This window comes from Gemmobacter megaterium (assembly GCF_900156815.1).
GTDB lineage: Bacteria > Pseudomonadota > Alphaproteobacteria > Rhodobacterales > Rhodobacteraceae > Wagnerdoeblera > Wagnerdoeblera megaterium.
Window position 1 is genome coordinate 1 of record NZ_FTOT01000005.1, and the last position, 57,671, is coordinate 57,671.

General features: G+C 64.6%; 50 protein-coding genes (1 of these 50 running past the window's edge). 25 read left to right on the forward strand and 25 right to left on the reverse strand.

Annotation, left to right across the window (positions count from 1 at the left end):
- Positions 1-440 precede the first annotated feature (440 nt).
- From BW970_RS12265 to BW970_RS12290, 6 genes are all read left to right on the forward strand, one after another.
- A complete protein-coding gene (locus BW970_RS12265) occupies positions 441-1,454 on the forward strand; it encodes an ABC transporter ATP-binding protein (RefSeq protein ID WP_076531754.1) in 1,014 nt (337 codons plus the stop codon).
- On the forward strand, positions 1,447-2,508 hold the full coding sequence (locus BW970_RS12270) for an ABC transporter ATP-binding protein (protein ID WP_076531756.1): 1,062 nt from the start codon (positions 1,447-1,449) through the stop codon (positions 2,506-2,508). Before BW970_RS12265 ends, BW970_RS12270 begins: the two co-directional genes overlap by 8 nt.
- On the forward strand, positions 2,505-4,205 hold the full coding sequence (locus tag BW970_RS12275; RefSeq protein ID WP_076531758.1) for a peptide ABC transporter substrate-binding protein: 1,701 nt from the start codon (positions 2,505-2,507) through the stop codon (positions 4,203-4,205). Before BW970_RS12270 ends, BW970_RS12275 begins: the two co-directional genes overlap by 4 nt.
- 86 nt (positions 4,206-4,291) lie before the next feature.
- Positions 4,292-5,314, forward strand: coding sequence for an ABC transporter permease (locus BW970_RS12280; protein WP_076531760.1), 1,023 nt, complete (start codon positions 4,292-4,294; stop codon positions 5,312-5,314).
- Positions 5,307-6,218: an ABC transporter permease gene (locus BW970_RS12285; RefSeq protein ID WP_076531762.1), complete on the forward strand. Its 912-nt coding sequence runs from the start codon at positions 5,307-5,309 to the stop codon at positions 6,216-6,218. Before BW970_RS12280 ends, BW970_RS12285 begins: the two co-directional genes overlap by 8 nt.
- A 335-nt stretch (positions 6,219-6,553) precedes the next feature.
- The gene (locus BW970_RS12290; protein ID WP_076531764.1) at positions 6,554-7,609 is read left to right on the forward strand and encodes a YeeE/YedE family protein; all 1,056 of its coding nucleotides are present in this window, start codon (positions 6,554-6,556) and stop codon (positions 7,607-7,609) included.
- Here BW970_RS12290 and BW970_RS12295 read toward each other — a convergent pair.
- Positions 7,545-8,828, reverse strand: a complete 1,284-nt coding sequence (locus BW970_RS12295; protein WP_076531766.1) for a DUF3422 family protein — start codon at positions 8,826-8,828, stop codon at positions 7,545-7,547. The genes BW970_RS12290 and BW970_RS12295 overlap by 65 nt on opposite strands.
- Before the next feature lie 280 nt (positions 8,829-9,108).
- Here BW970_RS12295 and BW970_RS12300 point away from each other — a divergent pair, with 280 nt between their 5' ends.
- The 12 genes from BW970_RS12300 to ureG all read left to right on the forward strand — a co-directional run bounded on the left by BW970_RS12300 (position 9,109) and on the right by ureG (position 16,619).
- Positions 9,109-9,921, forward strand: a complete 813-nt coding sequence (locus BW970_RS12300) for an urease accessory protein UreD (protein ID WP_076531768.1) — start codon at positions 9,109-9,111, stop codon at positions 9,919-9,921.
- A gap of 9 nt (positions 9,922-9,930) precedes the next feature.
- Complete coding sequence (locus BW970_RS12305; protein ID WP_076531769.1) at positions 9,931-10,233, forward strand: urease subunit gamma; 303 nt, start codon at positions 9,931-9,933, stop codon at positions 10,231-10,233.
- Between the two features lie 9 nt (positions 10,234-10,242).
- Complete coding sequence (locus tag BW970_RS12310; RefSeq protein ID WP_076531771.1) at positions 10,243-10,797, forward strand: HupE/UreJ family protein; 555 nt, start codon at positions 10,243-10,245, stop codon at positions 10,795-10,797.
- Positions 10,798-10,807: 10 nt separating this feature from the next.
- Positions 10,808-11,119 (forward strand): urease subunit beta, encoded by a 312-nt coding sequence (locus BW970_RS12315; RefSeq protein WP_076531773.1) that lies wholly within the window; start codon positions 10,808-10,810, stop codon positions 11,117-11,119.
- A 100-nt stretch (positions 11,120-11,219) separates the two neighbouring features.
- Positions 11,220-12,035, forward strand: coding sequence for a cyclase family protein (locus BW970_RS12320; RefSeq protein WP_076531775.1), 816 nt, complete (start codon positions 11,220-11,222; stop codon positions 12,033-12,035).
- Positions 12,035-12,430, forward strand: coding sequence for a carboxymuconolactone decarboxylase family protein (locus tag BW970_RS12325; protein WP_076531777.1), 396 nt, complete (start codon positions 12,035-12,037; stop codon positions 12,428-12,430). Before BW970_RS12320 ends, BW970_RS12325 begins: the two co-directional genes overlap by 1 nt.
- A 20-nt stretch (positions 12,431-12,450) precedes the next feature.
- Positions 12,451-12,762: a hypothetical protein gene (locus tag BW970_RS12330; RefSeq protein WP_076531779.1), complete on the forward strand. Its 312-nt coding sequence runs from the start codon at positions 12,451-12,453 to the stop codon at positions 12,760-12,762.
- A 9-nt stretch (positions 12,763-12,771) separates the two neighbouring features.
- Positions 12,772-14,514 carry an urease subunit alpha gene (gene ureC / locus BW970_RS12335; protein WP_076531781.1) on the forward strand — a complete coding sequence of 581 codons (1,743 nt, stop codon included), beginning with the start codon at positions 12,772-12,774 and terminating at the stop codon, positions 14,512-14,514.
- A 143-nt stretch (positions 14,515-14,657) separates the two neighbouring features.
- Positions 14,658-14,885: a hypothetical protein gene (locus tag BW970_RS12340; protein ID WP_076531783.1), complete on the forward strand. Its 228-nt coding sequence runs from the start codon at positions 14,658-14,660 to the stop codon at positions 14,883-14,885.
- 9 nt (positions 14,886-14,894) lie between these two features.
- Complete coding sequence (locus tag BW970_RS12345; protein ID WP_076531785.1) at positions 14,895-15,371, forward strand: urease accessory protein UreE; 477 nt, start codon at positions 14,895-14,897, stop codon at positions 15,369-15,371.
- A 1-nt stretch (position 15,372) separates the two neighbouring features.
- A complete protein-coding gene (locus tag BW970_RS12350) occupies positions 15,373-16,005 on the forward strand; it encodes an urease accessory protein UreF (RefSeq protein WP_076531788.1) in 633 nt (210 codons plus the stop codon).
- Positions 16,002-16,619: an urease accessory protein UreG gene (gene ureG, locus BW970_RS12355; RefSeq protein WP_076531791.1), complete on the forward strand. Its 618-nt coding sequence runs from the start codon at positions 16,002-16,004 to the stop codon at positions 16,617-16,619. Before BW970_RS12350 ends, ureG begins: the two co-directional genes overlap by 4 nt.
- 131 nt (positions 16,620-16,750) lie before the next feature.
- Here ureG and BW970_RS12360 read toward each other — a convergent pair whose 3' ends face one another.
- Both BW970_RS12360 and BW970_RS12365 read right to left on the reverse strand, forming a co-directional pair.
- On the reverse strand, positions 16,751-18,196 hold the full coding sequence (locus BW970_RS12360; protein WP_076531794.1) for an NAD(P)(+) transhydrogenase (Re/Si-specific) subunit beta: 1,446 nt from the start codon (positions 18,194-18,196) through the stop codon (positions 16,751-16,753).
- A 12-nt stretch (positions 18,197-18,208) separates the two neighbouring features.
- A complete protein-coding gene (locus BW970_RS12365; protein ID WP_076531796.1) occupies positions 18,209-19,783 on the reverse strand; it encodes a Re/Si-specific NAD(P)(+) transhydrogenase subunit alpha in 1,575 nt (524 codons plus the stop codon).
- A gap of 267 nt (positions 19,784-20,050) precedes the next feature.
- Between BW970_RS12365 and BW970_RS12370 the strand changes: the two genes are divergently transcribed.
- Positions 20,051-20,806, forward strand: coding sequence for an SDR family NAD(P)-dependent oxidoreductase (locus BW970_RS12370; RefSeq protein ID WP_076531798.1), 756 nt, complete (start codon positions 20,051-20,053; stop codon positions 20,804-20,806).
- Here the strand turns inward: BW970_RS12370 and BW970_RS12375 are convergent.
- Positions 20,797-21,666, reverse strand: a complete 870-nt coding sequence (locus tag BW970_RS12375) for a LytTR family DNA-binding domain-containing protein (protein WP_083701255.1) — start codon at positions 21,664-21,666, stop codon at positions 20,797-20,799. The genes BW970_RS12370 and BW970_RS12375 overlap by 10 nt on opposite strands.
- Here BW970_RS12375 and BW970_RS12380 point away from each other — a divergent pair.
- Positions 21,665-22,081: a PaaI family thioesterase gene (locus tag BW970_RS12380; protein WP_076531802.1), complete on the forward strand. Its 417-nt coding sequence runs from the start codon at positions 21,665-21,667 to the stop codon at positions 22,079-22,081. The genes BW970_RS12375 and BW970_RS12380 overlap by 2 nt on opposite strands.
- Here the strand turns inward: BW970_RS12380 and folD are convergent, their stop codons facing one another.
- From folD to choX, 14 genes are all read right to left on the reverse strand, one after another.
- Positions 22,082-22,969 carry a bifunctional methylenetetrahydrofolate dehydrogenase/methenyltetrahydrofolate cyclohydrolase FolD gene (gene folD, locus BW970_RS12385; RefSeq protein WP_076531804.1) on the reverse strand — a complete coding sequence of 296 codons (888 nt, stop codon included), beginning with the start codon at positions 22,967-22,969 and terminating at the stop codon, positions 22,082-22,084.
- A gap of 80 nt (positions 22,970-23,049) precedes the next feature.
- Complete coding sequence (locus BW970_RS12390; protein WP_076531806.1) at positions 23,050-24,726, reverse strand: formate--tetrahydrofolate ligase; 1,677 nt, start codon at positions 24,724-24,726, stop codon at positions 23,050-23,052.
- A 167-nt stretch (positions 24,727-24,893) separates the two neighbouring features.
- Complete coding sequence (gene ftsH / locus BW970_RS12395) at positions 24,894-26,807, reverse strand: ATP-dependent zinc metalloprotease FtsH (protein WP_076531809.1); 1,914 nt, start codon at positions 26,805-26,807, stop codon at positions 24,894-24,896.
- 72 nt (positions 26,808-26,879) lie between these two features.
- The gene (tilS, locus tag BW970_RS12400; RefSeq protein ID WP_076531813.1) at positions 26,880-28,097 is read right to left on the reverse strand and encodes a tRNA lysidine(34) synthetase TilS; all 1,218 of its coding nucleotides are present in this window, start codon (positions 28,095-28,097) and stop codon (positions 26,880-26,882) included.
- Complete coding sequence (gene ybgF, locus BW970_RS12405; protein WP_076531815.1) at positions 28,094-28,891, reverse strand: tol-pal system protein YbgF; 798 nt, start codon at positions 28,889-28,891, stop codon at positions 28,094-28,096. The genes tilS and ybgF overlap by 4 nt, the downstream gene beginning before the upstream one ends.
- Position 28,892: 1 nt before the next feature.
- Entirely contained in the window at positions 28,893-29,429 is a 537-nt protein-coding gene (pal, locus tag BW970_RS12410; protein ID WP_076531817.1) for a peptidoglycan-associated lipoprotein Pal, read from the reverse strand.
- Between the two features lie 109 nt (positions 29,430-29,538).
- The gene (gene tolB, locus BW970_RS12415; RefSeq protein ID WP_083701256.1) at positions 29,539-30,882 is read right to left on the reverse strand and encodes a Tol-Pal system beta propeller repeat protein TolB; all 1,344 of its coding nucleotides are present in this window, start codon (positions 30,880-30,882) and stop codon (positions 29,539-29,541) included.
- A 137-nt stretch (positions 30,883-31,019) separates the two neighbouring features.
- A complete protein-coding gene (locus BW970_RS20750; protein ID WP_076531819.1) occupies positions 31,020-32,312 on the reverse strand; it encodes a flagellar biosynthesis protein FlhF in 1,293 nt (430 codons plus the stop codon).
- Positions 32,313-32,315: 3 nt separating this feature from the next.
- The gene (gene tolR, locus BW970_RS12425; protein WP_076531822.1) at positions 32,316-32,792 is read right to left on the reverse strand and encodes a protein TolR; all 477 of its coding nucleotides are present in this window, start codon (positions 32,790-32,792) and stop codon (positions 32,316-32,318) included.
- Between the two features lie 3 nt (positions 32,793-32,795).
- Complete coding sequence (gene tolQ / locus BW970_RS12430; protein WP_076531825.1) at positions 32,796-33,497, reverse strand: protein TolQ; 702 nt, start codon at positions 33,495-33,497, stop codon at positions 32,796-32,798.
- Between the two features lie 143 nt (positions 33,498-33,640).
- On the reverse strand, positions 33,641-35,035 hold the full coding sequence (locus BW970_RS12435) for a helix-turn-helix domain-containing protein (protein ID WP_076531827.1): 1,395 nt from the start codon (positions 35,033-35,035) through the stop codon (positions 33,641-33,643).
- Between the two features lie 128 nt (positions 35,036-35,163).
- Positions 35,164-36,189, reverse strand: coding sequence for a choline ABC transporter ATP-binding protein (gene choV, locus BW970_RS12440; protein WP_076531830.1), 1,026 nt, complete (start codon positions 36,187-36,189; stop codon positions 35,164-35,166).
- Positions 36,186-37,118: a choline ABC transporter permease subunit gene (choW, locus tag BW970_RS12445; protein WP_076531832.1), complete on the reverse strand. Its 933-nt coding sequence runs from the start codon at positions 37,116-37,118 to the stop codon at positions 36,186-36,188. Before choW ends, choV begins: the two co-directional genes overlap by 4 nt.
- A gap of 50 nt (positions 37,119-37,168) precedes the next feature.
- Positions 37,169-38,092 (reverse strand): choline ABC transporter substrate-binding protein, encoded by a 924-nt coding sequence (gene choX / locus BW970_RS12450; protein ID WP_076531835.1) that lies wholly within the window; start codon positions 38,090-38,092, stop codon positions 37,169-37,171.
- An 88-nt stretch (positions 38,093-38,180) separates the two neighbouring features.
- On the opposite strand from choX, the gene betI reads away from it, so the two are divergent.
- Positions 38,181-38,771, forward strand: coding sequence for a choline-binding transcriptional repressor BetI (betI, locus tag BW970_RS12455; protein ID WP_076531837.1), 591 nt, complete (start codon positions 38,181-38,183; stop codon positions 38,769-38,771).
- Positions 38,772-38,877: 106 nt separating this feature from the next.
- On the opposite strand, the gene BW970_RS12460 is transcribed toward betI, so the two are convergent.
- Positions 38,878-43,716, reverse strand: coding sequence for a Hint domain-containing protein (locus BW970_RS12460; RefSeq protein WP_076531839.1), 4,839 nt, complete (start codon positions 43,714-43,716; stop codon positions 38,878-38,880).
- Between the two features lie 309 nt (positions 43,717-44,025).
- Between BW970_RS12460 and BW970_RS12465 the strand changes: the two genes are divergently transcribed.
- The gene (locus BW970_RS12465; protein ID WP_076531841.1) at positions 44,026-45,237 is read left to right on the forward strand and encodes a multidrug effflux MFS transporter; all 1,212 of its coding nucleotides are present in this window, start codon (positions 44,026-44,028) and stop codon (positions 45,235-45,237) included.
- A gap of 48 nt (positions 45,238-45,285) precedes the next feature.
- Here the strand turns inward: BW970_RS12465 and BW970_RS12470 are convergent, their stop codons facing one another.
- The 6 genes from BW970_RS12470 to BW970_RS12495 form a co-directional block, all read right to left on the reverse strand.
- Positions 45,286-46,533 (reverse strand): glycosyltransferase, encoded by a 1,248-nt coding sequence (locus BW970_RS12470; protein ID WP_076531843.1) that lies wholly within the window; start codon positions 46,531-46,533, stop codon positions 45,286-45,288.
- Between the two features lie 25 nt (positions 46,534-46,558).
- Entirely contained in the window at positions 46,559-48,160 is a 1,602-nt protein-coding gene (locus BW970_RS12475; protein WP_076531845.1) for an ABC transporter ATP-binding protein, read from the reverse strand.
- Positions 48,157-49,266, reverse strand: coding sequence for an ABC transporter permease (locus tag BW970_RS12480; protein WP_076531847.1), 1,110 nt, complete (start codon positions 49,264-49,266; stop codon positions 48,157-48,159). The genes BW970_RS12475 and BW970_RS12480 overlap by 4 nt, the downstream gene beginning before the upstream one ends.
- A 1-nt stretch (position 49,267) precedes the next feature.
- Positions 49,268-50,407: a microcin C ABC transporter permease YejB gene (locus tag BW970_RS12485; RefSeq protein WP_076531849.1), complete on the reverse strand. Its 1,140-nt coding sequence runs from the start codon at positions 50,405-50,407 to the stop codon at positions 49,268-49,270.
- Positions 50,408-50,410: 3 nt separating this feature from the next.
- Positions 50,411-52,453: an extracellular solute-binding protein gene (locus BW970_RS21090; protein WP_083701257.1), complete on the reverse strand. Its 2,043-nt coding sequence runs from the start codon at positions 52,451-52,453 to the stop codon at positions 50,411-50,413.
- A 167-nt stretch (positions 52,454-52,620) separates the two neighbouring features.
- Complete coding sequence (locus BW970_RS12495) at positions 52,621-53,145, reverse strand: c-type cytochrome (protein WP_076531851.1); 525 nt, start codon at positions 53,143-53,145, stop codon at positions 52,621-52,623.
- A 120-nt stretch (positions 53,146-53,265) separates the two neighbouring features.
- Here BW970_RS12495 and BW970_RS12500 point away from each other — a divergent pair, with 120 nt between their 5' ends.
- From BW970_RS12500 to BW970_RS12510, 3 genes are all read left to right on the forward strand, one after another.
- Positions 53,266-54,096 (forward strand): prephenate dehydratase, encoded by an 831-nt coding sequence (locus BW970_RS12500; RefSeq protein WP_076531853.1) that lies wholly within the window; start codon positions 53,266-53,268, stop codon positions 54,094-54,096.
- Between the two features lie 392 nt (positions 54,097-54,488).
- Positions 54,489-56,906, forward strand: coding sequence for a phenylalanine--tRNA ligase subunit beta (pheT, locus tag BW970_RS12505; RefSeq protein ID WP_076531854.1), 2,418 nt, complete (start codon positions 54,489-54,491; stop codon positions 56,904-56,906).
- Positions 56,907-57,253: 347 nt separating this feature from the next.
- Positions 57,254-57,671, forward strand: the 5' portion of a protein-coding gene (locus tag BW970_RS12510; protein ID WP_229740523.1) for a polysaccharide biosynthesis/export family protein. The gene runs 623 nt beyond the window's last position; the window shows 418 of its 1,041 coding nt (coding positions 1-418); its start codon is at positions 57,254-57,256; its stop codon lies off the right edge, out of view.

Below are 57,671 nucleotides of genomic sequence, written 5' to 3' on the forward strand. Positions count from 1 at the left end.
ACACCACAGCGTCTCCGCCTCAGCACCCGTCCCAGCTACCGTCCGGCGGTTCCTTCCGTCCCCGTCGTCTCGGTGAAGCGGTTTCTAGTCAGACACGCCGGAACCCGCAAGTGGAAAATTCAGACAACGTCATCTTTTCGTCACCAGCCCATGTTTTACTGCACTTTTCACAACCAAAAACTCACATATCACCCAACCAAAAACACACAACACAAACCAACAACACCAAAAATACAGCCAGAATCACCAAAGTGACCCCAAGGTCACGCCGACTCAGGGGCACGATTCGCCTGACCGGACAGGATGCACGGCCGCCTGACGCTGCAGGAATGGCCCGACAAGTGTCTTGCGACACTCTGAAATATCGCTAACACTCGCCAGACAAACACGGACGGGTACGCCCGGACCGCAACAAGAAGACCATACGCGGGGAGCTACATATGCCCGATGGGGCGCAGCCTGTTCTTGATGTTCGGGGCCTTAAGACGGTTTTCCGAACGCGCGGCGGCCTGATTCATGCCGTCAACGATGTCAGCTTCAGCCTTCGCCCCGGCGAACTTCTGGGCGTTGTGGGCGAAAGCGGCTCTGGCAAGTCGGTGACGATGATGTCGCTGCTTGGCCTGCTCCCCTCGCCTCCTGCACAGAATGCCGGTGGGCAGGTCATGTTCGAGGGCAAGGACCTGCTCAAGGTCTCGGCGTCCGAACTGCGCGCCGTGCGCGGGGGGCGTATCGGGTTCATCTTCCAGGATCCGATGACCAGCCTCAATCCGGTGTTCACCGTGGGCTACCAGATCATGGAGCCGCTGCGAAAGCATATGGGCCTTGATAAGGAACGCGCGCGCAAGCGGGCGGCGGAATTGCTGGATCTGGTCGGCATTCCCGATGCCGCGCGACGGTTGAAAGATTATCCGCATCAGTTTTCTGGCGGGATGCGGCAACGGGTGATGATCGCAATCGCCCTGGCCTGCGACCCCAAGGTGCTGATTGCCGACGAGCCCACCACCGCTTTGGACGTGACCATTCAGGCGCAGATCCTGGAACTGGTGCGGGATCTTCGGCAGAAGCTGGGCATGGCCATCGTCTGGATCACCCACGATCTGGGCGTGATCGCCGGTATCGCCGACCGCGTGATGGTGATGTATGGCGGACAGGTCGTCGAGATGGCCCCGGTCAAGGAACTGTTCGCCCGCCCGCGTCACCCCTATACGCAGGCCCTGCTCCAGACGATTCCGTCGCTGCATGGCCCGCGGGGCGACCGGCTGCGGACCATCGACGGACAGCCGCCCATTCTGCGCAAGGCACCGTCCGCCTGCCCCTTCATGTCGCGTTGCCGTCATGCCGTGCCGATGTGCGGGCTGGAAAACCCGGCACGCCGCACGTTGACGCCTGGCCATGATGTGGCCTGCCACCGGGCCGAGGAACTGGCCATCGTCCGAGAGGTGGCCCATGGCTGATCCTGTCCGCAAGCCGCTGGTCGAAGTTGACGGGCTCAAGATGTACTTCCCGATCACCGCAGGGCTGTTTCGGCGCAAGGTTGGGGATGTGAAGGCGGTCGATGACGTGTCCTTTACCATCTACGAAGGAGAAACTCTGGGCCTCGTCGGCGAATCGGGGTGCGGCAAGTCCACTTGCGGACGGGCGGTCCTGCGGCTCTACGATCCGACAGCGGGATCTATTCGCATCGACGGCACCAACATCGCCACCATGAGCCAGACCATGCTGCGCCCGATGCGTCCTGCGATGCAGATGGTGTTCCAGGATCCGCAAGCCTGCCTGAACGCGCGGATGACGGTCGCCTCCATCATATCCGAGCCGCTGGACGAGCATACAAAGATGTCGAAGGCGGAAAAGCTCGCCCGCGTCTACGAGTTGATGGATGCGGTTGGCCTGAACCGGGATTTTGCCAACCGCTACCCCCATGAGTTTTCCGGCGGACAGCGGCAACGCATCGGCATTGCACGCGCGCTGGCGCTGAACCCGAAGTTCATTGTCTGCGACGAGCCTATCGCGGCGCTGGATGTCTCGATTCAGGCGCAGGTGGTGAACCTGTTGGAGGATTTGCAGGAAAAGCTGGGCCTGACCTACCTGTTCATCAGCCACGATCTGTCGATGGTCCGGCATATCTGTGACCGGGTTGCGGTGATGTATCTGGGCCGGATCGTCGAGATTGCGCCGCGTGACACGCTGTATCAGGCCCCCCTTCACCCCTATACGCAGGCGCTGCTGTCGGCGGTCCCCGAGCCCGATCCCGACACCGAAACGACACGTCAGCGAATCATCCTGCAAGGCGACGTCCCCTCGCCGTCGAACCCGCCCAAAGGGTGCAACTTCTGCACCCGCTGTCCCAAGGTGATGCCGATCTGCCGGGAGATCAAGCCGGCACTGGTCGAGGTCGGCCCCGGACACAGGGCCGCCTGCCATCTACTCGATAACAACACTGCCGCAACAGCCGGACCAACCGGCGGCAACGAGGCACCCGAGCACATCCAACAAGGAGAAAACGCATGAAACTGAGAACCGCCCTTCTGGGCGCTGCGGCAAGCGTCGCCTTTGCGCCCATGGCGCTGGCCGAACGCGGCGCCGACGGGCATGTCAATGTGATCTACTGGCAGGCGCCGTCGATCCTCAACCCCTATCTGTCCGGCGGCACGAAGGATGTGGAATCCTCGTCGCTGGTGATCGAGCCGCTGGCCCGTCACGATCAGACCGGCGCCATGGTTCCCTGGCTGGTCGAAGACATCCCGACCCTGGACAATGGCGGCCTGGCCGAGGATCTGAAGTCGATCACCTGGAAGATCAAGCCGGGCCTCCTGTGGTCGGATGGCACCCCGTTCACCTCTGCCGACGTGGTGTTCACCTATGACTACTGCACGCATCCCGAAGGTGGCTGCGCCCAGTCCGCGAAATTCGAAGGCGTCAGCGCGGTCGAGGCGCTTGACGACCTGACCGTCAAGATCAGCTTTGCAGATGCAAAGCCGAACCCCTATCTGCCCTTCGTCGGTGCGCAGTCGCCCATCATCCAGAAGGCGCAGTTCGCCGACTGCATGGGCACCAAGGCGCCGGAGTGCACCTCTGCCAACTTCGGCCCGATCGGAACCGGCCCGTTCAAGGTGGTCGAATTCAAGACCAACGACGTGATCTCGCTGGAAGCCAACCCGAACTATCGTGATCCGGCCAAGCCGCGCTTTGCCACCATGACGTTCAAGGGCGGCGGCGATGCCGAGGGCGCGGGCCGTGCCGTTCTGGAAACCGGCGAGTTCGACTATGCATGGAACCTCCAGCTTGCCCCGTCGGTCATCGACCAGATGGCCGCTGCTGGCAAGGGCCAGGCCGTTTCGGCCTTTGGCACCCTGGTCGAGCGCATCGAGGTCAACCTGACCAACCCGTCGCCCAGCCTGCCCGAAGGCGAGCGGTCGACCACCAAGCACCCGCATCCCTTCCTGTCCGACATCAACGTCCGCAAGGCCCTGTCGATGGCCATCGACCGCGAGCTTCTGGTCGAGGTTGGCTATGGCCGCGCCGGTCGCCCGACCTGTGACCTCGTTCCGGGCCCGGAAGTCTATGCCGCAAAGAACACGTCGTGCTTTGCGCAGGACATCGCAGGCGCCAACAAGTTGCTGGACGACGCCGGCTGGGTCAAGGGCGGCGACGGAATCCGCGCCAAGGACGGCGTGAAACTGTCGATGGTCTACCAGACTTCGACCAATGCCGTGCGTCAGGACTTCCAGGCGCTCATCAAGCAGTGGTGGTCGGAAATCGGCGTCGCGGCCGAACTGAAGAACGTCTCGGCCAGCGTGTTCTTTGGCGGGGATCCGGGTTCGCCCGACACCTTCCAGAAGTTCTACGCCGATGTTGAAATGTACGCCAACAACTTCGACGGAACCGACCCCGAAGCCTATCTGTCGGCCTATACCTGCAACAAGATCCCGCGCCCCGAAAGCCAGTGGCAGGGCGAGAACATCAACCGGGTCTGTGATCCGGCCTATGACGCCATGGTTGCCGAACTCGGTCGCACTGCCGATCTGGAAAAGCGCCGCGAACTGGCCGTCAAGATGAACAACTACCTGACGGTGGACAATCATTACATCATTGGTCTGGTGGATCGTGGCCGCGTCTCGGCCCATTCCAACTCGCTGGGTGGTGTCGTGCTGAACACCTGGGATTCGGAACTCTGGAACGCAGCCGACTGGTATCGGGTCAAGTGACCCGGCGCGTCGTCGCCTGACAGCAACCGGCGCGGGCAGGATCGCTGCCCGCGCCCCTCTCCTCCTGCACTTCCGATGGTTCGCCCATGCTGACCTTTGCGATCCGCCGCATCCTGCTGGCGATCCCCACCCTCATATTCATCAGCCTCGTGCTGTTCCTGTTGCTGGAGGCCGCGCCCGGCGATCCGCTTGCAGACATGCCGCTGACCATCCCCCCGGAAGTGCGCGAGAAGATTCGCCTGGCCATGGGCCTGGGCGAGCCTTGGTATGTCCGCTATGTCCTGTGGCTGAACAACTTCTTTGTCACGGAACCGCTCTACTGGGTCGACTCGGTGTTCGGTACGGACTGGGCGCAGGGCAAACAACGGATTCTGTCCTACCAGACCCGCTCGCCGGTCTTTGACACGATCAGCGAACGCCTGCCGCAAACCTTGCTTGTGGTCGGCACCGGGATGCTGGTCGGCATTCTGATCGCGATTCCCATCGGGGTGATCTCGGCCTATCGGCAGTACAGTTGGTTCGACCAGTTGGGAACCTTCATCTCGATGATCGGGTTCTCGATCCCCACCTTTGTCACCGGCGTCGTCCTGATCGTCATCTTCGCTGTCTGGATTCCCAACAGCAGCCCCTTCTGGCTGCCGACGATCTATGACACCACGCTGCGCGTACAGGACTGGGACAGCTTCATCGCCCAGGTCCGGCAAATGATCCTGCCGGTAACGGTTCTGGCGCTGTATTACGCCGCGCAGATCAGCCGCTACATGCGGTCCTCGATGCTGGACAACCTGGGGCAGGACTATGTGCGCACCGCCAGGGCCAAGGGATTGACGGAAAAGGTCGTCGTCCTGATACACGTCCTGCGCAACTCGATGATTCCGGTCGTCACCGTGATCACACTGCTGATCCCCGGCGTGTTCACCGGCGCAATCATCACCGAGACCATCTTCAAGGTGAACGGGATCGGCCAGCAGCTTTTGCTGTCGTTGCAAGGCAACGATGCGCCGATGGTCATGACCATCACCTTCATCTTTGCCGTCCTGATCGTGGCCTTCAACCTGATTGCCGATGTGCTGTACGGCCTGCTCGACCCGAGGATCCGCTATGACTGATGCCGTCACGACAACCTCGGCTCGCCCCCCGCGCAATCAGTGGTGGGATGTCTGGGACCAGTTCAAGACGCACAAGGGCGCCATGTTTGGCACCGTGGTCTTTTTTGCGGTGATCGCACTCATCGTTCTGGGCCCCTACATCTGGGCGGTTGACGCCAAATACATCAACATCCGTGCCCGCGATCAGGGCATGTCGCTGACCTATCCCCTGGGCACCGACCAGTTGGGGCGCGACATGCTGGCCCGTGTCATCGCGGGCGGAAAAACGACACTGGCGGTCGGGCTGGCGGCCATGGCGTTGTCCATGCTTCTGGGAACGCTGGTGGGGGTGCTGTCAGGCTTTTTCAAACGTGCGGACGGGGCGCTGATGCGGTTGACGGATCTGTTCCTCGCCCTGCCGCTGCTGCCCCTGCTGCTGCTCATGGTCATGTTGTTCCGCGAGCCGCTGGTGATGAACTTCGGCCCCGAGATGGGAATCTTCATCCTGATCGTGGTTGCAATCGCCGTCACATCCTGGATGAACACCGCCCGCATTGTGCGCGGCGAGGTTCTGACCATCAAGGAACGCGAATTCGTGCTGGCAGCGCGGTCCATCGGCACACCGTCGCGGCGCATCATCACCCGGCACATCCTGCCATCGGTGATGTCGCCCATCATGGTGTCGGCCACCCTGGGCATCGCCAACGCGGTGATCACCGAAAGCGCGCTGTCCTTTCTGGGCCTTGGCTTTCCGCCGGACTTTCCCACCTGGGGGCGGTTGTTGCAGGACGGGATGCCCTATATCAACCTGCACCCGGAACGGGTTCTGTGGCCCGCACTGGTGCTGTCGGCGCTGGTGCTGTCGGTGAACTACATCGGCGACGGACTGCGCGACGCGCTCGACCCCCGGATCAGGGGGCGGTAGGTCCGCACGGGTCCGGCCACCAGGCCGGACCAGCCCCAACCGCTTGCCGGTGGCAAGGCCCCTGCCCTGGCCCGACCCCCGTGATGGCGACCCAGCTTGCCATTTCCCCCGGTATGCGGTGCGCGGGCGTTGAGAATAAGAACATCCGCCACATCTGTAGCCTCCCGGCACAATACTGCCCCAAGACCGATGCGAGTGCCCGGAACATTCGGGCCGGTTTCCTCGCGCACCCGGAACATCGTTCTGGGTTGCGCCGCGAGACCACGGGTCGATCCGCTTGATTCAACGCGCCTGCTGCTGCATCTCGGAACAGTTTCCCAGATCGGAGCGTCAGAATGCTCGAATCCCTTGGTCTAGACATGTCCCCCCGCGCAGTCAGCCTCTGGGCTGGTGTGCTGATCGGTCTGGCATTTGGCGCCCTGGCAGAGCGTAGCCGGTTCTGCTTGCGCCGGGCAGTGGTCGGCCCGGCGGGGGAACGGGGCGAAGCCTCGGCAATGTGGTTGGCGGCGCTGGCAACGGCAGTTGCCGGAACTCAGCTTGCACAAGCAACCGGGCTGATCGACCTTGGCGGGCACCGGTTTCTGGCACCGACCCTGCCGGCTGTGGCGATCCTTGTGGGTGGTCTGCTGTTCGGCGCCGGGATGGTGCTGGCGCGGGGCTGCCCTGCCCGCCTGACGGTGCTGGCCGCGACCGGAAACCTGCGCGCGGCGATTGTGGTGCTGTTGATCGCCGTTGTCGGTCTGATCAGCATGAAAGGACTGCTGGCCCCGACTGCCGGCAAGCTGGCAGGCATCACGATCAGCCTGCCGCATCTGGCCGCCCTGCCCGGCAGCGCCATTGCCGTGCCGATAATCCTGGTCCTTCTGTCGCTGGCCGCCCGCCCCTCCTGGCGGACACTCGCCTTTGGCAGTGCGATCGGTGCACTGGTGCCAGCAACCTGGCTGGCGACCGGCTGGTTTCTGCTGGACGACTTTGATCCGGTCCCTGTCGAGGCGCTGAGCTTTATCGCGCCGGTCACCGATACGCTGTTCTGGTCCATCGCGGCGACGGCCATTGCGCCCGGTCTTGGTGTCGGGCTGGTGCTGGGCACCTTGGGCGGCGCCCTGCTGTCTGCCCTGTCCGGGCAGAGGACAGACTGGCAGTCCTTTGCCACGCCGCGCGAAACCGGGCGCTATGTATCCGGCGCCGCCTTGATGGGTGTCGGCGGTGTATTGGCCGGAGGCTGCACCATAGGCGCGGGGCTGTCAGGGGTTTCAACCCTGTCCACCGCGGCCATTCTGGCATTGGCTGCAATCGTGATCGGCGCGCGGCTGACAGATCGGCTGCTCAGTGCATCTTTCGCCGGATCCGCCGGATCATCAGCCACACTCCCGCCACAACCGGCAGAGTAAGCGCCGCCGTCACCAGCCCCTTGGACAGCCCAAGGGGTTCGGTCATCGGATAGGCCAGATATCCGGCCAGATTGACCGCGTAATAGCTGATGGCCACGACGGACAACCCCTCGACCGTCGCCTGCAAGCGCAGTTGCAGATCCGCCCGCCGATCCATGCTTTCCAGAAGTTGCTGGTTCTGGGCACTGCGATCCACATCCACCCGCGTGCGCAGCAATTCCGCGGCACGGGCCGCCCGTTCCACCATCTGGCCCAGCCGCGCCTCTGCCGATTGCACGGTCCGCATCGCGGGATCATAGCGGCGACGCATGAACTCTGCCAAGGTTTGCCGGCCGAACCAGCGTTCTTCGCGCAGGACGGCTATCCGGTCATGCACGATTGCCTCATAGGCGGCCGTCGCCCCGGCCCGAAAGGAAAACCGGGCGGCCAGCGTTTCAAGGCTGGCCGAAATGCGCAGCAATTCGTTCAATGTGACATCGGCGGGACTGGCCTCGTCGCGCATGGCCCCGACAAGGGCGGCCAGTTGCGCCTCTATCGCGTTCAACGGCCCGCCCAACTCGCGGGCACGGCCCAGACCCAGCATCGACATGGCGCGATAGGTCTCGATCTCGCACAGCCGCTGGACGATCCGCCCGATCCGGCGCTGCCCGGTGCCGGGACGTACAAAGACCGCAAAGCGCATGTTGCCCGCAGGGTCGATGCGAAAATCGCCGGCTACGATGGCCGTGCCGTCCAGCACCTCGGCGCAAGCCAGACTTTCGGCCACGAACCAGCCTTCCAGCTTTTCCATCATGCGCTCGGGGTCATCGGGCATCAACTCGACGCGGATCTGCACGGAACACAACCGCAGCCCCGGCGCGGCGCTCAACCAGTCCGTGGGAAATACCGCCGCTTCGCCCGGATCGAATGGCCGCTCGGGCAGACCGGGGCAAAAGGTCGTATAGGTCACGAATTCGGTGTGGCTTTCCCACTTCAGCAGGTGCCGCCCAAGCTGGGCCGAATGATGTGTCGCATCGGGTTGCGGATGCGGCGCGCCATGGCGATCCAGCAAATCCACCAGATGGGCACGGTCCAGTTCCCTGTCGCGGCGCGCAGCCTCAAGCGGCTGCTTCAACGCGATCAGCACGGCATGGCACGGCACCTCCAACTGGGGAAAGGGGCGGGCGTGCAGCTCGTTCACCAGCGCATACCGCAGGGGATGATCGACTATGGGCGGCATGGATCGGTCCTGTCTTTGGCACGAGTTTCTGCACCACACGACGGCTTTCCAGCAGAATGGCGGTATGCGGGGGTATGCCACCGGGGTGTTGCCCAAATGCCCCGGCGCGCAACGCCTGCAAAGCCGACACTGCTCTGCCACGCGCAAGAAGTGCACAAAAAACAGCCCAGATGCCCAATAGGCAATCAGAACGCCCAGAAGTTCATCCCTGACGCGCTGCGCCGCTGCTGGAGAGTTGAGCCCGCACCAGCGCCGATCACACTGGCGGCAGAGGAACATCATGACCGCATTGGCCACATTGCCCCTGCCCAGACATCAGCGCAGCCACGGCGAGATTGCCGCCTCGTGGCGCATGTCCTGTGGACACTCCCGGCTGCACAGGCTGCGGCAGGCCGGATCGGCACGCGCGATTCCGCTTCCGGGGCCGGACCTTGTGGTGCTGAACACCTCGGGCGGGCTGACCGGAGGCGACCGGCTGGCGATTGCGCTGGATGTCGGAGAAGGCTGCCGTGTCACGGCCACCACCCAGACGGCCGAGCGGTTCTATCGCGCCACCGAGGGACGGGCACAGATCGACATTGCCATGACGGTGGGCGCAGGCGCACATTTGGACTGGCTGCCGCAAGAGACGATCCTGTTTCAGGGCTGCGCCGCCGACCGCCGCACCACCATCGACCTTGGCCCCCAAGCGGGCTGCCTGATGCTGGAGACGCTGGTGATGGGGCGCGCGGCCATGGGGGAAACCCTGTCGCAGGTGTCGCTGCGCGACTGGCGCCAGATCCGCCGCGCCGGTCGCCCGGTGCATCTGGACCCGCTGGCGCTGGATGCCGCGCGCATCGCGCCGCGCGCCGCCGGGCTTGCCGGGGCGCGGGCGATCTGCACCCTCGTCATGGTCAGCCACGGCGCCGAAGATGCGATCGGCCCGGTTCGCACCGTGCTGAACCACCCCGAGGTTTCCGCTGCCGCCTCGGCCTGGGATGGGCGTCTGGTCGTGCGGCTGATGGCACCCGATGCCTGGCCGCTGCGCCGCCAGGTGATCCGCCTGCTGACGGTGCTGCGCCGCTCTCCCCTGCCCCGCGTCTGGCAAAGCTGAGGACCGCCAATGAACCTGACCCCCCGCGAAAAAGACAAGCTTCTGGTCAGCCTGGCCGCAATGGTGGCGCGCAACCGGCTGGCGCGCGGCGTCCGGCTGAACCACCCCGAGGCAATCGCCCTGATCACCGACTTTGTCGTCGAAGGTGCGCGCGACGGGCGCAGCGTCGCCGATCTGATGGAGGCGGGCGCCCATGTCATCACCGCCGCGCACTGCATGGAAGGTATCCCCGAGATGATCCATTCCGTTCAGGTCGAGGCGACCTTTCCCGATGGCACCAAGCTAGTCACCGTTCACCATCCCATCCGATAAGAGGCCCCCATGCGCATCCTTCGCCTTGCCTTGCCGCTGATCCTTGTCCCCGCCGTGGCCTTGGCCCACCCTGGACATGATCAGGGCACCTTTGCCGCCGGCGCCCTGCATCCCGTGGGCGGGGCCGATCATATCCTGGCGATGGTGGCAGTCGGGCTATTGGCAGCGCAGATGGGCGGGCGGGCGATCTGGGCCGCCCCGCTGAGCTTTGTCGGCGCCATGGTGCTGGGTGGTTTGCTGGGTGCCGCAGGGTTGCCCTTCCCGGCGGTCGAGCCGATGATCCTTGCCTCGATCATCGTTCTGGGGGCGATCACGGCGACGGCGCTGCGCCTGCCACTGGGGGCCGTGCTGCCGATGATTGCGGTGTTCGGGGCCGCCCATGGCTGGGCCCATGGCGCCGAAGGGCCGGACTCCGGCCTCGCACACTATGCGGCGGGATTTGCGCTGGTCACGGCTGCGCTGCATTTAGTCGGCATCGCGTTGGGTCGCGCCTTTGGCGGTCTGGCACTGCGCGGCATGGGCGCAACGGCGGCGGTGGCTGGCCTTGCGCTGGCCGTGTTGTGACGGTGTGGCCATGATCCCCGGAGAGATCTTTCCCGCTGATGGCGACATCATCCTGAACGCCGATGCCCCGGTGACGGTGCTGATGGTGGCCAATACCGGCGATCGCCCGGTCCAGGTGGGCAGCCACTACCACTTTGCCGAAACCAATCCGGGCCTGAGCTTTGACCGCATCGCGGCGCGCGGGCAGCGGCTGGACATTCCCGCAGGCACCGCCGTGCGGTTCGAACCCGGCCAGATGCGCGAGGTGCGCCTGGTCCCGCTGGCGGGCGGGCGCCATGTCTATGGCTTCAACGGCGCGGTGATGGGCGCGCTGGACGGTTGACCGACTCGGGGGCGGGGTGGAACCCTGCCCCGGTGCAAGGCCCCCTTGCGCCACGCCACCGGACGGACCCCAGGGCCGCCACCAACAGGAACGATGACCCATGTGCAACGCTTGCCTGATCGAAGATGTCAAACGCTCCATGCTCTCGCGCCGCGCGCTGTTCACCGGCGCCGCTGCCACCACGGCCGCCGCAGTGACCGCCGGGCTGACCACTGCGCGCCCGGCGCTTGCACAATCGGCAGGACGGGTCGTCGATCTGACCCATGCCTATGACAGCGACTTTCCCACCTTCGACGGCAATCCCGGCATCCTATATGAACCGGCGGTCAAGTTCGAGGACTCGGGCTATCAGCTGTGGAAGCTGACGATCTGGGAACACACCGGCACCCATATCGACGCCCCGCTGCATTTTGCCGCCGATGGCCGTTCGGTGGCCGAATTGCCGCCCGAAAGCCTTGTCTGCCCGCTGTGCGTGATCGACCTCAAGGCCAAGGCGGCCGAGGATGCCAACGCCATGGTGGAGCCCGAGGATATAGAGGCATGGATCTCGGCCAACGGTGAAATCCCGGCTGGCGCCTGCGTCGCGATGAACTCCGGCTGGGCTGACAAGGTGGCGACACCCGCCTTCCGCACCAATGCCGAGGGGACATTCGCCTTTCCGGGGTTCTCCAAGGCCGCAACCGACCTGCTCGCCGATGCGGGCGCCGCCTGTATCGGGGTGGACACGATGTCCCTCGATCCCGGCGATTCTGCGGATTTCGCGGTGCATTACAGCTGGCTCCCCTCCGGTCGCTACGGGATCGAGGGGCTGGCGGGGCTGGACGGCGTACCTGCCAAGGGCGCCACGATCTTTGTCGGCGCCCCCAAGCACAAACTGGGCACCGGCGGCCCGGCCCGCGTGATGGCGGTGGTCTGATGGCGACCGTCCCCCTGCTGACGGACGAGGCCGCCAGCCCCGAGGCGGTGGCAGTGTTCGACGATATCCGCGCCAAGCGCCAGACCGATTACGTCAACAACTTCTGGCGCGCATTGGCGCATGACCCGGATCAGCTGTCGGCGGTCTGGGGACGGTTGCAGTCCGTCATGGCGCCCGGCGCGCTGGATCCACTGGTCAAGGAACTGATCTATGTCGCCGTCTCGACCGCCAATGGTTGTGGCTATTGCGTGCATTCGCACACCGCCGCCGCTCGCGCCAAGGGGATGACCCCCGCCATGCACGCCGAACTGCTGGCCGTTATTGCCATGGCCAGCCAGACCAACGCGCTGGCAACCGCCTTGCAGGTGCCGGTGGACGACCGTTTCACCGTCTGACCTCAACCCAGGAGCCCGCCATGTTTCCCCCGAATCCTGCCCTTCTGATGCGCCTTGGCGCCCAGTTCGGCACCATGCTGCTTGAAGCCCAAATGATCGTCGGTATGCGCACGCTGGGGATGATGGGGCTGTGGCGGGTTCCGCCTTCGGAAAATGCGCGCATGGTCAGCGAAAAGCTGACCGCCGTGCAGCAATCCGGCATGGCCGCCACCCGCGCGACGCTGGCCGGAAAGTCGCCTGTCGCCATCGCCTCGGAGGCGCTGAAACCCGTGCGCCGCCGCACCCGTGCCAATGTCACCCGTCTGGCCCGCAAGGGGCCAGGCAAACCCTGAGGTTCCGCGATGCCCCACGCCATTTCCCGCGCCGCCTATGCCGACATGTATGGCCCCACCACGGGCGACCGCTTGCGGCTGGGCGATACCGCCCTGATCATTCAGGTGGAGCGCGACCTGATCGCGGAACGCTCTGCCGATGGCGGAAATGCCCTGCGCTATGGCGAAGAGGTGAAGTTCGGCGGCGGCAAGGTGATCCGCGATGGCATGGGCCAGTCGCAGCTGACCCGCGCACAAGGCGCGATGGACACGGTAATCACCAATGCCCTGATCGTGGACTGGACAGGCATCTACAAGGCCGATGTCGGCCTGCGCGATGGCCGCATCGCGGTGATCGGCAAGGCGGGCAACCCCGACACGCAACCGGGCGTCAATGTCATCATTGGCCCCGGAACCGAGATCATCGCGGGCGAAGGCCGCATCCTGACCGCTGGCGGGATGGACGCGCATATCCACTTTATCGCGCCGCAACAGATTGACGATGCACTGCATTCGGGCATCACCACCATGCTTGGCGGCGGCACCGGCCCCGCCCATGGCACGCTGGCCACCACCTGCACCCCCGGCCCCTGGCATCTGGCCCGCATGTTGCAGGCGGCCGAGGCGTTTCCGATGAACCTGGCCTTTGCTGGCAAGGGCAATGCGTCCTTGCCCACCGCGCTGGAAGAACAGATCCGCGCCGGGGCCTGCTGCCTGAAACTGCACGAGGATTGGGGCACCACCCCCGCCGCCATCGACTGCTGCCTGACCGTGGCCGAGGCGATGGATGTGCAGGTGATGATCCACACCGATACGCTGAACGAATCCGGCTTCGTGGAAAACACCCTGGCCGCGATCAAGGGCCGCACCATCCACGCCTTTCACACCGAAGGCGCGGGCGGGGGCCATGCCCCTGACATCATCAAGGTCGTGGCCAGCCAGAACGTCATCCCCTCGTCCACCAATCCGACGATGCCCTATACGGTGAACACCATCGAGGAACATCTCGACATGCTGATGGTCTGCCATCACCTCTCGCGCAAGGTGCCCGAGGACGTGGCCTTTGCCGAATCCCGCATCCGGCGCGAAACCATCGCGGCCGAGGATATCCTGCACGACATGGGCGCCTTTTCGGTGATCTCGTCCGACAGCCAGGCCATGGGCCGCGTGGGCGAGGTGATCACCCGCACCTGGCAGACCGCCCACAAGATGAAGCAACAGCGCGGCGCCCTGCCCGAGGAGACCGGGCCGAACGACAATGCCCGCGTCAAACGCTATATCGCGAAATACACCATCAACCCCGCCATCGCGCATGGCATCTCGCAACATATCGGCAGCATCGAACCCGGCAAGCGCGCCGATCTGGTGCTGTGGGCGCCCGCGTTTTTCGGGGCCAAGCCGGAAATGGTGCTGATGGGCGGGCAGATCATCGTCGCGCAGATGGGCGACCCCAACGCCTCGATCCCCACGCCCCAGCCGGTCTATACCCGGCCGATGTTCGGCGCCTTTGGCAAGGCCCTGCCGCGCGCCGCCGCCACCTTTGTCAGCCAGGCCGCGCTGGAAGATGACATCGGCGGCACACTCGGCCTCGACAAGGATCTGATCGCCGTCCAGCACACCCGCGGCATCGGCAAGTCCGACATGCGGCTCAACAGCGCGACCCCCGCCATCGAGGTCGATCCCGAAACCTACGAGGTCCGCGCGGACGGCGTGCTGCTGACCTGCGAGCCAGCCACCGAACTTCCCCTCGCACAGCGCTATTTCATGTTCTGATGCTTCATCTTGCCACAAATACCCTGGGGGGAGCCGTGCGGAACGCACGGCCGGGGGGCGACGCCCCCCGCCTACGGCTGGACTGGGCACCCCGTTTGTGGCACCCTGACCCAAGGGGAGGGGCCATCCGACCGGAGGCCCCCATGCCGAACTGCCTGTCACCTGCCAACTCTCGCCTCAGCCCCGCGCAGTCTGCGCGGCTGGATCTGTTTCTGGCCAACTGCGGCATGGGCTGGAACCCGGCTCTTGACCGCCCTGCGCGCGAGGCGATGTTCGCCCGGCTTGACGCGCTTCCCGATGCCGCCCTCACCGCCATGGGCCTCAGCCGCGACGGCCTGCCTGCCCATGTCTACCGCGACCTCCTGACCTGAAGGCCCCCGATGTCCCTGCCCACTGTCTGCCGACTGCTGTCCGCCGCACCCGCAAAAACCCATGACACCGTGGTGCTGGATTATGATGGCCGCCTGATCCGCCGCCGCCGCCTGACAACCACACTGGGCAAGAGCTTCATGGTCGATCTCGAAAGCCTGACCAACCTTGACGACTACTGGGGGTTTGACCTGTCGGACGGAACCACGGTGCAGGTAAAGCCCGCCGCAGAAGATCTGGTCGAAATCACCGGCAACCTCGCCCGGCTGGCCTGGCATATCGGCAACCGGCATACGCCCTGCCAGATCGAAGCAGACCGCCTGCTGATCCGCCGCGACCATGTGATCGAGGGGATGCTGACCCTGCAACGCGCCACCCTGCGCATGGTGTCGGAACCCTTCACCCCGGAAGGCGGCGCCTATGGCCACGGTCGCACCATGGGGCACGATCATGGCGCGTCCCCCCACACATTCGGCCACTCCCACTAGGATGCAACCGGGCCTGCTGACCCTTGTGCAATGGCTTTCCCCGGCGTTTCCGACCGGGGCCTTTGCCTATTCCCACGGGTTGGAAACCGCGATCGCGGATGGCCGCCTGACGGATGCGGCCACTGTGCAGGACTGGCTTGCAACCGTCCTGCACCACGGCAGCGGCTGGCAGGATGCCGTGCTGCTGGCACGGGGGCTGTCGGGCGAGGATCTGGACCAGCTCTCCGACCTTGCCCATGCCCTTGCGGGCAGCGCGGAGCGTCTGGCCGAAACGATGGATCAGGGCACCGCCTTCGCCCGCACAGCGGCCCATGTCACCGGCCTCGCACTGCCCGCCCGCCCCCTGCCCTTGGCGGTGGCCGAGGCAGCGCGCCCGCTGGAGATGCCGGTGGCCGAGGCGGTGGCGCTCTATCTCCATGCCTTTGCATCGAACCTGGTCACGATCGCCGTGCGGGCCATTCCGCTTGGCCAGTCGCAGGGCCAGATGATCCTGGCCGCCCTGCATCCGCTGGTGCACAGCCTGGCACAGCGCGCCGCCAGCGCCAGTCTCGACGATCTGGCCAGTTCGGCCTTTGCCGCCGATCTGGCTGCAATGGCCCATGAAACCCTGCAACCAAGGCTTTTCCGCACATGACCACCCATGGCCCCCTCCGCGTCGGCATCGGCGGCCCCGTCGGCGCTGGCAAGACCTCGCTCACCGAACAACTCGCCCGCGCCCTGTCCGCCCGCTGTTCGATGGCCGTCATCACCAACGACATCTACACCCGCGAAGATGCCGACTACCTGCTGCGGGCCCAGGTCCTGCCCGGCGACCGTATCCGGGGCGTGGAAACCGGCGGTTGCCCGCATACCGCGATCCGCGAGGATGCCAGCATCAACCTTGCTGCCGTGGCCGATCTGAACCGGAGCTTTCCCGACCTGGACCTCATCCTGATCGAAAGCGGCGGCGACAACCTTGCCGCGACCTTCTCGCCGGAACTGGCGGACCTGACGATCTATGTCATCGACACCGCCGCTGGGCAGGATATTCCACGCAAGAAGGGGCCGGGGTTGACGAAATCCGACCTTCTGGTCGTGAACAAGACCGATCTGGCGCCCTATGTCGGGGTCGATCTTGACCTTCTCGAACAAGACACCCGAGCCGCCCGTGGCTCCCGGCCCTATGTGCTGGCGCAGGTGAAATCCGGCCAGGGCATCCGCGAGATCGTCGCCTTTCTGGAACACGAAGGCGGCCTGACACTCGGCTGATCAGCCATCCAGCGAACACATGCGGCCGTTGCTCTGATCCAGATATCCTCCGATGGGTGCCACTGCCCGCGACACCGCAAAATGCAAAAGGCCCCGCAACCTGCGGGGCCTTTCTACCTGCCAGGGTATGATCACTCGATCATCGGCAGAAGCTGGTCGATCGACTTCTTGGCATCGCCATAGAACATCCGCGTGTTGTCCTTGTAGAACAGCGGGTTCTCGATCCCGGAATAGCCGGTGCCCTGGCCGCGCTTCGACACAAAGACCTGCTTCGCCTTCCAGCATTCCAGAACCGGCATCCCGGCGATGGGGCTGTTGGGGTCTTCCTGCGCTGCCGGGTTCACGATGTCGTTCGAACCAATGACGATGGCCACATCCGTCTCGGGGAAGTCCTCGTTGATCTCGTCCATCTCCAGCACGATGTCATAGGGCACCTTGGCCTCGGCCAGCAGCACGTTCATATGCCCCGGCAAACGGCCCGCCACCGGGTGAATGGCAAAGCGGACGTTCTTGCCCTTGGCGCGCAGCTTGCGGGTCAGTTCGCTGACCGATTGCTGCGCCTGAGCCACCGCCATGCCATAGCCCGGAATGATGATGATCGAATCCGCATCGTTCAGCGCCGCGGCCACACCATCGGCGTCGATGGCGATCTGCTCGCCCGTCACTTCCATCGCCGGGCCAGAGGTGCCGCCAAAGCCGCCCAGAATGACCGAGACGAACGAACGGTTCATCGCCTTGCACATGATATAGGACAGGATCGCCCCCGAAGAGCCGACCAGCGCGCCCACAACGATCAGCAAATCGTTCGAGAGCGAAAAGCCGATGGCCGCCGCCGCCCAGCCGGAATAGCTGTTCAGCATCGAGACCACGACCGGCATGTCGGCACCGCCGATGCCCATGATCAGGTGATAGCCGATGAAAAAGGCCAGCAGCGTCATGGCGACAAGGGTCCAGCTACCTGCGCCTTGCAGATAGGCCACCAGCAGAACCGCCGACAGGATCGCAGCACCTGCGTTCAGCGCATGTCCGCCCGGCAATTTCTTGGCAGCGGATGTGACCTTGCCAGCCAGCTTGCCATAGGCCACGACCGAGCCGGTAAAGGTGATGGCGCCGATGAACACACCCAGGTAAACCTCGACCTGCAAGATCGACAGTTCCGCCGGCGTTTTCTCGAACACCTTGAGCGCAAAGCCCTTCAGGGCATTCAGCCCGTCGGCATCGGCCGATGCCAGCATCGCGGCGATGCGGGCCATTTCGATCTCGGCGTTGAAGCCGATGAATACCGCCGCAAGACCCACCAGCGAATGCATGGCGGCCACAAGCTGTGGCATCTCGGTCATCTGCACCCGCGTGGCGACCACCCATCCGATGGCGCCGCCCCCGATGATCAGGATGGCCGACAGCCACCAAAGACCGGCACCGGGGCCGATCAGCGTGGCCAGCACCGCCAGCCCCATGCCGACGATACCATACCAGACCGCGCGCTTGGCGCTTTCCTGTCCCGACAGGCCACCCAGAGACAGGATGAACAGGACTGCCGCAACCACATAGGCAGCAGTGGTGAAACCGTATTCCATTGCCCTGTCTCCTTACGACTTCTGGAACATGGCAAGCATGCGCCGGGTGACGAGGAAGCCACCAAAGATGTTGATGCCTGCCATGAACACCGACAGCGCCGCCAGCAGGATGACCAGCCACGAGCCGGAGCCGATCTGCATCAGCGCGCCCAGGATGATGATCGACGAAATCGCGTTGGTGATCGCCATCAGCGGGGTGTGCAGCGAATGCGAGACGTTCCAGATGACCTGGAAGCCGACAAAGACCGCCAGGACAAAGACGATGAAATGCTGCATGAAGCTTGCCGGGGCCACCAGCCCCACCAGCAGCAGCAGCGCCCCGCCCACGCCCAGCAAGGTAAACTGGTTGCGGGTCTGCGCCTTGAAGGCGGCAATCTCTTGCGCGCGCTTTTCTTCGGGCGTCAGCTCCTTGGCCTTTTCCTTGGGTTTGGCCGCGGCAATCGCGGCGATCTTGGGCGGTGGCGGCGGATAGGTGATCGCCCCCTCATGCACCGCGGTAGCGCCGCGGATCACGTCATCCTCCATGTTGTGGACGATGACGCCGTCTTTCTTGGGCGTCAGATCCGTCAGCATATGCCGGATGTTGGTGGAATAGAGCGTCGAGGATTGCGCAGCCATCCGGCTGGGGAAATCGGTATAGCCAACGATGGTGACGCCATTGTCGGTCACGATCTTCTGGTCCGGGACCGTCAGGTCGCAGTTGCCGCCACGCTCCGCCGCCAGATCGACGATGACCGATCCCGGCTTCATCATGGCGACCATGTCCTCGGTCCACAGCTTGGGGGCCGGCCGGCCGGGAATCAGGGCGGTGGTGATGACGATGTCGATCTCGGGCGCCAGTTCGCGGAACTTCTTCAACTGGGCTTCGCGGAATTCCGGGCTGGACGGCGCGGCATAGCCGCCCGTTGCGGCCCCGTCCTGTGCCTGTTCGGCAAAGTCCAGATAGACGAATTCCGCCCCCATCGATTCGATCTGCTCGGCCACTTCGGGCCGCACGTCGAAGGCCAGCGTAATCGCGCCCAGCGAGGTCGAGGTGCCGATAGCGGCCAGACCAGCCACACCGGCCCCGACAATCAGTACCTTGGCCGGCGGCACCTTGCCCGCAGCCGTCACCTGCCCGGTGAAGAACCGGCCAAAGTTGTTGCCCGCCTCGATCACCGCGCGATAGCCGGCGATATTGGCCATGGACGACAGCGCATCCATCTTCTGGGCGCGGCTGATCCGCGGAACCATGTCCATGGCAACCACGGTTGCCCCGCGTTCCCGCGCCGCTTCCAGCAATTCCGCATTCTGGGCGGGCCAGAAGAACGAAATCAGCGTCTGGCCAGAGCGCAACAGCCCGACCTCGGACAGTTCAGGCCCACGCACCTTGACCAGCACATCAGCCGCTTCGGCCACAGCCGCCGCAGAGGGCAGCACCTCGACGCCCACAGCCGCATAGCGGGCATCCGAAAAGCCCGCCTTCGCCCCTGCTCCGGTCTCGATACAGCAGGTATGCCCAAGCTTTACCAGTTGCTGGGCCGAGTCCGGGGTCATGGCCACCCGGTTCTCGCCCTCGAATATCTCTTTCAGAGCGCCGATCTTCACCTGATCTGTTCCCCTTGTGCTGGCGTGGCGACTTTACGTGGCGGAAAACCGCCAGATTCCTTGCGTGCCCACATAACATTGCGCAAGATTATTTCACAAGCCCATGCTGCACGGCAGCACAATATCCTTGCCACAAGGACGTTCAGGTCACACCCGCCCGACAGCGACGCCCCGCCCCAGGCCCACATCCCCGGCCCGTGCCGCGACGTCTGGCTTGATTGTCGGGCCCCCTGCGCCAAACTCGACCGGACACAACGGGAGGATACCATGCTGCAAGGACGCCACGCCCTCGTAACCGGAGGGGGCACCGGGATCGGCCTCGCCATCGCGCAGGCTCTGGCCGCACAGGGCGCACAGGTGACGATTGCGGGCCGACGCGCCGATGTTCTGCAAGCCGCCGCTGCGGCCACGCCGAACCTCTACCCGCTGACCATGGATGTGGCCGACGACTCCAGCGTCGCCGACGGCATCGCTGCCGCCATCGCTGCGCGCGGGCCGGTCACGATCTGCATTGCCAATGCCGGTATCGCCGAAGGCCGCGCCCTGACCAAGACCGATCTGGCCTGGTGGCGCCGGATGATGGCGATCAACCTGGACGGCGCCTTCCTGACCATCCGCGCATGTCTGCCGGGGATGCGCGAAGCCGGATGGGGCCGCATCCTGGCCATATCCTCCATCGCGGGTGTCCGCGGGTTGAAAGGCGCCCCCGCCTATACCGCATCGAAACACGGCATGATCGGGCTGATCCGCAGCCTGTCCGAGGACATGCTGGGCACCGGAATCACCTGCAACGCCATCTGCCCGGCCTATACCGAAACCGACATCGTGACGAACAACACCACCTCTATCGCCAGACGAGCGGGGATCTCGCAAGACCAGGCGCTGGATCTGATGCTGTCCGCCAACCGCCACGGCAGACTGGTCGCGCCCTCTGAAGTGGCCCAAGCGGCGCTGTGGCTGTGCGGTCCGGGTTCGTCCAGCGTCAATGGCCAGACGATAGAGATTGCGGGCGGTCAGGCCTGATCCAGCCACCCCCGCGCTTCGACGGCCGCAAGATAGGTACGGCTGACCGGCACCATGTCTCCTCCGGTCAGTCGCAGAAAGGGTCGCCCGCCTTCGCGCGCGCCCCCCACCACGGCCCCGGCCGCAACCCAATGCGAACGATGAACCTGCAACCCGTCCACCCCGTCCAGTTCCGCAAGCGCGTCGGAAAAGCGCATCAGAACGCTGGACATGCCATGCGTCGTCGTCACATCGACATAGTGATCACGCCCCGATATGCGCAGGATCGGGCCACGCAATTCCTCGGCCAGCCGCTCAGTCAGGCGCGGCAAGGCAGGCGCGCCCTGCCCATCCGGATCGCCCCCGGCGACCGCCTGTGTCAGCGGCTCGGTCTCCAGCGCGTGACGAAACGCGCAGAACCCCATGTTCAGGCAAAAGACAAAGCCCGCAATCTCGACCGGCCCCGGAGGCACCATCATATAGGCGGCCCCCGCGATCTGCGACAGATGCACCAGTATCGGGGTCAGGACCACGGCGGCCAGCAGCGACGTCAGGCTGCCGCCGCGCCAGAAATCCCGATATCCCCAACGCGAATACACCACGACCCGCACCGCCGTTGCGACCACAATGGCCAAGGCGGTCAGCACCAGCCAGGTCACAAGCCGCTTTGGCAGCGAGACGTGATCATAGCTGCCAAATGGCCCGGACAAAGCCATCATCATCGTCAGAACGCCCCAAGCGACCAGAATGACCGGCGACCGGAGACTTGCGCGGACTTCGTCGAGAAACACCTTCATTCGTAATCGTTCACCAATCCCTCGGAACCAACAGCTACCACCGAACCCACCCTGCGACAATGCAAAGGCCAGGACTTCGCTCATGACCCCTCAGTTCGACCGTATCCGTGACAGTTTCGCCCGCCAGAGCTTCATGCAGACGCTTCAGGTGCGACTGGCGCATATCGAACACGGGCGCTGCACGCTTGTGGCGCCGGTCCTGCCCCATACCACCCAGCAGCACGGCGCCGGCCATGCGGGCGTCACCTTCACGCTGGGCGATGTGGCGGCGGGCTATGCCGCCTTGTCCGTCATGCCCGAAGGCGCCGAGGTGATGACGGCAGAGATCAAGATCAACCTGCTGCGCCCCGCCATGGGCGAGACGCTGGAAGCGACGGGAGAGGTTCTCAAGTCCGGGCGGCGTCTGATCGTCGTGCGATCAGACGTCCATGCCATCATCGGTGCGAAACGAACGCTGATCGCCACCCTGCTGGGAACCATGGTTCCCGTGGATCCCTGATCAGGCGGTCAGCCCCTCGGGTTCAGCCAGGCCATGGATACGGCAACAGGCCGTCAGCGTATTGGCCAGCAGACAGGCGATGGTCATCGGCCCCACGCCGCCGGGCACCGGCGTGATCGCACCCGCGACGCTGGCCACGCTGTCGAAATCGACATCGCCGACCAGCCGTGTCCTGCCCTCCGCCTCGACCCGGTTGATCCCCACATCAATGACCGTCGCGCCTGGCTTCACCCAGTCGCCACGGATCATCCGCGGGCGGCCCACCGCCGCCACCAGAATATCGGCGCGGCGGCAGACATCGGGCAATGACCGGGTGCGCGAATGCGCAAGCGTCACCGTGCAGTTTTGCGCCAGCAGCAGTTGGGCCATCGGCTTGCCGACGATGTTCGACCGGCCGACGACAACCGCCTCCAGCCCGGACAGATCCCCCAACAGGTCGCGCAACAGCATCAGGCTGCCCAAGGGGGTACAGGGCACCATCGCCTTCTGCCCGGTCCCCAGCAAGCCGACGTTCGAGATATGGAATCCGTCGACATCCTTCGCTGGATCAATCGCGTTGATGACCAGATCCGCGTCCAGATGCGCAGGCAGGGGCAACTGCACCAGAATGCCATGCACCGCCGGATCCGCGTTCAACGCCGCAATCACCGACAAAAGCTCTGGCTCGGTCGCATCCGCCGGCAAACGGCGCTCGATGCCATGCATCCCGACCTCGACGGTCATCTTGCCCTTGTTGCGCACATAGACCTGACTGGCCGGATCCTCGCCCACCAGCACCACGGCCAGACCGGGCACGATCCCCCGCTCTTTCAATCCGGCCACATGGCCCGCCACCTGCGCCCGCACCCGCGCCGCGAATGCCTTGCCGTCGATCACCTTTGCGCTCATGGCCCGCTGCCTTTCGCTCTGATCCAAATATCCGCAGGGGCCGGATGCCCCTGCGGCTGCCGATACCCCGGAATCACGGCTCAGAACAGCCCCTCAACCTGTCCTTCGGCATCCAGACCGATGGTTTCCGCAGCCGGATGGCGCGGCAGGCCAGGCATGGTCATGATCTCGCCGCAGATCGCCACGACAAATCCCGCACCAGCCGACAGCCGCACCTCGCGCACGGGAACCACATGCCCTTCTGGCGCGCCCCGCAAGGTCGGGTCGGTCGAAAAGGAATAGGGCGTCTTGGCCATGCAGACCGGCAGGCCGCCATAGCCCGCAGCCTCCCAGGCTGCCAGTTGATCCAGAACCACCTTGTCCGCCACCACCGATCCGGCACGATAAATCCTGCGCGCCACCGTCTCGATCTTGGCGAAAAGCCCTATCTCGTCAGGATACAGCGGCGCGAACCGGGCCGTCTCGCCCTCGGCAAGTGCGACAACCTTCTGTGCCAGTTCTTCGGCCCCCACACTGCCAAGCGCCCAATGGCGGCACACAACCGCCTCGGCCCCAAGGCTGGCGGCATAGCCCTGCACGGCCTGAACCTCCGCCGCGCTATCGCTGTGGAAATGGTTGATGGCCACAATGACCGGCACCCCGAAGCCGCGCAGATTCTCGATGTGCCGTCCAAGATTGACGCATCCGCGCTGCACAGCGGCAACATTCTCGGCCCCCAGATCGGCGCGATCGACATTGCCGTTCATCTTCAATGCGCGCACTGTCGCCACGACAACCGCCGCTGACGGCGACAGTCCTGCCTTGCGGCACTTGATGTCAAAGAACTTCTCCGCCCCAAGATCGGCACCGAAGCCGGCCTCTGTCACCACATATTCCGCCAGCTTCAGCGCGGTCCGAGTCGCGATCACCGAGTTGCAGCCATGCGCGATATTGGCGAAAGGACCACCGTGGACAAAGGCCGGGGTCTGTTCCATGGACTGCACAAGGTTGGGCTGCATCGCATCCCTGAGCAGAACGGCCATTGCCCCTTCGGCCTTCAGGTCGCGGGCGTGGATCGGCTGTTTGTCCCTGGTATAGGCCACGACGATGCGTCCCAGCCGGACCTGCAAATCGTCCAGATCCTCGGCAAGGCACAGGATCGCCATCACCTCCGACGCCACCGTGATGTCAAAACCTGTCTGGCGCGGAAAGCCGTTGCTGACGCCACCCAGCCCGACGACCGTATCGCGCAAGGCGCGGTCGTTCATATCCATGACGCGGCGCCAGACGATGCGGCGCTCGTCGATCTCCAGCGTGTTTCCCCAATAGATGTGATTGTCGATCATCGCGGCCAACAGGTTGTGTGCCGCCGTGATCGCATGGAAATCCCCGGTGAAATGAAGGTTCATATCCTCCATCGGCACCACCTGGGCCATGCCGCCGCCTGCGGCCCCCCCCTTCATGCCGAAGTTCGGGCCAAGGCTGGCCTCGCGGATACAGATTGCCGTACGCTTGCCAATCCGTGCCAGCGCGTCTCCCAGCCCGACCGTTGTGGTGGTCTTGCCTTCGCCCGCCGGGGTCGGGTTGATCGCCGTCACCAGGATCAGCTTGCCATCCGGCCTGTCGCCCAGTTGACGGATGAAGCCTTGCCCGATCTTGGCCTTGTCATGGCCATATGGCAGCAGCGCCTCTGCCGGGATGCCCAGAGTGGCGCCGATGTCCTGGATCGGCAGCTTTCGGGCGGCGCGGGCGATTTCGAGGTCGGTACGGGTCGTCATTCTGGCTCCTGTCGGCAGTCGGCCCCGCATGGTGCGCGGCGCGGGCAAGTTCGCCCTGTCGCAGGGTCCGATGGGAGACTTGCCACTCCCCGGAATAAGCTGGCCCAGTCGCAAACAAAAGCCCCGACACTGCGCGGTGCCGGGGCTTTCAGAGCTATCGCAAGAGGTCAGGCGCTGGGTTCAGGTTCCAGCCCCCCGCTGCTGCCGCGCGGTTTGGTCTTGGGGATGGCAACCAGATTCGAAAGCCCGCCGCCATGGCTTGGGCTGCTTCCCGGATCGTCGTCACCGCCAAGAGCCTCGCCCGCGATCACCTTGGTGATCTCTTCGCCGGTCAGCGTTTCGTACTCCAGAAGCCCTTGGGCAAGGCGCTCGAAATCTTCGTTCTTTTCGAGAAGAATCTTGTGCGCCGTCTCGTAGCCTTCGTCGATCAGGCGCTTTACCTCATCCTCGATCAGGCGCTTGGTTTCGGCCGATACCGAAAAACCGCCGGTATTGCCCTGATACCCTTCATGGGCTTCGGCATAGTCGATGTTGCCCACCTTGTCGGACATGCCCCAGCGCATCACCATGGCGCGCGCAAGGGCGCTGGCCTGCTGAATGTCGCCGGTCGGGCCGTTCGAGACACGCTCTTCGCCGAACTTGATGATCTCGGCCGCTTTGCCCGCCATGGTCATGGCGATTTTCTCGCGCGCTTCGTCCTTGTGGAACTCCAGCCGATCCATCTCGGGCAGGGACACCACCATGCCCAATGCGCCGCCGCGCGGGATGATCGTCGCCTTGTAGACAGGATCGCATTTCGGAAGGTTGATCCCGACAATCGCATGGCCTGCCTCGTGATAGGCGGTCATTTCCTTTTGCGCCGGGGTCAGCACCATCGAGCGCCGTGCAACGCCCATGATGACCTTGTCCTTGGCATTTTCGAAATCATCCATCGTGACAAAACGCCGACCGACCCGCGCTGCAAGCAGCGCCGCCTCGTTGACGATGTTCATCAGGTCGGCGCCCGAAAAGCCGGGCGTCCCGCGCGCGATGGTGCGCAGATCGACATCCGGGCCAAGCGGCACCTTGCGCGCGTGAACCGACAGGATCTTTTCGCGCCCCTTGATGTCGGGGTTGGGCACATGGATCTGACGGTCGAACCGGCCTGGGCGCAGCAGCGCGGGGTCCAGAACGTCCTTGCGGTTGGTGGCGGCGATGATGATGACACCCTCGTTCGCCTCGAACCCGTCCATCTCGACAAGCAACTGGTTCAACGTCTGTTCGCGTTCGTCGTTGCCACCGCCGATGCCGACACCACGGGCGCGGCCCACGGCGTCGATCTCGTCGATGAAGACGATGCAGGGCGCGTTCTTCTTGGCCTGTTCGAACATGTCGCGCACGCGGCTGGCGCCGACACCCACGAACATCTCGACAAAATCGGAACCCGAGATGGTGAAGAAGGGCACACCCGCCTCGCCTGCGATGGCGCGGGCCAGCAGCGTCTTGCCGGTGCCGGGAGGGCCGACCAACAGGGCGCCTTTGGGGATCTTGCCGCCCAGGCGGCTGAATTTCTGCGGGTTGCGCAGGAATTCGACGATTTCCTCCAGCTCTTCCTTGGCCTCGTCGATGCCGGCGACATCATCAAAGGTGACGCGGCCATGCTTTTCGGTCAGCAGCTTGGCCCGCGACTTGCCAAAGCCCATCGCGCCACCACGCCCGCCGCCCTGCATCCGGTTCATGAAGAAGATCCAGATACCGATCAGGATCAGGAAGGGCATCCACAGCGACAGAATGGACATGAAGCCGGATTCCTGCTGCGGAACCGCGCGAACCTCCACCCCCTTGCCGATCAGCCGTTCGGTCAGGCTGTCGCCTTCGGGCTTGATGGTAACATAGCGGCTACCATCCTTGGCCTGAACCTCGACCTTCTCGCCATCCAGCGTGACCGACGCGACGGCGCCGTCGTCCACCCTCTGGATGAACTCGGAATAGGACAGCGTGCGCGACGCATTGGTCTGCTGCCCCCCGCCGAACAGCGAGAACAATGTTACGATCAGCACCAGAAGCACGACCCAGAAGGCAATGTTACGTGCGTTGCCCAAATGAAATCTCCCATAAGCCGGGCAGGGCCAGCCTGTCCTGTTGCCTTTAAGATAAGGATAACGGCGCCGGGTTCAATGCGCGAACGGCGCCATAGCGAAACTTGGCCGCAGTTCTGCGTCCCAGCCCTTGGACAAAAGGGCCAATGGCGCGGCAACAAGCTGTTCCCCGCGCCAGACCGCAGGCGCGGCACTCAGCGAATCGCGCGGCAGACCCGTCGCGCGCCAGTCCGGACAGGACGCCACGCCCTGCCCCAGCGCCCGGATGGTCAGCCCCGGCTCGTGCGGGCCAGTCAGGCGCCATCGCCCGTCCCATTCGGCAGTGGTCGCGCATTCCAGCGTCCTGACCGCCTGCCATTCGCGGGCCACGCGCAATGTTGCTCCCTCGCGCGAGACAAGGCAACCCGCAAGCGTATGCCGCCCTACCTGGGTCAGCCGTTCATTCAGGTCGGACAGCGCGGCATGACGCACGGGCCAGTCTCCTCCGCCGACGATCCGCAGCGCCGCCACCACAAGACGGCGCAGGGTCTCCGGGCCGGCGCCAGCGGGCTGAACCAGCAGATCGCCGCCCTGCACCGTAACGCGCTCGGCCCATTCCCGCGTCATCTGTTCGACGACAAGGCCACGCGCATCGGCCAGCGCGGCGGCGCTATGCGCGATGGCCTCCACCGCAACGCCCAACGGCGACAGCGCATCGAGGATCTTGCGCGCGCGCACGCGGGCAAATCTGTCGTCCTGGTTGGACGGATCTTCGACCCAAGCGATGCCTTGCGTTGCCAGATGATGGCGCAGATCGGCGCGCGGAATGTCGAGCAGGGGACGCACCCATGTCAGACCCGCGCGATGAAACACCGGGGCCATGCGCGACAGCCCATCCAGACCAGAGGCGCGACCAAGCCGGATCAGAAAGGTCTCTGCCACGTCATCGCGGGTATGACCCAGCCAGACCTGTCCGATCCCCTGCACGGCAGCCCAGCCCCCGATCAGGCCATACCGGGCCGCGCGCGCCTCGGCCTGAAGATTGCCGGTTCCGTCCCAGCCGGTCCAGCGCAGATGCGCATGGGAAATACCCCGGCTTGCGCAATAGGCGGCAACCATTGCCGCCTCGGTGGCAGCCTCCGGGCGCAGGCCGTGATCGACCGTCACGGCACGGATATCGCGTCCGTCGGACAATGATACGGCAATATCCAGCAGCGCAAGGGAATCGCCGCCACCAGAGACGGCAATGGCCACAGGACGCGGGTCCGATAGCGCCGCGAACGCACGGGCGACGGCCGCAGCAGCAGAGGTCACGGGCAGGACAGCGCCGCGCGTTCATCCTGCGCCAGCGCCTCGGCCGGATCGCCGGGATACCGCAGCCCGACCTCTCCCAGCGTCAGGCAAGCCTCATGTGCCTGCCCGAGCCGGCCAAGCGCGCGCCCCAGCCGCACCAACGCCTCTGGCGCACGAGGGCCATCGGGATAGCCTGAGAAGCTGTCGAGATAGCTGCGCGCCGCGGCAGCCGTATCGCCCAGACCGTCCAGCGCCTCGCCCCGCAAGAACAGAACCTCACCCGTCAGGGGGCCATTCGGCCAGGCCGTGGCATGGGCCGCAAGGAGACCTTCGGCGGTCCGAAAGTCACCTTGACCGAGCACCTCCCGCGCCCGGTCGAAATCCGCCTGTTCGCCCACAGCCGTCTGGGGCTTGGGCAGGGCCGGGACGGCAGCCGCAGATTTGTCCCCCCCAAGGGGGGCGGTCGTGGACAGCGCAGACGGATCGCCGCCTTCCAGTTCGGTGACGCGGAATTCCAGATCGCCCAGACGGTTGGTGCCATCTGCCACGATACGGTTGATCCGCAACTCCAGATCCTCGGCGCGGCTGTTCAGCCGCACCAGTTCCAGTTCCAGCGACTCCATCCGCTCCAGCATGGTAGAGCCGCCGGGGCGGGCCACCGCGCCCGTGGTCATCAGCTCTGCGCGCAGCCCCGACAATTCCGACCCAAGCTGCGTCAGCTCGGCGCGGATGTCGGCGAGGGTTGCCGCCCGGTCCTGCGCCTGTGCGGCCATAGGCCAGGCAACCAGCGCCACTATGACGAGCAGGCGGTGCATGTCAGCTACCGGCCCCGACCGACAGCACCGTCACCGCGCGACGGTTCTGGGAATAGCACGCCTCGGTCGAACACACTTCGATCGGACGTTCCTTGCCATAGCTGATGGTGCGCAACCGCGCTGGCGACACCCCTTGCGAGATCAGGTAATCCTGCGCCGCCGCCGCACGGCGGGCACCAAGCGCAAGGTTGTATTCCCGCGTGCCCTGCTCATCCGCATGGCCTTCGACGATCACAGCGTAGTGGGGGTTGCTGTTGAGCCACTGCGCCTGCCCGGCCAGCACCGACCGCCCCTCGGGCGAGAGCGTGTGCTGGTCGATGGCGAACAGCACGCGATCGCCGACGCGCTGCTGGAAATAGGCCAGCGATTTCGGATCATTCGGATCGCCCAGACCGGCGGTCCCGATACCGCCCGCGCCAAAGCCGCCGCCCGCGCCGGTGCCATCGCCAAAGCCACCCTGGCCGTAGCGGTCGGGATTGTTACAGGCTGCGAGCCCCAGCGCAGCAATCAGCAGGGCGGCCTTTGTAAGATGGCGCATTGTCCTGTTCCGTTCCTTGTCAGGCCGCGACTGCCCCGCGCGGCATCGTTTATGTCTAGCACCGTTAGGCGGGGATGGGAATCATCACCGCCTCACGGCCACGTGAGTCTCAAGGCAAGAGCGGCGACCAGGCCGGGTCCGACGCGCCGCCCTGCACGGGCACCATCCGGGGCGGGTTGCGCCCCGTGATGTCCACCGAGAACATTGCGGGCGTGCCTGCTGGTCCGGCGCTTTCGCGCGTGAACATGATGACCCGGCCATTGGGCGCCCAGGTCGGCCCTTCGTCCAGGAAGCTGGCGGTCAGCAGGCGTTCCTCTGTCCCGTCGGTGCGCATCACGCCTATGTGGAAACGCCCGTCCAGTTGTTTGGTAAAGGCGATCAGATCGCCACGCGGGCTCCATACCGGGGTGCCATAACGGCCGCGCCCCTGGCTGATGCGCCTGGGTTCGCCGCCAGAGGCCGACATGACATAGATCTGCGACCCCCCGGTACGGTCGGATTCAAAGGTGATCTCGCTGCCATCCGGGCTGAACGAGGGCGCCGTCTCGATGGAGGGTGCAGATGTCAGGCGCGTGGCCTGACCCGTCGTGGTATCTAGGCGATAAAGATCGGTATTCCCGCCTTGCGAGGCCGAAAACACCACCGTCCGCCCATCCGGGGCAAAGCGCGGCGCAAAGGTCATCTCGCCCGGCAACTGGCCCAGACCGCGCCGCGCGCCCGTGGCAACATCCATCAGCACGATCTGCGGAAACCCGCTTTCGTAAGAAGTATAGAGAATGCGGTCTCCGGTGGGGGAAAACCGCGGGGCCAACACCAGCGACCGGCTGTCGGTCAGGAATTGCAGGTTCGCGCCATCATAATCGGCAACCGCAAGCCGCTTGGCGCGCTGGTTCTTCGGCCCGGTCTCCGAGACGAACACGATACGGCTGTCGAAATAGCCCGATTCTCCGGTGATGCGCGAATAGACGGCATCCGCCACCTTGTGCGCCATGCGGCGCCAGCTTTGCGTGGTGCCGACGAATTGCAGCCCCTCGCCCATCTGCTGGCCCGCAAACACGTCGAACAGGCGGAACTTCACCACCAGGCGGCTGCCCTGCACACTCACCGCGCCGGTGATCAGCGCCTGGGCATTGACCGCGCGCCAATCCTCGAACTGGACCGGCGCATCAAAGCTGGAGAGGCGCGAGACATGGGCCGAGGCGGGAATCTCGCGGAACAACCCGGTATTGGCCAGATTCTGCACGACCAGCGCGGAAATGTCGGCGGCAACCTGGCCGCCGCCCTCAGCCACGAATTGCGGCAAGGCGAATGGCATGGGCTCGATCACCCCGTCGGTGAAACGCAGCCGCAACTGTGCCTGTGCCGAACCGGGCGCAAACACCGTCATTGCCATCAGCATGGCCAGCAATACGGCCCACAGCTTTGGCGAAATGAGAATGCGGTTCCTGATCATATCACGCTCTCGGGTTGCCCCGCCCTCGTCATTGGGCCCTTCCAGTCTGTGCCGGGGTCGGGCCATGTTCCAGTAACGTCTGCGCCAGCCTTCAACGCATATCGCCGACATGCGTTCCGTCAAAACCCTGTCAGATGCTATCGCAAGCGCATGGCATTGTAGTCGAATTCCATCGTGATTTCGCGCCACTGTTCGTACTTGTCGCTTGGCAGCGCACCGTTTCGGGCACAGCGCATGATCGTGCGGCGCGCAATGTCATAGGCGCCGCGCTTTGCCGCCTCGCTTGGACCATCGGCAGACACCAGTTCGACCGATTCCACCGCGCCGTCGGGCAGCATCATCGCGCGGACCGTCACCACCGAGCGCAGCGTATCGGTCGAAGCCGATCCTACGTTCCAGCATTGCGCGATCGCGCGGTGCAGCGTCTCGATCTCGGCCGATGACAGCGGCGGGCCAGAGGCGGCGCGCCCTGCCCCGCCGGTTCCGGCGCCCGCAGCGGCACGGGCTGCCTCAGCGGCGGCAGCGGCAGCGGCGGCCGCCACGGCATCTTGCCGCGGCTCGGCCGGACGCGGGGTGCCGGGCCGCGCGGACTCGGTTGGCTGCGGAGCACTGGCGGTCTGCGTCGGTTCTGCCGCTGGAACGGCTGGCCGGGATTTCGGGCGGATCGAGGCCTGCGGCGCCGAAGGACGCGGGGCCGAGTCGGCCTCGGCCGTCTGAGTCGCCTCGGTTACAGTGCGCGTGGTTGCGGCCTCGGGCGCGGTGGCCTGGCGGGGTGGCTCTACCGGCGCCGGTTCATCGGCGGGTGCCTCCTCTCGTGCGTCCTCGACGACAGGCGCCTGCTCAGCCTCGGGCACCGGGGTCGGCGCGGCTTCGGCAGCAACGCGTTCAACCGGACGCTGCCGTGGCCGGGGGCTTTCCTCCAGCGCATTCGGCAACGGATCCGGCACCGGCTGCGGCGACGGATCGGGCACTGGCTGAGGAACGACCACTGGCTGCGGTTCCGGCTGGGGAACCGGCTGCGGCGCGGGGGACGGCTCTGTCACTTCGGGCTCTGGCTCGGGCGCAGGGGCTGGCTCGGGGACACTGACGGGTTCGGGCGTGGGGCTCGGCTCTGGTTCTGGCTCCGGGACCGGCTCGGGCGCAGGCTCCGGGACCGGCTCTGGCGCAGGTTCCGGGACCGGCTCTGGCGCAGGTTCCGGCGCCGGGGCAGGTGTCTGTGCAGGCGCGGGCTCTGCCTCGGCCGGTTCTTCCGCAGGTGCGGGTGCCGCCGCCTCCAGCGCCGCAAACTCCTCGGAGGAGATCAGCGCAACCTGCGTGACGGTCACATCCTCGATGCGGTCACGCGGAAAGAACAGCCCGCCCACCGCGACCCACAGGATCAGGGCCCCGTGCCCGGCCCCCGAAACGATCATTCCCGTGCGATTGTCCATGGCTCAGCCGCCACTGGCCCCAAAGCGCGGGCCGTCCGTATCCGTCACCAGACCGATGCTGGTATAGCCCGCCGCCTGCAAGGCGCCCATCACCTGCGCCACACGGCCATAATTGACCCCGGAATCCGCCCGGATGAACAGCTTGGTGCTCTTGCGCTCGGTCATGATGGCGCGCAGCCGCGGGATCAGGTCTGCATCGGCCACGGGTGTGGTCTGGATTGTCAGCCCCCCGTCCGGCGCAAGTGAAATGGTCAGCGGTTCTTCCTGTTCGGTCGGCATCGCCTGCGCGGCGGTCTTGGGCAGCTCCAGCGGCACGCCCACCGTCATCAGCGGTGCGGCCACCATGAAGATGATCAGCAACACCAGCATCACATCGACAAAGGGCGTGACGTTGATTTCCGACATCGGCTGCGCACCCCCGCGCCGCCGCCCCCGCCTGCGACCGCCGTTTCCACCGCCATTGATGACACCCGCGCCCATCGGTCAAGCCGCCGTATCAAGCTGACGGGACAGGATGGTGGCAAATTCATCCGCAAAGGATTCGTAGTTGCCCACGATGCGCCCACTGTCGGCGGACAGCTTGTTGTAAAAGACCACTGCCGGGATGGCCGCCACAAGGCCGATGCCCGTGGCCAGCAGCGCCTCGGCAATGCCCGGCGCCACGACGGCCAGATTGGTGTTCTGCGCGATGGCGATTTCCTCGAAGGCGTGCTTGATGCCCCAGACCGTACCGAACAGGCCGATGAACGGCGCGGTCGATCCGGTGGTCGCCAGGAAGGGCAACGACTTGTTCAGCACCTCGGATTCGCGGGCAATCGCCACATCCATGGCGCGGTCGATGCGCGCCTGGGCACCGGCGATCAGCGCCCCGTCCTGCCGATGGCTGCGCCGCCATTCCGTCATGCCAGCGGCGAACACCTTTTCCGACGCCCCCTGCGGATCCGCCCCAAGCGCCTCGTACAGCTCGTCCAGCGGCTCTCCCGACCAGAACGCCGCATCAAACACCGCCGCTTCGGCCCGAGCCTTGCGGAATTGCAGATGCTTTTGCACGATGATCGTCCAGGACCAGAACGACATCACGATCAGCAGGATCATCACCAGCTTCACCGTCAGGGTGGCGCGGGCAAAAAGGGCAAGCAAGGAGAAGTCGATCTCCTGTGCCATCGCAAGGGCTTCGGTTTCCATCAGGGGCTGCTCGTTCTTTATGGCCGTCGCGCGGCGTATTGGCGCAGATTCTACAAGGAATAAAGGCGGAATGCCAACACATCTCCGTCAGGCGTGCCACGTCTTGCGGAAAGCCGCCATGCAGGTGCAGCATGGCGGCCACGCTAGTCTGGAATCCCATAGGGCAACACGCCCCGCCGATCCGGATCCACCGCCAACCTGCGCTCCAGCGGCGGAACCGATCTCTGGTGGCAGTCGGGCCGCTCGCAGATTCGGCACGAGATGCCTATCGGCTCGAACCGCCGGGTCAGATCCAGATCATCGGCATAGACCAGACTGGACGCATGGGCGATCTCGCAGCCCAGACCAATCGCATAACGGCGCACCGGCGCGGTGAAGCTGCCGCCCGGCTTGGTGACATCGCGCGCCAGGCTGAGGTAGCGCACACCATCCGGGGTCTGCGCCAGTTGCCGCAGGAAACGACCGGGCGTTTCGAATGCGCGATGCACGTTCCATAGCGGACAGGCACCGCCGAAGCGCGCAAACTGAAGCCGCGTTGCGGAATGCCGCTTGGTGATGGTCCCGGCCTGATCCACCCGCACGAAGAAGAACGGAACACCCTTCGATCCCGGCCGCTGCAAGGTAGACAGGCGGTGCGCCACCTGCTCGATGCTGGCGCCGAAACGGTCGGCCAACCGCTCCAGATCGTGCCGTTCCTCTCGGGCAGCGATCAGAAACGGCGCATAGGGCATCTGCGCGGCGCCCGCAAAATAATTCGCCAACCCGATCTTGGCGATCCCCCGTGCCTCTACGGTCTGAAACCGCGCCAGATCCAGCGTCGCCTCCAGCAGATCGTCCTGCGTCAACAGGGCAATCTGGTGCAGCAACTGAAACCGGCGCGTGGCCTCGGGGACGCGCGCGGAAATCGTCAGCCGCCGCGTCGCCGCATCATAGGCACGGACCAACGGCATCTCGCTGACCTGCACCGAGATCCCCCGCGCCTCCAGCACCGAGACCGCAGCCTGCACAAGATCGCGCCCGGCCGCCTCGCGGGCAAACCGCTCGGCGCTCCGGTCCACAGCGTCGATGTAATTGTCGCAATAGTGGAAGAAATCGCGCACCTCATCCCAAGGGCTTGGCGCTGCGGACCGATCCTCGCGCCCCAAGGCCTCGTCAAGCGAGGCCAGTCTCTCGCTCGCCTGCCGATAGGCGCGGTGCAAGTTGAGAAAGGCCCGCGCCAGCCCCGGCGCATTCGACGCCACAAGACGCAGATCCGCCTGCGGCGCCCCGCCCGGCCCGAAAACCGGATCGACCAGCGCCTCGCGCATGTCCGAAACCAGACGCTCGGAATCGCCGGTGGTCAGTTCGGTGACATCCAGGCCGAACTCCTGCGCCAGCCGCAGAACAACCGCCGCCGATACAGGCCGGTGATTGTGCTCCATCTGGTTGAGATAGGGCAGCGATATTCCCAGCTTTTCGGCGAATGCCTTTTGCGACAGCCCGATCCGCCCGCGCACTTCGCGCAGCTTGGTTCCGGCATACAGCTTTTGCGTGGCCATGTGCGCTCTCTCGGTGTTTGCAAATTCACCCTATCCGGTTTGCAAACTCCACCCAAGCCCACCATATCGCGCGGATGCAAATATCGCCGCCGGGCGCACCCACCACCCTGCACCGCACGGCCAACGGATCAGCGCCCAGCCTCCACCAGCCGGCGCAGCATATCCGCCTGTGTCACCGAACCGATGACCTGCCCGTCTTCGACCACCGGCACCGCATCGGCCGATTGGGCCAACCGCGCCATGACACGCCGCACCGGCGTATCGGGCGCAACGGGTGGGGCGGCACCACCGGCGGGTGCCCCCATGACGTCACGCGCGGTCAGAAATTCCATGGGGTTCATATGGGCCAGAAAGTCGGCAACATGGCGCGATGCGGGGCGCGCGATGATGTCGCGCGGCGTACCCATCTGCAAGATACGCCCCTCGTCCATCAAAGCGATGCGGTTGCCCAGCCGGAACGCCTCGTCCAGATCATGGCTCACGAACAGGATCGTCCGGCGCAGACGCGACTGATGGTCCAGCAATTCGCCCTGCAACCGCGCCCGGATCAGCGGATCAAGGGCCGAAAACGGCTCGTCCATCAACAGGATCGGCGCTTCGGTGGCAAAGGCGCGGGCCAGCCCGACACGTTGCTGCATTCCTCCCGACAGGTCCGCGACCGCGCGATCGGCCCATTGCGACAGGCCCACCATCTCCAGTTGCGCGGCGATCCGGCGGGCGCGTTCGTCACCGGACACCCCCGACAGCTCCAGCCCAAGACCCACGTTCTGCGCCACCGTGCGCCAGGGCAGCAGGCCGAACTGCTGGAACACCATGGCAATGCAGGCGCGGCGCAGATGGCGCAGGGTGGCCGGATCCGCATCCGTAACCGACACCATGCGCGTCCCGTCGTTCACCCGCACCTGCCCCCGCACCACCGGATTGAGACCGTTGACCGCGCGCAGCAGCGTGGACTTTCCCGAACCCGACAACCCCATGAGCACCAGGATTTCACCCTCGGCCACCGTCAGGCTACAATCGTGAACCCCAAGGGTCTGCCCGGTCGCGGCCCGCACCTCGTCGCGCGCGGCGCCGCGATCCATCAAGGGCAGCGCCGCGGCGGGGCGGTCGCCGAACACGATGGAAACGCGATCCAGTTCCACCGCCGTCGTCATTGGCCACGCCTCCGCAACATCCGGTCCAGCAGGATGGCCAGCACCACGATCACCATGCCGGATTCGAAGCCCAGAGCCGGGTTCACGCTGTTCAGCGCCCGCACGACAGGCACCCCCAACCCGTTCGCACCGACCAGGGCGGCGATCACCACCATGGACAACGACAGCATGATGGTCTGGTTCAGGCCCGCCATGATCTGCGGCCAGGCCCATGGCAGCTCCACCTTCCAAAGCTTTTGAAACGGCGTGGCACCAAAGGCTGTCGCCGCCTCGGACAGCGCGGGCGGGGTCGTCGAGATGCCCAGATGGGTCAGGCGGATCGGGGCAGGCAGCACAAAGATCACCGTCGCCACCAGCCCCGGCACCATCCCGAGGCCAAAAAAGACGATGGCCGGGATCAGATAGACAAAGGTCGGCAGGGTCTGCATCAGATCCAGAACCGGCTGCATCACCCGGTAAAGACGGGGGCGGTGCGCCGCCGCGATTCCGATGGGCACGCCCACCCCCATGCAGAAAATGCCTGCGGTCAGGATCAGCGACAGGCTTTCGGTGGTCGCCTTCCAATATCCCTGATTCACGATGAACAGGAACCCCAACGCGACAACCGCGCAACTTTTCAGGCTGCGCTGAAGCAACCAGGTCAGCCAGACGAAAAGCGCGATCATGACGAACGGATGCCAGACCGGATCGTAGAGCGGCACATAGCCCGCCGGCTCCTGCAACGCCTGGCCCACCGCGCGCCGCAACGAGCCACGCCCCAGCAGGCTGCGGTCGATCGGCCATTGCAGCACCAGCAGGATCGCGTCGATCATGCCGCCCAATGCCCAGGCGATCGCGTCGAACACACCGCCCATATGCGCGGCCATCCAGTCAAAGACCGCCTTCGCCTTCTGCCCCACCGGGATTTTCGTCTGTATGGTCCAGGTCATGCGTCAGATCCGGCAGGGCGCCGTCTGTGCCGCGCCCTGCCCCTTGGCCATCACTTCAGGGCCGCAGCGACGGCAGCCACGGCCTCGCCGCCATCCTTTGTCGTGACACCCTTCAGCCACGCCTGCCAGATCGCAGGGTTGGCAGCCAGCCAGGTGCGGGCAGCCAGGTGCGGATCGGCCCCCTCATTCAGGATCGCGCCCATGATGTCGTTCTCCATCGCAAGCGTGAAGGACAGGTTCTGCAACAGCCCGCCAACATTGGGGCATTCGGCGACATACCCCGCGCGGGTGTTGGTCGCCACAATCGCACCGCCCAGATCGGGGCCGAAATACGCATCGCCGCCCGTCAGATAGGTGATCTCCAGAGACGCGTTCATCGGATGCGGTTCCCACCCCAGGAACACAACCGGCTTGCCTGCACCATCGGCACGGGTGACGGCCGCCAGCATCCCGGCTTCGGAGCTTTCCACCAGATCAAACGCCTCCAGACCGAAAGGGCCGGAATCGATCATGTCCAGAATCAGGCGGTTGCCATCATTCCCCGGCTCGATCCCATAGATCTTGCCGTCCAGGGCCGCGCGATGCGCCGCAATATCGCTGAAATCCGCAATCCCCAGTGCCGCACCGGCCGCATTGGTGGCAAGCGTGTATTTCGCGCCTTCCAGATTGGTGCGCACAGTCTCGACCTGCCCCGCATCCCGATAGGGGGCGATGTCGGCCTCCATCGTCGGCATCCAGTTGCCAAGGAACACGTCAATGTCGCCCTGGGCCAGACCGGCATAGGTCACAGGGACGGACAGCAGCTTTGTTTCGGTCTCATAGCCCAATGCCTCCAGCACAACAGAGGTCGCGGCGGTCGTGGCCGTGATGTCCGTCCAGCCCACATCCGAGAACACGACCTTGCCACAGTCGGCAAATGCCGGGGCGGCGGACAGACCAAGGGCGGTGGCTAGGATCAGACGGCGCAGGGTCATGATGACTCCTTTCACAGATGGACGACTTTATTGATTGACGGATCAATCAAAATGTATGATCATAGGCGGTGGAGGATTCTGCCCCATTATGCCCAGACCCGGTGTGGAACCTATACGAAAGGCCGCGCTGGTTAAAGCCGCGATCACAGAGATCGGGCAGGCGGGGTCGCTTGACGTAACGGTAAGCCAGATCGCCCGTCGCGCTGGCATGTCCGCCGCCCTTGCACACCACTATTTCGGATCCAAGGAAGACATGTTCCTTGCGGCGATGCGTCACGTCCTGACCGTCTATGCGGCCGAGATACGCGGCGCGCTGGCAACCGCGGACGGGCCGCACGCCCGGCTGACCGCCATTCTGCGCGCCTCCTTTGGCCCGGCAAACTTCCGGCGCGAGGTGGTGGCGGCATGGCTGACGTTCTGGGTGATGGCGCAGACCGTTCCACAGGCCAGGCGCTTGCTGACCATTTATGAAAACCGGCTTCGCTCCAACCTTGTGGCTTGTCTGCGGCCATTGGCCGGGGCGCACGCGCCGCGATTGGCGGCGGCAACAGGCGCCATGATCGACGGTGTCTATCTGCGGCAGGCCCTTTCGCAGGCACAGCCCGACGGCAGGGCCTCGGTGGCACTGATCCAGGCCATGCTGGACGCCGAACTGAGCCGGATCCGGCCAGCGGCCTGAGCCAACGGGCACCGGCCCATCCGTCGTGGCGGTCCTGCCACGACGACGGGCGCATGGACCGAACACCACACCATGCCGCCCGCGCACAAGGACGCGGGCTCTCGCCTTATGCGGCGGGCGCCAGGGCCCGCGCCAGAATGCGCCCTTCGTGATCCTTCAAGGACGCACGGGCAACCGCGCCATAGCATTCGGCAAAGCCATCGCCATCGAGCTCGGGGAACAGATCCAGAAGCTCGGCACGGGTCGCGGCATCCATGGATTTCCAGCTTTCGCGACCGGGGTGGAAACTTTCGCTGGCGGCGCCTTCGGCAAAGATGATCTCGTGCCGGTCGAACAAGAGGTGGAGATACTCAACCCTGCCGCCCTCTTCGCGCAGAATGGTGTGATCGTTGATCAGCGCCTTGGCCGCCACCAGAACCTCGGCCTCGCCAAACAGCAGGCTGGCCTGCCAGCCCCGCAACAGCATCCGGTGCTGCGGCGAGACCAGAAGATCCCTGTCATTGCCAAGGGCCCCGGCCCGGATCCGCACGGGGGCCAGGCGCCCCTTGGCCACACGGCGCGTTGCACCGATCCAGCGAATGGGCTGGTATCCATTGTCCAAGGTCAGCACGCGGTCCCCCGGTGCCAGATCCTGCACCTCCACCTCGCCACGGTCTGTCTTGATCCGTGTGCCCCGCACAAAACAGGGGACAAAGGTGCTGGCCAGCGCAAAGCTGACATTCTCGAAATCGTCAAAGCTGACGTCGCCGATGCTGCCTGACAGGCTGGTCCCCGAGAGCGTCACCGTCCCGCCCTGCCCGTTCGCCAGAATCTCGCTGAGCAACGTCCCGGTAGACGGTCCAAAGGCCACGGCGCCGCTGCCGTCGCCGGGCAGGAAGGTGCCCGCCGCGCTGTCGTTGATCGCCACCATCGACGGGTCGATGGCTCCGCCTGCCACCTGCAAGCTGTCGGCCCCCGCCCCGCCGCCGACACTGACCGGACCGGCATGGCCGGGGACGGTCACAGTATCATTGCCCTGCCCCAGTTGCAGCCGCTCTATCCCCGAGAAGGAGACTGCGCCGCCGCCATGGGTCAGTTCCCCGTCCTCGGCTGCGGCATAGCTGACCGCTGCGTCCGTGGTGATCCCGGACAGGTCCAGCACATCCCAATCGGTCCCGTCGGCATCCTCGCCGCCTGAAGCCGTATCGGCCCCGCCGTCGTCGCGGATGATCAGCCGATCATTCCCCGCGCCACCGTCCAGGCTGTCATCGCCAGCGCCGCCGTCCAGCGTGTCGTTGCCATCGCCGCCGGCCAGCGTGTCGGCACCCTCATCGCCGAACAGCGCATCATTCCCCTGATCTCCCAGCAGGGAATCGTCCCCTGCACCACCGTATAGGAAATCGTCGCCATCGCCACCATGGACGGTATCGTCACCCGCAGCGGCAACGACCGTATCGTTGCCGGCCCCGGCCCGGATCACATCGTCGTTCGAACCATCTGCCGCATCGCCCGCATCAACCCGGTCGCCATGGGGATCGCCCAGATAGGCCGCGTCGATCAGGTCATCGCCCGCCGTTCCATCGACCACATAGTCCGGTGCCGGAATTCCGATCGCCACCAGTTGCTCGACCGAACTGACGGCAGAGACAGGCACGTTCTGCAAGGTGATCCGCGTACCATCCGGAAAGGTCAGCACCGCATGACCGGTCCCATCGCCAACAGTATCGGACACGGTGACATCGCCGGTGTTCACCAGCGCACCGCCCGCGTCGTAAAGCTGCGACACGTCCAGCAGGTCAACCCCGGTATAGGTGCCATCCCCATTGGCGACTGGCGCCTCGAAATTCGCCACCCACGCCTGACCGTAGCCGTTCTTGAGTACGATGGTGTCAGAGGCGCCGTCGCCGTGCAGGCCCAGCGTGCCCAGGTCGAGGAAGTCGTTCCCGCCGCCGCCGTCGAACAGATCCGCGCCGCCACCGCCGATGAATGTATCGTTGCCAACGCCGCCAAGCAGCGTGTCGTCGCCGCTGCCCGAATGGACGCGAACCCCGGCCAGCGCCGCCGTGCCATCGACAATATCGTTGCCGGTTCCCAGCCCGAAGCGCTCGATCTCGGCAAAGTTCATCGTGCTGGTGCCGTCGGTCAGCGTGCCGGATTCGCTGGAGGTGAAGTGCAGCACCGTGTCGGCGGTGATCTGGCGGGCATCGACCCAATCCTCGTTCACCTCGCCGGTTTCGCCGCCGATGATCGTGTCATTGCCAAAGTCATCGGCCAGAACAAACCAGTCGTCACCATCGCCGCCGACCATGCTGTCAGCGCCCTGCCCACCGATCAGCGTGTCGTTGCCTGCACCCCCGATCAGGGTGTCATCGCCAGAACCGCCGGTCAGCCCGTCACCGCCCGCGCCGCCATCAGCCAGAAATCCCTGCGTCGTGGCCGAACCATCCACCGTATCGTCGCCCGCGCCCAGCGCGACGCCCTCGATCTGAGAGAAGGTCACGGTCGTGCCCGTGGTGGACAGCGTTCCCGCCTCGTCCCCGGTGAAGCCGACCGACACGGAATCGGTCACACCCGTCGCATCCAGCAGATCGAAATCGACCCCGCCTTCGCCACCTGTGATCGTGTCGGTGCCATCGTTGATATCGACGACAAAGGTATCGGCCCCGTCGCCACCAAACATCAGGTCGTTCCCGGCGCCGCCGATCAGCGTATCGTTGCCCGCGTCGCCATAGAGCGTATCGGCACCGTCGCCGCCGTGAATCTCGTCATCGTCGGCGCCGCCATAGACCAGATCCTGGCCAAGACCCGCCTGGATCGTATCGGCACCGCCATTGCCGAAGATCACGTCGTTCACCCCGTCGGATCCGTCGATCTGGTCGCCCTCGGCATCGACATAGCCGGGGCCCATGGCCTCGCCGCTCGCGTCCCCGTCCACGGGTCCGCCCGTCGGCACGCCCAGCGCCTCCAGCCAGGCCAACTGGTCGGTGGCCGGCGGCGTGACACCGATCATCGTCACCGACGTGCCGTCGGGAAAGGCAAGGACGGCATGTCCGTTCACCGTAGAGATGACCACATCATGCACATTCACCGGATATCCGTCGGCATCGGTCAACCCGCCGACATCCAGCAGATCGCCGGGTGCAAAGGTGCCATCGCCATTGTCCTGCGGGGCGTCGAATCCCATCAACGTGTCGTCACCGCCGCCATCCGCGATCACGACCGTATCCTGCGCCCCATCGCCGCCCCCAAGCGACAACAGGTCATTGCCTGCCCCGCCTGCCAGCGTATCGGACCCACCGCCGCCCAGCAGCGTGTCGTATCCCTCGCCCCCCATCAAGAGGTCGGTGCCGGATCCGCCATAGACCACCACACCCTGATCTGTGGCCGTCGCGTCAACGGTATTGGAGCCGTTGCCAAGCCAGATCTCCTCGATCTCGGAAAAGGCGGCGGTGCCACTGCCATCGGTCAGGGTACCCGCCTCGTTGCCGGTATAGGTGACGGTGATGTCGCCGGTCAGCCCGCTGGCCTCGATCACATCGCTGTCGGATGTCTCGTTCGCGCCTTCGCCACCCACGATGACATCGTTGCCGAACCCGTCCTCCAGCACAAATCGGTCGGCATCGGCGCCGCCTTGCATCGTGTCGTTGCCCGCGCCGCCGATCAGCACATCGTCGCCGCTGTCCCCCATCAGCCGGTCATCCCCGGCCCCGCCGAACAAGGTATCGTTGCCGGTGCCGCCATAGACCAGATCGTCGCCGGCACTGCCTGTGACCTGATCATCGCCGCCCATGGCAACGACATAATCGCCGTCCCCCGTGGTGCCGCCCACGCCCTGCGCGTCGTTGTTGTCCACCCGGTCGCCGTCCGGGTCATCGGCATAGGCAAGGTCGATGACATCATCGCCGGACGTGCCATGCACGATACCGTCGGGCGCAAGCGTGGCCACTGTGTTGAGCGTGACGAAGCCGACATCGCTGTCCCCCGCCGAGTTCATCACGGTGTAGGTGAACACATCGGTCCCGCTGTCGGCATCGGTCTGGATGGTCAGCGAGCCGTCATCGTTCAGAGTGACCAGATCGCCCGACGGCAATGTGACCGTTTCGCCGGGGCTGATGGCGACACCATTGATATGTGTGATGGTCAGGCCGTCGCCCGTCACATCCATGTCGTTGTGAAGCACGTCTATGGTGCGCGTGCTGTTCGCTACCATGTTCACCTCGTCCTCGAAGGCGATGGTGACGGACTGGACGGAGTTGCCCATGATCAGCACGTTGGAATCATAGGTGGCGTCGCCCGCATCTGCGATGGCGATCTTGATCGTGTTTTCCGCACCGGGAACGACGGGGGCCTTGATGGTCAGGACACGGGTCAACCCGTCCATCTCGGAATTGTAGGTATCCAGGTTGGCGGGGTTGTTCAAAAACAGGTTCGGGTTCTGGGTCGTGTTGATCGAGTCGATCGAGGCCACGCCGCCGTCCAATACGGTGACCGGCGCATAGACACCGTTGACCCAGACCCCGAAGGCATCGTTGTAGCCGCCGGAAACATATTCCAGATATTCTTCGGACGAAAAGACGAACTGCAATGTGATCCAGTTGCCGTCCGGCACGAACACCGCTTCCAGAATCGCCGCATCATAGGTGCTGGCACCCGCCAAGGCATCCAACTGCGAATCGCCGTCAATCCCGCCCGCCGTATCGGTCGAGGTGCCAGCCGCGCGGTTCGTGTCTGTGCCGCCATCCGAATAGGGGGCAAACCCCTGGACATTGCCGGTCGACAGGATCACCCCCGAATCGGTCGAAGACAGGCCGGGAATGGTTTCCAGCGCATCGCTGTAGATGCCCGACTGAATCGGATCGCCCTGATAGGTCGCACTGACAATCCGAATGCCGCTGCCGAACATTTCTTCTGCCAACTGCATGGCATCGGCCGATGTGTCGATCTGAAGCTGCTGAGCGGTGGCCATGGATCCGGGTTCCTACTTGTGACTCTGCTGCCGGGAGAGGCGGACAGGGGTATCGTGCACTCGATATGTTAAAACCGGGCCACCAGACCGGACAGAACCGCGCCAAGCGCCTGGTCGCTGCCCATCACAGACACCTTTGCGCTGCCATGCGAAGATCGCTGACAGCCCGGTACATTCCCGATCCCTGCACCCCGAGTCTGGCAAAAGTTTGTCGTGAAAGGGACCGATCCGACACGGCATTACCCCCGGCGCGGTTCCATGGTGCTTCCGGCCATGGACATTCGGCATTCAGCGGCTTAGCTCGATACCATGACCCGAGCCGCGCCCCAGTTTTTGAACCGCCGCACGCCCCCCCATCTGATCACGCTGATCCTGATGGCTGCCCTGTCGGCGATGACGATGAACATCTTCCTGCCGTCACTGCCCGCCATCGCGGCCTGGTATGGAACAAGCTACGGCACGGCACAGCTTTCGGTTTCGCTGTATCTGGGCCTGTCGGGTGCGCTGCAACTGTTCATCGGGCCGCTGGCCGATCGCTATGGGCGCAGGCCGGTAACGCTGGTGGCCTGTGTGATCTTTCTGCTGGCCACGCTGGGCATACTGTTCGCGCCGACCATCGAGGTGTTCCTGTTCTTTCGCATGGTGCAGGCCGCAGTCGCCACCGGCATGGTGCTGAGCCGCGCCATCGTGCGCGACATGGTCCCCGAGGCGGAAGCGGCGTCGATGATCGGCTGGGTGACGATGGGCATGTCCCTGGTGCCGATGTTCGCGCCGGCCATCGGCGGCTGGCTGGATCAACTGCTGGGCTGGCAGGCCAACTTTGTCCTGCTGCTGGTGCTGGGGGCGCTCATCACCGCGATGCTCTGGGCCGATCTTGGTGAAACCTCGGTGCGGCGGCCGACCTCGCTGATGGAACAGGTCCGGTCCTATCCGACATTGCTGACCTCCTGGAGGTTCTGGGGCTACGCAATTTCCGCCTCTGCAGGATCGGGAACGTTCTTTTCCTTTCTGGGCGGCGCGCCAGCCGTCGGCACGCAGGTATTCGGCATGAGCCCCGCAGAGCTGGGCCTGTATTTCGCCGCGCCGGGGATCGGCTACATGGCCGGGAACTACCTGTCGGCCCGTCTGGCCATGCGCCTGGGGATCATGCGCATGGTGGTCTATGGAACCGTGGTCCTGTGCATTCCGCTGGCCGTGATGCTGTTTCTGGCCCTCAGCGGCCAACTGACACCACTGGGCTTTTTCGGCATGATGAGCCTGGTCGGCCTGGGCAACGGCATGTCGCTGCCATCTGCCAATGCCGGGATGATGTCGGTGCGGCCGGATCTGGTTGGCTCTGCCTCGGGCCTTGGGGGCGCCTTGATGATCGGAGGCGGCGCCGCGCTGTCGGCGCTTGCGGCGGTGGTCATGGGCGACGGAACCAGCGCGCTGCCGCTGATCGTGCTGATGTGGGCCTCGGCAATGGTGGCTCTCGCGGCCGCGCTGGTGGTTGTCGCACGCAATCGCAAGCTGGGTCTCTAGCCACGGACATCTCCGCCCTCGGGCAGACGGGGCACAGGCCCCGCCGCGTCAGCGATCCGAGGGTTTCCACGCGCCGGTGCCAACCGCCTCGACGAAATCCGCGATCCGCGGCAGGCAATGGCGCTTGAGGTCATAGCCGTTGACGATGGTTGCACGGGCCGCCCTGCGCAGGCCGGCGTAGCGGTCCGGGTCTTGCAGCCCCTCGATCAGCGCGCGGCTCCAGCCCTGCACATCAAAGAAATCGACAAGCCGCCCGTTCACCCCATCCTGAATGAGTTCCTGCACCGGCGCGGTGCGCGAGCCGACGATATGGGCGCCTGCCGCCATCGCCTCCAGCATCGACCAGGACAGCACGAAGGGATAGGTCAAATAGGCGTGCACCCGGCTGACCTGCATCAGACTGACGAACACCGGATAGGGCACCCGTCCCATGAAATGCAGCCGCGACAGATCCACCTTGTCGCGTACTTCGTTCAGAAAGATGTCCTTCCACGCCCCACCCTGCTTTGGCGGCGCACCATAGCTGACACCATCCCCGCCCACGATCACCACCTGGGCATTCGGGCGGGCTTTCATCACCTCGGGCAGCGACCGCATGAAGATGTGATATCCGCGATAGGGTTCGAGATTGCGGTTGATGAATGTCAGCACTTCGTCACCGGCCCGGATGACCTTGCCGTCGGGCAACGTGACCTGAGCGCCAGGGTCGGGGGACATCACGGTCGTATCGACCCCGTCAAAGATCACTTCCGTCATCGGACGCAGCCGGTCGGGGAATGTACTCGCCTGCCATTTCGTCGGTGCCAGGGCCGCATCGGCGCTCAGCATCGACATCCCGAGATGCGCCGCGCGGGAGGCGGTGATCAGCGACTGGTCAAATCCGGGGGGGCTGAATTCAGGGTCGAACCCGACATCCGCGCCCTGTGCCTTGTAAAAGAACTCGGCATAGATGATCAGCTTGGATTCGGGCCATATCTCCTTGAGAAACAGCGTCTCGCCCCAGCCGGAATGGCCAAAGACCACATCGGGCACGTAATCATGCTTGTTGCGCAAGGTGGCGGCAGCCCGCGCGACGGTCACGCCCCGGTCGGAATTCTCGGTATAGGTTCGGCCCAGCCGACAGGCGGCGGGATCGGCCTTGGCCGCGCCGTGACGATAGCGCAGGGTACGAATGGTGCTCTGTCGCTGGTTCACCTCGTCGGTCAAAGCCAGAACGTCATGGCCACGCCGGACCAGTTCCGGGGCAAGATGCAGGAACTGGCCAGGGAAATTCTGATGAATGAACAAGATCTTCATGCGTGTCTCCGAAATCGCGGACACGTTAGGCGGAACCGGCCCGAAGATCAAACGCAGCAGCCATCAGAGTACGGGTGTATTCGGTCTGCGGCGCCCCGAACACCTGGTCTGACGGCCCCTGCTCTACCACTTCCCCGGCACGCATGACCAGAATCTGGTGCGACATCGCGCGCACGACACGCAGATCATGGCTGATGAACAAATAGGCCAGCCCATATCGGCGTTGCAGGCTGCGCAGCAACTCGACGATCTGCACCTGAACAGTCATGTCCAGCGCGCTGGTTGGTTCGTCCAGCACCACCACCTTGGGACGCAGGATCATGGCCCGCGCAATGGCGATACGCTGGCGCTGACCACCGGAAAACTCGTGCGGATAGCGTCCTGCCATCGCGGGGTCCAGCCCCACCTCGGCCATGATCTCGGCGACGGCCTTGTCCGGGTCGGCCTCTGTGCCATGCACCCCGAGGCCCTCGGCAATGATCTGGCCAACGGTCATGCGGGGCGACAGGCTGCCGTAGGGATCCTGAAACACGATCTGCATCTCGCGCCGCAACGCGCGCAGATCCCCGCCCGACAGGGTGGAAATCTCTTGCCCCAGCACGCTGATCGGCCCTTCTGACCGGATCAACCGCAGGATAGCCAGCGCCAGCGTGGTCTTGCCCGAGCCGGACTCACCCACCACGCCCAGCGTTTCTCCGGCACGCAGGCGGATCGTGGCCCCGTTGACCGCCTTCACATGCCCGACGGTCCGGCGCAGAAAGCCGCGGGTGATCGGAAACCAGACCTTCAGATCGTCGGTTTTCAGCACGTCGGGTGCCGTCTGCGGCACCGGGTCCGGGGTGCCCGTCGGCTCGGCGGCAAGCAACCGCTGCGTGTAGGGATGTTCCGGGGCTCCGAACACGCGCGAGGTTGGCCCCTGTTCGACAATCTCGCCATGCTGCATGACGCAGACACGGTCGGCGATCCGCCGCACGATGTTCAGATCATGGGTGATGAACAGCAGGCTGAGGCCCTCGGCCCGCTTCAACTCGACCAGAAGATCCAGGATCTGGGCCTGGATGGTCACGTCCAGCGCGGTGGTCGGCTCATCGGCAATCAGCAGATCGGGACCATTCGCCAGCGCCATGGCAATCATCACCCGCTGACGCTGCCCGCCCGACAACTGGTGCGGATAGGCGCCCAGACGGCTTTCCGCCTCGCGGATGCCAACCTTGTGGAGCAGATCCAGCACGCGCGCACGCGCCGCCTCGCCCACCAGCCCCTGATGCAGGGCCAGGGCCTCGGTCAACTGTTTCTCGATGGTATGCAGCGGGTTGAGGCTGGTCATCGGCTCCTGGAAGATAAAGCTGATGTCATTGCCCCGAACCTTGCGCAGGGTTGCGGCGTCGGCGCCGACCATCTCGCGCCCTTCATAGCGGATGCTGCCCGAAACCTCTGCACTGTCCGCCAGCAGGCCGACCGTCGCCAGTGCCGTCACCGATTTGCCCGAACCGGATTCGCCCACCAGGGCCACCGTCTCGCCGCGGCCGACAGCAAAGGACACGCCCTTGACCGCCTCGATCACCTTGCCATCCTGACGAAAGCGGACGGCGAGGTCTTGCACCTCCAACACATTTGCCTTGGTCATCGGAAGGTCTTTCGCGGGTCAAAGGCATCGCGGACACCTTCAAAGATGAACACGAGCAAGCTGAGCATCACGGCAAAGGTGATGAAGGCGGTAAAGGCAAGCCATGGCGCTTGCAGGTTCTGCTTGGCCTGCAAGGTCAACTCTCCCAGCGATGGCGCAGAGGCCGGCAGGCCGAAGCCCAGAAAGTCCAGCGAGGCAAGGCCGGCAATCGTGCCGGTGATGACAAAGGGCAGCATGGTCAGCGTGGCCACCATGGCGTTCGGCAGCACATGGCGGAACATGATGGTGCGATCATTGACCCCAAGCGCGCGTGCGGCACGCACATATTCAAAGTTCCTGGCCCGCAGAAACTCTGCCCGCACCACCCCCACAAGGGCTGTCCAGCCGAACAAGGTCATCAATATGACCAACAACCAGAAGTTCATCGGCCAGATCGCCGCCACGATGATGATGATATACAGCGACGGCACTGCGCCCCACAGTTCGATCACACGCTGGAACAGCAGATCCATCAGGCCACCGAAATATCCCTGCACCGCCCCCGCGGCGATACCGATCACGCTGGTGGTCAGCGTGACGATCAAGGCAAAGGCCACCGACAGACGAAAGCCATAGATCACCCGCGCCAGCACATCCCGCGCGGTATTGTCAGTCCCCAGCCAATGCTGGGCATCCGGCGCCGAAGGGGCCGGTTTGCCCAGATCGGAAATCGTGTTGTAGCTATAGGGCACAAGCGGCCATATCATCCAGCCGGGCTCGATCGTCTCGCCCCCGACGGTACCGCTGCGGGCCGCTTCCTCCATCGCTGCGACCGGATCATCCAGGCACAAGTCCTTGCCGCCCGTATGGATCAGGCATTGCACTTCGGGATCGCGCCAGACGGCTTCGGTCTGGAAATCCCCGCCAAAGTCGCGCTCGGTGTAAAAGGTCGCCATGGGAACCCGCCATTCCCCCCGGTAAGAGACCAACAGCGGCTTGTCGTTGGCGATCAGCTCGGCAAACAGGGACAGGCCGAACAGCACCACGAACAGCCACAGCGACCAGAATGCGCGGCGGTTCGCCTTGAAATTGCGCCAGCGGCGCTGATTGAGCGGGGAGAGTGCCATGTTACCCCCGACCTTCAAAGTCGATGCGCGGATCGACCCAGACATACATCAGATCCGACAGGATCCCCACGACCAGGCCGATCAGCCCGAACACGAACAACGTTCCGAAAATCACCGGATAGTCGCGTGCCACTGCCGCCTCGAAGCCCATACGACCCAGACCGTCCAGCGAAAAGATGGTCTCGATGATCAGGGACGAGCCGAAGAAAACCGACAGGAACAGACCCGGAAAGCCCGCAATCACGATCAGCATCGCGTTGCGGAAGACATGGCCATACAGCACACGGCTTTCGGACAGCCCCTTGGCCCGCGCGGTCATGACATATTGCTTGCGCATCTCGTCCAGAAAACTGTTCTTCGTCAGCAAGGTCAGCGTGGCGAAGCTGGAGATCAACGAGGCCGTGACCGGCAGCGCGATGTGCCAGAAATAGTCCAGAACCTTGCCCAGCGGCGAAAGCTGGTCCCAGTTCTCGGATGTCAGGCCACGCAGCGGGAACCATTGCAGGTAAGACCCGCCTGCGAACACCACCAACAGCAGAATGGCGAACAGGAACCCCGGAATCGCATAGGCGACGATGATCACCCCGCTTGTCCAGGTATCGAAGGTGGACCCGTCACGCACCGCCTTGCGGATGCCCAGCGGGATCGAGATCAGATAGGCAATCAGCGTCGACCACAGACCCAGCGAGATCGAGACCGGCATCTTCTCCAGCACAAGATCCACCACCGAGATCGAGCGGAAGTAGCTTTGCCCAAAGTCGAAGGTCAGATAGTTGCCCATCATGATGGTGAAGCGTTCCCAGAGTGGAATGGCCTCTTTCACACATTCTGCCGCGCGCGACGACGGCCGGCCGGTGAACCCTTCGGCACAGACGAAACGCGCAAAGCCGAACTGCACCTCCAGGCTGTCAAGAAACTCGGGCGGCAAGCCACGGGCCCCCTGATAGCTGCTGCTGTCGGATCCGGGCGTTTCCGACCCGCCCGCAATGTTGCGGAACACATCGCCCTGACCGTCAAGCCGGGCAGTGATCTGGTCGATCGGGCCGCCAGGCACAAGTTGCGTCAGGAAGAAATTGATCACCATGATCCCGATCAGCGTCGGGATCACAAGCGCCAGGCGGCGGAGGATATACGCGCCCATGGTTTACCGCAACACGCCGGCAGCACGGAGGGCTGCGGCCTTTTCTGCGTTGAACCACCAGAAATCAAGCTCCCCCCGCGCATAGGGCGGCAGCGTCTCGGGGTGTTCGTACTGGTCATAATAGGCCACCGTGTGCACCGCCTTGAACCATTGCGGCACCCAGAAGCGTTCGGCCCGCAGAACGCGGTCAAGCGCGCGGGTGCGGGTTTCCATCTCCTCCCGCGTCTGCGCGGCGACGACCAGATCAATAAGCCGATCCGCCGCGGGGCTCTTGAGGCCCATCAGATTGAACGCCGACATATCCGCCGTTGCCGAGCCATAGAACTGCTTGAGCTCCGATCCCGGTATCAGGCTGGCGCGGGCATTGCCTGTCACGATGTCGAAATCATAATTCGGCGGGCGCTCGCGTGCCTCCATCTGGGCATTGTCGATGCGCGTCATCACGGCATCGACCCCCGCCTGCCGCAGGTTGGACACATAGGGGATCAGGATACGGTCAAAGGTCTGAGAGTCGTTCAGGAACTCGACCCGCAGGGTCTGACCCGCATCGTTGCGACGCAACATGTCAGGCGGCGCCGCGCGCGGCAGCCCAAGGACCATCACGGAACTGCCGACGGCCAGAACGGCAAGGGCGCCAGCCGCCACCTTCAGGCGCCTGTCCCGCAAACCCCAGATCGCGCCGCCCCCCGCTGCCGCAATAAGCGCCAGAAGCAGTCCAAGCTGCAACGGCGACAGCCGCGGTGCAAGCGGTGGCGGTGGGCGATGTGTCCAGCCCGCGGCCTCAAGAAGCGCCCCGGCACGATTCAGATTGCCCCGATCCAGTTGCCTGTCACCCGACACCGGCGCCATGACCGCTGGCGCTGTCAGAATCTCGGCTGGCAGCAACCCCTCATCGACCAGAGGCTGCAACAATGCGACCTCATCGGGGCCGGGGGTGCCGGTCGCCTCCAGGTCGCTGTTCTCCCATATCGAATTGATACGCTCGTAAATCCCGTAGAACAGCGTGGCATTCGACCATTCGAAGTTGAACATCAACCCGATGGCCTCTCGCACGCGCGGGTCGGCGAACTTGTCGCGCCGCAGATTGAACAGAAACGCCTGCCCGGTCGCCATGGTGCCTGACGGCAATTCCACCTTCTTGACATGGCCGTTCGCCACGGCCGGGAAATCATAGCCGGTTGCCCAACTGACCGAAGCCGCCTCGTCCCGGAAGGTGTAGTTCCCGCCCTTGAACCCTTCGAAAGCGGCCGCATAATCCGCGTAATATTCCACACGGATCCGGTCAAAGTTCGACCGCCCCCGCATGATCGGCAAATCCTGCCCCCAGTACTCCGGGTTCCGCCGGTACACGACCGTCTGTCCAACGTTCACCCGGTCCAGGACATAGGGCGCGGATCCAAGGAAAGGCGTCATGGAACCTTCTTCCAGATCCAGCCCCTCGGCCTCGTACTGCGCCTTGGACAGCACCGGCAGACCGCCAACGGTCTGCGGCAGATCACGGGTCGGAAACCCCGGCTTGAAGGTAAAGCGAATGCGATGCGGCCCCAGAACCTCGGCGCTTTCCACCTGCTGGCTCAGCACGGCGCGAAAATCCGTCAGGCCCTTTTCCAGAAACAACTGGTACGAAAACAGGACATCCTCGGCCGTCAGCGGCGAGCCATCGGAAAACCGCGCCTCTGGCCGCAGGTTGAAAATGACCCATTCGCGGCCCGGCGGATATTCCAGCGTTTCACACAACAGGCAATAGGCCGCGCCCACCTCGTCTGCCACACTTTCAAGGATGGATTCGTAGAACGCCGACGACAGCCCCGCTGCGCGGCCCTTGACCGAGTAAGGGTTCATCGAATCGAACCCGCCAAACGCCCAGATCGAAATCTCGCCGCCTTTGGGCGCGTCTGGGTTCACATATTCCAGATGCGCGAAATCCGCCTGGTATTTCAGATCACCAAAGGTGGAAATGCCGTGGCTGATCTGCACCTCGGCACGCAGGGGTAGCGCCCCCAGCCCGATTGCCAGTGCCGCCAATCCCGTCCGCCATGCGTGCATTGCCCGTTCTCCCCGGCCGTCGCGGGTGCGCCCCGCTGTTCGTCCGACAGACCCTAAACGCCGCCCCGCCCCCTCTCAAGTTGCGAATGCGTGAAACGCGCCCAACAGGTTGCAAAAACGAAAACGCCGCCCCAACGGGCGGCGCCATCACATCCCTGCCGGTATGCTCAGCCACCAACCGTGGACAGATACTTGATCAGGTTCGCACGCTCATCGGCGCGGGGCAGGCCCGCGAAGGACATCTTGTTGCCCGGAATGTAGCTGCGCGGATTGGTAAGAAACTTGTCCAGATTCTCCGGCGTCCAGCTCTCGTCGGAATGCGAGGCCATCGCATCCGAGAAGGTGAACCCTGCAACCGATGCCTTGGCGCGATCAACGACACCGTCAAGATGCGGCCCTGTCCCGTTGCTTCCGTCCAGCTTGTGGCAGGCACGGCACTTGGCAAAGGCCCGCTCGCCCAGGGCCGGGTCGGCAGCGGCATAGAGCGTGGCAAAGTCCGGCCCCTCATCCGCTGCGGCGACCGCTTCACCGGCGCCGGTGTCAATGACATAGCCCTGATGCACCTCATCGCCATGACCATGCCCGCCGCCCGTGGAGTACAGCGCCGACGCGGCCCAGTTCCCCAGCAGGAACACAAGAAGCGACCCGCACAGCGCGCCGCCAACCTTGGTCACCGTCATCGTGTCGAACATTGTGTGGCTCCGATTGGCTATCCCTTGCGGGGGCTATATCCGCTTCCCCTGTCCCGTTTCAAGGTGTAGACGCGCGACGAAACGCCCTAAGGGCGCAATTTCAGCGAAGAGAGGGTAGAAATGACCGGCCTGATCGCATTCCAGGGCGAACCCGGTGCCTATTCGCACCAGGCCTGCCGCCAGTCCCGACCCGACATGGACGTGCTGCCCTGCCCCACATTCGAGGATGTCGTCGAGGCCGTGCGCAGCGGCGCCGCCGAACTCGGGATGCTGGCGGTGGAAAACTCCACCTATGGCCGGGTGGCGGATGTGCATTCGCTGTTGCCCAATTCCGGCCTGCATATCGTAGACGAAGCCTTCGTGCGCGTTCACGTGAATCTTCTTGGCACGCCCGGAGCCCGGCTGGACCAGGTGCGCGAGGCGCATGGCCATGTCGTGATCCTGCCGCAATGTGCGACGTTCCTGCGCAACCACCACATCAAGGGCGTGGTCAGCTCCGACAATGCCAAGGCGGCCCGTGAATGCGCCGAGGCCCGCGACCCCGCCCATGGCGCCCTTGCCAGCGAACTCGCGGCAGAGATCTACGGCTTGGACGTGCTGGCCCGACATATCGAGGACCACGACAACAACCGCACACGGTTTCTGGTCATGAGCCGCGCGCCGGATCACACACGCCGTGCGGCCAAGATGGTGACAACTTTAGTGTTCCGTGTACGCAACATCCCGGCTGCGCTTTACAAGGCGATGGGCGGCTTTGCCACCAACGGCATCAACATGACCAAACTGGAAAGCTACATGGTCGGCGGCAGCTTCACCGCGACCGAATTCTATGCCGATATCGAAGGCCACCCCGACGACCGGCTGGTCAGGCTCGCGCTGGACGAGGCGCGCTTTTTCACGTCGAAACTGGAAATTCTCGGTGTCTACCCGGCAGCCCCTGATCGGGGCTGACCGGCACTTACAAGGAATACAACATCGCCAGCGCGGTAAGTCCCATGATGAGGCTCATCCGCATCACAGAGACCGCCGGGCGATCCACTGGTATTTCAAGAACAAGGTCCATGCCACAATCCTGCTTCATGTGGCCATAGTTACACCACAATTGCGCGCAAGTCGCCCGTTCCGGCACGAGTCCGCCTGAACACTCCGTTTCCCGATTCGAAACCGGCGCCTGCGTTTCATCTTGCCGCAAATACCCTCGGGGGGTGAATGGCCCGGAACGGGCCAGAGGGGGGCAGACAGCCCCCCTTTCTGTCTGCCATGGTCCAGACCCTTCCCCTTTGTCCCCATTTGCGCTATCGCGCAGGCGACCCGACCCGGCCGAAATTTCAGGAGGCGCCGCGATGAAATTCACCCTGTCCTGGCTGAAGGACCATCTCGAGACCGACTCCCCGCTGGATGTCCTGCTCGAGGCGCTCACCGACCTGGGCCTCGAAGTCGAGGAGGTCGAGGATCCGGCGGCGCGGCTCGGCGCCTTTCGTATCTGCAAGGTGATCGAGGCGGTCCAGCACCCCAATGCCGACCGCCTGCGCGTCTGCCGGGTGGCGACCTATCCGGGCGGCCCCGGAACGGCGATGGAAGAGGTCCAGGTGGTTTGCGGCGCGCCCAATGCTCGCACGGGACTTGTGGGGGTCTTTGCCCCGACCGGAACCCATGTGCCCGGCACCGGGGTCGATCTGAAACCGGGCAACATCCGCGGGGTGGACTCCAACGGGATGCTCTGTTCAGAGCGCGAGTTGGAACTGTCGGACGACCACAACGGCATCATCGACCTGCCCGAGGATGCACCCCTGGGCGCGCGGTTCATCGACTGGAAAGGTCTGAACGACCCGATGATCTACATCAAGGTCACGCCCAACCGCCCCGATGCCCTCGGCGTGCGCGGTATTGCGCGCGATCTGGCGGCGCGTGGACTTGGCGTCTTGAAGCCGCTTGTCGTGGAGCCGGTCACAGGCACCTATCCCTCGTCCGTCACCGTTTCCATCGACCCGGCGTTGAAGGAAACGGGCTGCCCGCTGTTCGCCGGGCGGGTGATCCGTGGCGTGACGAACGGCCCCTCTCCCGACTGGCTGCAACAGCGGCTGAAGGCCATCGGCCTGCGCCCCATCTCCACGCTGGTTGACATCACCAACTATTTCACCTTCGACCTGAACCGCCCCTTGCATGTCTTTGACCTGGCCAGGGTCAAGGGAAACCTGCGCATCCATCCCGCGGCCGGGGGCGAAGAGATTCTGGCGCTCGACGGCAAGACCTACACCATTCAGGCAGGGATGATGGTGATTTCCGACGATGCGGGCGTGGAATCCATCGCAGGGATCATGGGGGGCGAGCCATCGGGCTGCACCGAGGGCACGACCGATGTGTTCCTTGAATCCGCCTATTGGGATCCGATCACGGTTGCGACCGCAGGCCGGGCGCTGCGGATCAATTCCGATGCGCGCTACCGCTTCGAGCGTGGGGTGGATCCCGCCTTCACGATTCCGGGGCTGGAACTGGCGACACGCATGGTGCTGGACCTGTGTGGTGGCGAGGCGTCCGACATCACGCTGGACGGGGCGGTGCCCGACACCGGCCGCGCCTACCGCTTTGATCCGGCGCGTGTGATCGGACTTGTCGGCATGGATATTCCCGCCGCCACCCAGCGCGCCACGCTGGAGGCACTGGGCTTCACCCTCACCGGCGACATGGTGGCGCCTCCGTCTTGGCGCCCCGACGTGCTGGGCGAGGCCGATCTGGTCGAGGAAGTGGCCCGTATCGCCAGCCTGACCAAGCTGGAAGGTAAACCGCTTGCGCGTCCACGGGCAGGTGTGCCCGCGCCCATCCTCACCCCTGCGCAACAGCGTGAACGCACAGCCCGGCGCACCCTGGCGGCGCTTGGGTACAACGAATGCGTGACCTACAGCTTCATTGATGCCCGGAGTGCCGCACTGTTCGGTGGCGGGACCGATGCGGTGCGGCTTGAGAATCCGATCTCGTCGGAAATGAGCCATATGCGCCCCGATCTTCTGCCCGGCCTTCTGGCAGCGGCAGCGCGCAATCAGGCGCGCGGTTTCATGGATCTGGCACTGTTCGAGGTCGGGCCGGCCTTTGCAGGCGGCGAACCCGGCGAACAGGCGACGCAGGCTGCGGCGTTGCTGGTGGGCCAATCGGCGCCGCGCGACCCATGGGCCAGCCGCCGCCCTGTGGATGTGTTCGACGCCAAGGCCGACGCAGAGGCGGTGTTGGCCGCCCTTGGCGCCCCGGCACGGGCGCAGATCAACCGCAAGGTGCCCGGCTGGTGGCATCCGGGCAGGTCCGGCGCCATCGCGCTTGGCCCGAACACCATGGCGGTCTTCGGCGAAGTCCACCCCAAGGTGTTGCGCGAGATGGGGGTCAAGGGACCAGCCGTCGCCTTCGCCGTCTGGCCTGCCAATGTTCCGCAGCCCAAGACAAAATCTGCCAGCCGCGGCGCTTTGGCGATATCCGACCTGCAAGCGGTGGAACGTGACTTCGCCTTTGTCGTCGATACAACGGCCGAGGCGCTGACCATCGTCAACGCCGCCCAGGGCGCGGACAAGGCCCTGATCGAAAGCGTGCGCGTCTTCGACCAGTTCGCAGGCGACAAGGCCGAGGCGCAGATGGGCACGGGCAAGAAATCGGTGGCCATCACCGTGCGGCTTCAACCGACCGAACGCACGCTCACAGACAAGGACATCGAGGCGGTTTCCGCAAAGATCGTCGAAAAGGTCGCCAAGGCAACGGGCGGCACGCTGCGCGGCTAGACCTGCGCCAGCGCCCCCGGTCGCCACTGCGGGCCGGGGGTCGCGCAGCATTTCCGCGTCATGGGCACTCAGGCTGGTGGCCAGGTCGCGCGGCAGCCCCAGCAGTAGCAGGGAAGGCCAACATTCGGCTGTATTGCGGCGAACATCCGCAATATGGGCACATCTGCCACCCTCGTTCCCGTGATCGTCGTTGACCTCATGGGGGGGGCCAGTATGGTGGCGGGTGCGGCCCGCCGATTCCCGGCAGGCCCTGCGCTGCCACGTGGGTCCGACATATGCCGAAACGAATTTTTCCTGTGCTGTTTGCGCTGGTATTGGCGGGGTGCTCCCTTCCGCGCAGTGCGCCAATGCAGGGCGAGATTCTTGCAGGTGCGGACAAGGAAACCCGCAACATCCAGGTTGTACCTGTGGCCCGGAACAACCTGGCCTCGATCGCCGCCTGGCCGGTACCGCCGCAGGCGGGCATGTCCTTTGGCGGCTGGCCGTCCGGCGGCGTGCGCGGCCATGCCACAAGCAGCATCGCACCGGGCGATGCGCTTTCCGTCACGATCTGGGACAACGAAGACAACTCCCTGCTGACCACGACGGCACAGAAATCGGTCCAACTGACCGAAGTCACCGTTGGCAATGATGGCACGATTTTTGTGCCCTATGTCGGCAAGGTCAACGTGCGCGGCCTTTCGCCCGATCAGGCGCGCGAGCGTGTGCAGTCGGGGGTCGAGGCGGTGTTGCCATCGGGTCAGGTGCAACTCTCGGTCAAGCAAG

What these genes read in the sequence shown, in the direction of transcription:
- BW970_RS12265 (WP_076531754.1), top strand. Translation starts at nt 441, where the DNA reads ATGCCCGATGGGGCGCAGCCTGTTCTTGATGTTCGGGGCCTTAAGACG.
- BW970_RS12270 (WP_076531756.1), top strand. Translation starts at nt 1,447, where the DNA reads ATGGCTGATCCTGTCCGCAAGCCGCTGGTCGAAGTTGACGGGCTCAAG.
- BW970_RS12275 (WP_076531758.1), top strand. Translation starts at nt 2,505, where the DNA reads ATGAAACTGAGAACCGCCCTTCTGGGCGCTGCGGCAAGCGTCGCCTTT.
- BW970_RS12280 (WP_076531760.1), top strand. Translation starts at nt 4,292, where the DNA reads ATGCTGACCTTTGCGATCCGCCGCATCCTGCTGGCGATCCCCACCCTC.
- BW970_RS12285 (WP_076531762.1), top strand. Translation starts at nt 5,307, where the DNA reads ATGACTGATGCCGTCACGACAACCTCGGCTCGCCCCCCGCGCAATCAG.
- BW970_RS12290 (WP_076531764.1), top strand. Translation starts at nt 6,554, where the DNA reads ATGCTCGAATCCCTTGGTCTAGACATGTCCCCCCGCGCAGTCAGCCTC.
- BW970_RS12295 (WP_076531766.1), bottom strand. Translation starts at nt 8,828, where the DNA reads ATGCCGCCCATAGTCGATCATCCCCTGCGGTATGCGCTGGTGAACGAG.
- BW970_RS12300 (WP_076531768.1), top strand. Translation starts at nt 9,109, where the DNA reads ATGACCGCATTGGCCACATTGCCCCTGCCCAGACATCAGCGCAGCCAC.
- BW970_RS12305 (WP_076531769.1), top strand. Translation starts at nt 9,931, where the DNA reads ATGAACCTGACCCCCCGCGAAAAAGACAAGCTTCTGGTCAGCCTGGCC.
- BW970_RS12310 (WP_076531771.1), top strand. Translation starts at nt 10,243, where the DNA reads ATGCGCATCCTTCGCCTTGCCTTGCCGCTGATCCTTGTCCCCGCCGTG.
- BW970_RS12315 (WP_076531773.1), top strand. Translation starts at nt 10,808, where the DNA reads ATGATCCCCGGAGAGATCTTTCCCGCTGATGGCGACATCATCCTGAAC.
- BW970_RS12320 (WP_076531775.1), top strand. Translation starts at nt 11,220, where the DNA reads ATGTGCAACGCTTGCCTGATCGAAGATGTCAAACGCTCCATGCTCTCG.
- BW970_RS12325 (WP_076531777.1), top strand. Translation starts at nt 12,035, where the DNA reads ATGGCGACCGTCCCCCTGCTGACGGACGAGGCCGCCAGCCCCGAGGCG.
- BW970_RS12330 (WP_076531779.1), top strand. Translation starts at nt 12,451, where the DNA reads ATGTTTCCCCCGAATCCTGCCCTTCTGATGCGCCTTGGCGCCCAGTTC.
- ureC (WP_076531781.1), top strand. Translation starts at nt 12,772, where the DNA reads ATGCCCCACGCCATTTCCCGCGCCGCCTATGCCGACATGTATGGCCCC.
- BW970_RS12340 (WP_076531783.1), top strand. Translation starts at nt 14,658, where the DNA reads ATGCCGAACTGCCTGTCACCTGCCAACTCTCGCCTCAGCCCCGCGCAG.
- BW970_RS12345 (WP_076531785.1), top strand. Translation starts at nt 14,895, where the DNA reads ATGTCCCTGCCCACTGTCTGCCGACTGCTGTCCGCCGCACCCGCAAAA.
- BW970_RS12350 (WP_076531788.1), top strand. Translation starts at nt 15,373, where the DNA reads ATGCAACCGGGCCTGCTGACCCTTGTGCAATGGCTTTCCCCGGCGTTT.
- ureG (WP_076531791.1), top strand. Translation starts at nt 16,002, where the DNA reads ATGACCACCCATGGCCCCCTCCGCGTCGGCATCGGCGGCCCCGTCGGC.
- BW970_RS12360 (WP_076531794.1), bottom strand. Translation starts at nt 18,196, where the DNA reads ATGGAATACGGTTTCACCACTGCTGCCTATGTGGTTGCGGCAGTCCTG.
- BW970_RS12370 (WP_076531798.1), top strand. Translation starts at nt 20,051, where the DNA reads ATGCTGCAAGGACGCCACGCCCTCGTAACCGGAGGGGGCACCGGGATC.
- BW970_RS12380 (WP_076531802.1), top strand. Translation starts at nt 21,665, where the DNA reads ATGACCCCTCAGTTCGACCGTATCCGTGACAGTTTCGCCCGCCAGAGC.
- BW970_RS12375 (WP_083701255.1), bottom strand. Translation starts at nt 21,666, where the DNA reads ATGAGCGAAGTCCTGGCCTTTGCATTGTCGCAGGGTGGGTTCGGTGGT.
- folD (WP_076531804.1), bottom strand. Translation starts at nt 22,969, where the DNA reads ATGAGCGCAAAGGTGATCGACGGCAAGGCATTCGCGGCGCGGGTGCGG.
- BW970_RS12390 (WP_076531806.1), bottom strand. Translation starts at nt 24,726, where the DNA reads ATGACGACCCGTACCGACCTCGAAATCGCCCGCGCCGCCCGAAAGCTG.
- ybgF (WP_076531815.1), bottom strand. Translation starts at nt 28,891, where the DNA reads ATGCACCGCCTGCTCGTCATAGTGGCGCTGGTTGCCTGGCCTATGGCC.
- pal (WP_076531817.1), bottom strand. Translation starts at nt 29,429, where the DNA reads ATGCGCCATCTTACAAAGGCCGCCCTGCTGATTGCTGCGCTGGGGCTC.
- tolB (WP_083701256.1), bottom strand. Translation starts at nt 30,882, where the DNA reads ATGATCAGGAACCGCATTCTCATTTCGCCAAAGCTGTGGGCCGTATTG.
- BW970_RS20750 (WP_076531819.1), bottom strand. Translation starts at nt 32,312, where the DNA reads ATGGACAATCGCACGGGAATGATCGTTTCGGGGGCCGGGCACGGGGCC.
- tolR (WP_076531822.1), bottom strand. Translation starts at nt 32,792, where the DNA reads ATGGGCGCGGGTGTCATCAATGGCGGTGGAAACGGCGGTCGCAGGCGG.
- tolQ (WP_076531825.1), bottom strand. Translation starts at nt 33,497, where the DNA reads ATGGAAACCGAAGCCCTTGCGATGGCACAGGAGATCGACTTCTCCTTG.
- BW970_RS12435 (WP_076531827.1), bottom strand. Translation starts at nt 35,035, where the DNA reads ATGGCCACGCAAAAGCTGTATGCCGGAACCAAGCTGCGCGAAGTGCGC.
- choV (WP_076531830.1), bottom strand. Translation starts at nt 36,189, where the DNA reads ATGACGACGGCGGTGGAACTGGATCGCGTTTCCATCGTGTTCGGCGAC.
- choW (WP_076531832.1), bottom strand. Translation starts at nt 37,118, where the DNA reads ATGACCTGGACCATACAGACGAAAATCCCGGTGGGGCAGAAGGCGAAG.
- choX (WP_076531835.1), bottom strand. Translation starts at nt 38,092, where the DNA reads ATGACCCTGCGCCGTCTGATCCTAGCCACCGCCCTTGGTCTGTCCGCC.
- betI (WP_076531837.1), top strand. Translation starts at nt 38,181, where the DNA reads ATGCCCAGACCCGGTGTGGAACCTATACGAAAGGCCGCGCTGGTTAAA.
- BW970_RS12460 (WP_076531839.1), bottom strand. Translation starts at nt 43,716, where the DNA reads ATGGCCACCGCTCAGCAGCTTCAGATCGACACATCGGCCGATGCCATG.
- BW970_RS12465 (WP_076531841.1), top strand. Translation starts at nt 44,026, where the DNA reads ATGACCCGAGCCGCGCCCCAGTTTTTGAACCGCCGCACGCCCCCCCAT.
- BW970_RS12470 (WP_076531843.1), bottom strand. Translation starts at nt 46,533, where the DNA reads ATGAAGATCTTGTTCATTCATCAGAATTTCCCTGGCCAGTTCCTGCAT.
- BW970_RS12475 (WP_076531845.1), bottom strand. Translation starts at nt 48,160, where the DNA reads ATGACCAAGGCAAATGTGTTGGAGGTGCAAGACCTCGCCGTCCGCTTT.
- BW970_RS12480 (WP_076531847.1), bottom strand. Translation starts at nt 49,266, where the DNA reads ATGGCACTCTCCCCGCTCAATCAGCGCCGCTGGCGCAATTTCAAGGCG.
- BW970_RS12485 (WP_076531849.1), bottom strand. Translation starts at nt 50,407, where the DNA reads ATGGGCGCGTATATCCTCCGCCGCCTGGCGCTTGTGATCCCGACGCTG.
- BW970_RS21090 (WP_083701257.1), bottom strand. Translation starts at nt 52,453, where the DNA reads ATGCACGCATGGCGGACGGGATTGGCGGCACTGGCAATCGGGCTGGGG.
- BW970_RS12495 (WP_076531851.1), bottom strand. Translation starts at nt 53,145, where the DNA reads ATGTTCGACACGATGACGGTGACCAAGGTTGGCGGCGCGCTGTGCGGG.
- BW970_RS12500 (WP_076531853.1), top strand. Translation starts at nt 53,266, where the DNA reads ATGACCGGCCTGATCGCATTCCAGGGCGAACCCGGTGCCTATTCGCAC.
- pheT (WP_076531854.1), top strand. Translation starts at nt 54,489, where the DNA reads ATGAAATTCACCCTGTCCTGGCTGAAGGACCATCTCGAGACCGACTCC.